This window comes from Streptomyces sp. SP17BM10, assembly GCF_036322405.1.
GTDB lineage: Bacteria > Actinomycetota > Actinomycetes > Streptomycetales > Streptomycetaceae > Kitasatospora.
In genome coordinates this window covers 392,785-448,693 of the sequence record NZ_JAQYXB010000623.1, presented here as the reverse complement: position 1 = coordinate 448,693, position 55,909 = coordinate 392,785, and the positions used below count along the sequence as shown (strand labels likewise).

Genomic DNA, 55,909 nt, shown 5'->3' with positions numbered 1-55,909 from the left:
CCGCTCGGTCGCGGTCAGGGCGGGCAGCACCCAGGCGACCGAGATCACCGGCAGCCGCGACCCTGCCTGCACCACGGCGGGCAAGCCGGGCATCCGCGACGGCGGTGACAAGTACGGCGAGCAGAAGGACGCGACGGCCGCCGTGGTCGCCGGCCGCGACCAGGCGCTGCTGGGCCCGTCCGACGTCGTCGACTACGCGGTCAGCACCTCCAACGGCCGGTTGGCGAAGGTCGGTTCCACCTACGAGCCGGTTCCCTACGGCATCGCCGTCGCCCGGGGGAGCGCCCTCACCCGGGCCGTCCGGGGAGCCGTGCAGGACTTGATCGACGACGGTAACTACGGCCGGATACTCACCAGTTGGGGCGTCCAGTCCGGGGCCGTGGCCCAGGTCACGGTCGACGGCGCCACCAGCTGAGCCGACGTCGGGCCGACCGGCCTCCTGGTGTGCGGGGTGCGGCTGCCGTACGGTCGGTCGCCGTGACCTTCGACCGGGACGGGCGGCGCGGCGCCCGCGAAATACGCAGCCGCGGCGTCGTGGAGGCGCTCCACGTGCTCTTCCCGAAGTCCTGGGCGGCGTGACGCCGCCGCCGCACCCGGAGTGAGCGGCGCGGATCAGCGGGCGCAGGCCGGGCACAGCCCCCGGTAGGTGACCTCGGCGCCCGACAGGGTGAAGCCGAAGCGCTGCTCGGACGGGAGGTCGGCGAGCGGGTCGCCGGCCGGGTGGACGTCGCGGATGGTGCCGCAGCCCGTGCAGACGAGGTGCTGGTGCGGGCGGTGGGCGTTGGGGTCGTAGCGCTTGGCGCGGCCGTCCGTCGCGACCTCGACCACCTCGCCGAGCGTGACGAGCTCGCCCAGGGTGTTGTAGACGGTGGCCCGGGAGATCTCGGGGAGCCGCTCCGCGGCGCGGGCGTGCACCTCGTCGGCGGTCAGGTGGACGTGGTCGCCGTCGAGGACCTCCGCCACGACGCGCCGCTGGGAGGTGAGGCGCCAGCCGCGCTCGCGCAGCCGCTCCAGGAGGTCGCTCATGTCGGTTCACCTATTCAGCTCAATGGGGAAACCCAGAGTTTATCAGCGGATATCAAGGTTATCTGGTATTGGACCCGATACTTCCCTGGTGTCCTTCTTGACTTGGATTGCGTCCATCGTAGGATCGGCTCCGGCATTAGCCTAGGCAGCGGCACACTAGGTAGCACAGGACTCCGTGATCCGCCTTGTCAGGGAAGGATTCCCATGTCTGAGATCCACGATGCAACCGGAGTTGGGGCACAGGCGGAGGGCACGGGCGGCTGCCCGGTCGTCCACGGGCGTGCGGCGCACCCCACCCAGGGCGGCGGCAACCGCCAGTGGTGGCCCGACCAGCTGAACCTCAAGATCCTCGCCAAGAACCCCGCGGTGGCGAACCCGTTCGGCGCGGAGTTCGACTACGCGGCGGCCTTCGAATCCCTCGACCTCCCGGCCGTCAAGCGCGACATCGCGACGGCCCTCACCACGTCGCACGACTGGTGGCCCGCCGACTACGGCAACTACGGCCCGTTCATCATCCGCATGGCCTGGCACAGCGCGGGCACGTACCGCATCCGCGACGGCCGCGGCGGCGCCGGCGGCGGCCAGCAGCGCTTCGCCCCGCTCAACAGCTGGCCGGACAACGCGAGCCTGGACAAGGCCCGTCGCCTGCTGTGGCCGGTCAAGAAGAAGTACGGCCGCAGCCTGTCCTGGGCCGACCTGATGGTCCTCGCCGGCAACGTCGCCCTGGAGACGATGGGCTTCGAGACCTTCGGCTTCGGCGGCGGCCGGGTCGACGAGTGGGAGCCGGACGAGGACGTCTACTGGGGCCCGGAGACCACCTGGCTCGGCGACGAGCGCTACACCGGCGACCGCGAGCTGGAGAACCCGCTCGCCGCGGTCCAGATGGGCCTGATCTACGTCAACCCCGAGGGCCCCAACGGCAACCCGGACCCGATCGCGGCCGCGCGCGACATCCGCGAGACCTTCTACCGGATGGCGATGAACGACGAGGAGACCGTCGCCCTCATCGCCGGCGGCCACACCTTCGGCAAGACCCACGGCGCCGGCCCGGCGGACCACGTCGGCCCCGACCCCGAGGCCGCGCCGATGGAGCAGCAGGGCCTCGGCTGGAAGAGCTCCTTCCGCACCGGCGTGGGCGGCGACGCGATCACCAGCGGCCTGGAGGGCGCCTGGACGCACACCCCCACCACCTGGGACAACTCCTTCTTCGAGACCCTCTTCGGCTACGAGTGGGAGCTCACCAAGAGCCCCGCCGGCGCCCACCAGTGGATCCCGAAGGACGGCGCCGGCGCCGACACCGTGCCGGACGCGCACGACCCGTCGAAGCGCCACGCCCCGGTCATGCTCACCACCGACCTGTCGTTGCGCCTGGACCCGGTCTACGGGCCGATCTCCCGGCGCTTCAAGGACAACCCGGCCGAGTTCGCCGACGCGTTCGCCCGCGCCTGGTTCAAGCTCACCCACCGCGACATGGGCCCGGTCGTCCGCTACCTCGGCCCCGAGGTCCCGACCGAGGAGCTGATCTGGCAGGACCCGCTGCCGGCCGCCACCGGCGAGCGGATCGACGCCGCGGACGAGGCCGCCCTCAAGGAGCGCGTCCTCGCCACCGGCCTGTCCGTCTCCCAGCTGGTCTCCGTCGCCTGGGCCGCCGCCTCCTCCTTCCGCGGCAGCGACAAGCGCGGCGGCGCCAACGGCGGCCGGATCCGCCTCCAGCCGCAGGCCGGCTGGGAGGTCAACGACCCGGACGAGCTCGCCATCGTGCTGCGCGCCCTCGAAGGCGTCCAGCGGGACTTCAACGCCCAGGCCGGCGCCAAGCACGTCTCGCTGGCCGACCTCGTCGTGCTGGCCGGCGGCGCGGCCGTCGAGAAGGCGGCGAAGGACGCGGGCGTCGCGATCGAGGTGCCGTTCGCGGCCGGGCGCGTGGACGCCTCGCAGGAGCAGACCGACGTCGAGTCGTTCGCGGCGCTGGAGCCCTCGGCCGACGGCTTCCGCAACTACGCCGGCAAGGGCCAGCGGCTCGCGGCCGAGTACCTGCTGCTCGACCGGGCCAACCTGCTGACGCTGAGCGCCCCCGAGCTGACCGTCCTCGTCGGTGGCCTGCGCGTGCTCGGTGCGAACCACGGCAAGTCCTCGCACGGCGTGTTCACCGACAGGCCCGGCGTGCTGACGAACGACTTCTTCGTCAACCTGCTCGACCTCGACACGACGTGGCGGGCCGCCTCCGAGGACGCGACCACGTTCGAGGGCCTCGACTCCTCCGGCGCCGTCAAGTGGACCGGCACCCGCGCCGACCTCGTGTTCGGCTCGAACTCCGAGCTGCGCGCCGTCGCCGAGGTCTACGCGAGCGACGACGCCAAGGAGAAGTTCGTCCGGGACTTCGTCGCGGCGTGGGTCAAGGTCATGAACCTGGACCGGTTCGACCTCGCCAGGGCGTGACCGCGACGGCCGGTGTCCACCGGCCGTGACGCGGGCCCGGCGGCCCGGGGCGCCACGTCCCCGGGCCGCCCGGCCTCAGGCCGGGCCCGGCCCCGAGCCGACGCTGACCAGCCCCGTCTCGTACGCGGCCACCACCACCTGGGCCCGGTCCCGCAGGCCCAGCTTGCCGAGGATCCGGGCCACGTGCGTCTTGACCGTCGCCTCGGACAGGCCGAACCGCGCGGCGAGTTCGGCGTTGCTGAGCCCCCGCGCGAGCAGCGTCATGACCTCCAGCTCGCGCGGCGTGAGCGCGGCCAGCTCGCGGTGCGGGGCGGTGGGGGCGTCCGGGCGGGCGAAGCGCTCCACGAGGCGCCGGGTGATCGCCGGGGCGAGGAGGGCGTCGCCGGAGCGCACCAGCCGGACGGCCGCGGTCAGGTGCTCGGGGGTGACGTCCTTGAGCAGGAAGCCGCTCGCGCCGGCGGCCATCGCGGCGTAGACGTACTGGTCGAGGTCGAAGGTGGTCAGCATGATCACCCGCGGCGGCTCCTGCGCCCGGTCGGCGACGATCCGCCGGGTGGCCTCCAGGCCGTCCAGGACGGGCATCCGGATGTCCATCAGGACGACGTCCGGTCTGGTCCGGCGCACCGCGGCCACCGCCTGGTCGCCGTCGTCGGCCTCGGCGACCACCTCGATCCCCTCGGACTCCAGGATCAGCCGGAAGCCGGTGCGCACCAGCGCCTGGTCGTCGGCGACCACCACGCGCAGCTGGTCGGTGCTCATGAACTCTCCAAGGGGATCAGGGCCTTGACGCGGTAGCCGCCGCGGGGCCGGGGGCCGGTGTGCAGGGTGCCGCCGTAGACGGCGAGGCGTTCGCGCAGGCCGATCAGGCCGCGGCCGTTGCCGGTGGCGGCGGTGCCGGTGGGGCGGCCGCCGGTGTCGGTGACCTCGACGGCCAGGTGGCCGGGGGCGTACTCGACGGTGACCTCGGCGGCGGCGCCGCCCGCGTGCTTGACGGTGTTGGTGAGCGCCTCCTGGACGACCCGGTAGGCGGCGAGCTCGACCCCGGGCGGCACGGCGCGGCGCCGGCCGGAGACGGTCAGCCCGACCGTCAGCCCGGCCTGCCGCACGCCCTCGACCAGCGCGTCCAGCCGGCCGAGGCCGGGCTGCGGGCTGAGGTCGGCGGTGGCAGCCGGGTCGTCGCCGGTGCCCGCGTCGATGGTCAGCAGGCCCATGACGTGCCGCAGTTCGGTCATCGCCGCGCGCCCGCCGGTCTCGACGGCGGCCATCGCCTCGCGGGCCTTGTCCGGCGCGGTGTCGAGGATCTTGCGTGCGGCCCCGGCCTGGATCGTCATCATGCTCACGTTGTGCGTCACGACGTCGTGCAACTCCCCGGCGATGCGGGCCCGTTCGTGCTCGACCGCGCGCTGGAGCGCGGCCAGCTGCCCGCGTTCGAGGGCGGACAGCCGCTCGTGCCCCTCGGCCGCCCGGCGGCGCCACATGCGCAGCTCGTAGGCGACCGCGAGGACGGGCACGAGGAGCAGCACGGCGACGACGCCGTTGGGGAAGTGCGGCAGCTTGGCGTCGGTGAAGAGCAGCACGAGCGCCGCGGTGGCCACCGGGAGGCTCGCCAGGACGGCGGCCGGCCGGCGCCCGTACGCGGCGACGCTGTACGCGGCGATGACGACGGCGACGCCCGCCGAGTAGGCGATGTCCTCGGACTGGTGACGGACGGGCAGCGCGAGGGCCAGGACCGCCCACAGCGCCGCCAGGGGGTACCTGCGGCGCAGGGTGAGCGGCAGCGGCACGACCGGCACCAGCAGGAGCAGGGCCGAGTGCGGCGGTTGGGCGATGCGGACGTAGTGGCCGCTCAGAGTGGCCAGGAACACGGCGAGTGCGATGTCGAACGCCCACCCGCGCCGGGTCGGCAGGGGCGGTGGCGGTCCGGTGCTCGGGCGGACGGCCGCGCGCAGCCGGTCCGGGGTCAGGGCTTCGATCACCGGCACATTGTGGCGGCCGCCCGCCCGGCTGGACACCCCTGCGTCCGGCGGACGGGGCGCACAGCAGCCGACTACATCGCAGGGATGACACCGCGCGCCGTACCTCCCGCGGGGCACTGCTCGACCTCGGTGGACAGCGGGGCCCGAAGGCGCAGTGAGCCGGATCAGTCCTCGTCGGGCCCCGCCGTGTCCTCCTCGGCCTTCCGCTCGGCCGCCTTGATCCGCTCCGCGAACTCGTGGGCGTCGATCCGTTCCACCGTGGCGCCGTGCCGGGCGGCCAGTTCGTCCGCCGGGCCCGGCGAGGCCTCGCGCGCCTCCACGACCAGCAGCGCGCCGCCGTCCGGCACCCGCGGCGACAGCACGATCAGTCCGGCGCCGCCCTCCGTCGCCCGGCTCTCCTCGGCCGCGTTGCCGATCGCCGCGCCCGCCGCGAAGCCCAGCAGCACCCCGACCGGCCCGCCCAGCAGGCCCACCAGCCCGCCCAGCACGCCGGAGCCGACGGTCGCCACGCCCGCGCCGCGCACGAAGGTGTCCCGCACCTCCAGCAGGCCGTCGGCGGTGCGCTCCAGCGCGGCGACCTGCCGCAGTCCGGGCAGGTGCTGGGCCTCGTCGTAGGCGGGCCGCCAGCCGGCGGCGTCCGGGAAGGTCAGCAGGACGACGTTGTGCTGCTCGCTCATCGTGCTCCGTTCGGGGCCGCTGCCGGTGGGGCACCGGTCGTGGTGTCGGCTCCATCGTGACCCTGGGTGCCCGGCCCTGCCACAGGAGCGACGGGCCGCCGGGCTCCCCAGGGGCGGCGCCCGCGAAACGTGGGGTCCGGTTTGTGCGGCCGCCATCGTCCCGGTTTTGGCCAGGTGTGGGGCGGCCGCCGGGCCGGGCGGGGGAGCGGCGGGCCCGGGGGCCGGGAAAGGGGCCTGTCATGGCCTGGGGGAACGGGTGCCGGGCACGGGTCCGGCCCTTATTTCGATGGTGGCCGGAATTGTGTCGGGTGGGGCACACGCCCCTGGTGTGACACGTGAGCCGCTGCCAGGATCCGGACCCGGCACGCCCGTGCCAGACCCCATCGCTTGGAGGAGGCAACATGCTGCCCACGGCTGAGCAGGTTCGCGCGCTCAAGGACGAGGACTTCCGGCTCACCCTCGGCCAGGGCCACCAGGTCCACCCGGCCGGCGAGCTCGCGGACGAGCTGTACGTGACCGCCGCGGTCCAGTCGGGCACCTGCGGCGGCTGGTCGAGCTGCGGCCGCGTCTGCAGTTTCTGATCCCTCCGGGGACCGCGCGGTCCCCGGAGCCGGCGCACCCGGATCCCGCGGCTCTCCGGAGCCCGTGGGCCGGGGCCGCGGCCGGCGCGGGGCCCGGCCGCACCGCCGGGGCCCGCGCCGCGTCCGCGTCGCCGTACGGCGGTTCGACCGTGGCCGGGCCACGGCACCGGGCACCCCACGGCCCCGGTGCCCCCGGCCCGCGAGGCGGACGGCCAGGCTGCACCGCGACTCAACACCCTTGAGTGTGCGTCGAGTTGCCCGAGCGGCGCAGCCCGTGACCGGTCCGCCGGGTGGCGCCCCGCCCCCACGCCGGGGCGCCACCCGCCTCGGGAAGCGACGAGGCAGTGAGAGACACAGCGAGAAGGGCGGCCCGACCCGTGGTTGACGCGACCGAACTCCTGCGGGCCGCCGCCCGCGCCGTCCCGCTCGACGCCCGCGGCCCGGTGCCCGGCACCGCACGGGCCGGGAACGACGGGACGGCGGAGCTCGCCGAGCGCACCGAACGCGCCGCGCGCAAGCTGGAGCGCTGGCGCGCCCAGGCGCCGTTCGACCGCGACGGCTGGTTCGAGCGCCGCCTCGCCGCCGACGGCCTCGACCCCGACGCCCTGCACGCCCTGCTCGCCGAGCACCCGGACGCCCTCGCCGACCGCCTCGGGCCCCTCCCGTGGGCCGAGCGCCTCGCCGCCGCCTTCACGACACCCGCCACCCTCGACGTCCCCGAGGACCACGCCTTCGCCCGGCTCGTCGCGCCCCTGCTGGCGGACGCCCGCGACCGCCTGCGCGCCGCCGTCGCCGATCTGGACGTCCCCGCCCTCGGCACCCCCGAGGAGTTGACCGCCCTCGTCCTGCCCGCGCTCACCGCCGCCGTCCACGGCATGGCCGTCCGCACGGTCATCACCGAGCTCCACGTCGCCCGCCTCAGCGGCGAGTTGACCGGCGACACCCCCGAGGAGCGCTACCGCGGCTTCCTCGACCGCCTCACCCGGCCCGACCGCGCGCTGCGGCTACTCGCCGAACACCCCGTCCTGGCGCACCGGTTGACGACGGCCGCCGAGCAGTGGACCGCCACCGGCCGCACCCTGTTCGGCCGCCTCGCCGCCGACCTGCCCGCGATCCGCGCCACCTTCGCCGACGGCCGCCCGCTCGGCCGCCTCACCGAACTCGTCACCGGCCTCGGCGATCCGCACCGCGGCGGCGCCACCGTCAGCTCCCTGCGCTTCGAGCACGGCACCCGGATCGTCTACAAGCCCCGCCCGCTCGGCGCCGAGACCCACTTCCAGCAGGTCCTGCGCTGGCTCAACCCCCGGCTCCGGCTGCCCCTGCACGACCTCGCCCACCTGGCCCGCGACGGCTACGGCTGGGTCGCCCACGTCACCGCCGAACCGGCCCGCGACGAAGCCGAGCTGAGCGCGTTCTACCACCGCGCCGGCACGCTCGCCGCCCTCATGTACGTCCTGGACGCCGTCGACTGCCACGCGCAGAACCTGCTCGCCGTCCGCGACCAGCCCGTGCTCATCGACCTGGAGGCCCTGCTCCACCCCGACCTGCACGAGCCCGCCAAGGACCTCTCCGAGTCCGAGCGCCTCGCCCGCCACCACGCCCGCCACTCGGTGCTGCGCTCCGGCCTGCTGCCCGAACGCATGTGGGACGAGGGCAACGGCGGCACCGACCTCTCCGCCCTCGGCTGGGACCCGTCCACCCTCCCGCCCCGCGCGGCGCCCGTCCTCGTCGGTGAGGGGACGGACGAACTGAAGCTCGAATACCGGCGGTTGGCGATCGAGGCCCCCGGCAGCCGACCCGTCCCGGCCGACCGGCCACTGCGACTCGCCGACCACCTCGGCGAGTTGGAGGCCGGGTTCACCGAGGCCTACCGGATCCTCTCCGCCGAGAAGGACCGACTCCGTTTCCTGATACAAGCGTTCGCAGGCGACGAGACCCGCCTGCTGCGCCGCGACACCTACGAGTACCGCAGCCTCCTCAACACCGCCTGCCACCCCGACCTCCTACGGGACGCCCTCGACCAGGACCGCCACCTCGACCGGCTCTGGGCCCTCGCCGCCTGGGAGGAGCACGCCCTCGCCTTCGTCGAGCACGAGCGCGCCGACCTGTGGCGCGGCGACGTACCGGTGTTCACCATCCGCCCCGACGGCGTCGACGCCCGCTCCTCGACCGGCGCGGTGCTCCCGGGCGTCGCGGACCGGCCCGCGCTCGACCTCGCCCTCGCGAAGGCGGACGGTCTCGGCGAGGAGGACCTCGAGCGCCAACTCCAGCTCCTGCGGCTGTCCGTGACGACGGCCGACGGCGCCCGCGAGCCGCGCCGGGCACCGGCGCCCGCACGGCCCGCCGCACCGGCCGGGGCGGCGGACGACCTCGCCGCCCGCGCCCTCGCCAAGGCCGTCGAGGCCGGCGAGCACCTGCTCCGCGAGGCCCACCGGGGCAGCGCCGACCTCGCCTGGGCCGGCCCCAACTGGACCCCGCCCGGCCGCTGGGCGCCCGCCGAGCTCGGCCCCGACCTCTACAGCGGCACGGCCGGCATCGCCCTCTTCCTCCACCAGCTCGCCACCGTCACCGGGGACCGCTCCCACCGCGAGGCGGCCCGGGCCGCCGAACGGACGCTGCGCCGCCAGGTCCGCCGCCGCGCCGACCGCCTCGGCGGCGGCCTCGCAGGCACCGGCGGCGTGCTGTACGCCCTCGCGCACCTCGCCGCCGACCACCCGGACGACGAACTGGACTCCCTGGCCCGGCAGATGACCGACCGCATCACCGCCACCGCCGCCGAGGACGTCCAGCACGACCTCCTGGCGGGCAACGCCGGCACCATCGGGGGCCTCCTGGCCTGGGACGCCGTCCGCCCCGGCCCGGCCGTGACCGCCGCCCTCGCCGCCTGTGCCGCCCGCCTCGCGGAGGCCGCGGCCGTCGATCCCGCGGGCGGCGTCGGCTGGCTCCCCGCCTCCCTCGCGGGCGTGGCCGCCCGCCCGCTCGCCGGGTTCGCCCACGGCGCGTCCGGCATCGCGTGGGCGCTGGCGAGGGCGGGGCGCCGCCTGGGCGACTCCCGCCTGTCCCGGCTGGCCCTCGCCGCACTGGACTACGAGCGCACCCTGTTCGACCCGGCCGCCGCCAACTGGCGCGACGTCCGCGAGGACGGCGGCCCCGACGTGCCCTCCTTCCCGGTCCTGTGGTGCCACGGCGCCTCCGGCATCGCCCTCGCCCGGATCGAGCTCGCCGAACTCGTGCCGGACGGAGCCGAGTTGCTCGCGAAGGAGCGCGACACGGCCCTGGACACCGTGCAACAGGAGGGCTTCGGCCTCAACGCGTCCCTCTGCCACGGCGACCTCGGCAACCTGGAGCCCCTCCACCTGGCGGGCCGCCCCTGGCACGGCGCGGCGCGCGCGGCCCTGGACGACCTCGACACCCGGGGCTGGACCTGCGGCCTCCCCCACGGCGTGCACAGCCCCTCCCTGATGGTGGGCCTGGCCGGCATCGGCCACGGCCTCCTGCGCCTGGCCGCGCCCGCCACGGTCCCGTCCCTCCTGGCCCTCCACCCACCGACGGCGCGCTGACCCACCGCTCAGGAGTCCGCGCCGGCGGGGCAGAACTCCGCCTCCAGTTCGTCGGTGAACACGCCGATCGGGGAGGCGCCGTTCTTCCAGGTCCCGTTGGCCCAGTCGCCGTTGACGTGGGTGGAGAGCAGGTGGCGGCCGTCCCGGCTGCCGTAGGTGTAGGTCCACGAGCCGTTGATGGCGCCGCCCATGCCCCACACCGTGGTGCAGGACAGGTCGATCGAGTTCACGCCCAGGCCGTACGCCGTGTCGGGGATCCACGCCTTCGGCGGCGTCGGGATCACCGTGAACATCTCCTTCTGCTGGGCCGGCGGCAGCAGGCGGCCGCCCAGCAGGGCGGTGAAGTACGTGTTCAGGTCGCCGACGGTGGAGATCATGTCGCCGGAGGCCCAGCCCCAGGTCGGGCTCAGCTCCGTCACGTCGTGGACGGGGGCGTCCGGATGGGGGTCGGCCAGGCGGGAGTACCCGTGTCCGGTCGCCGTGCGCGAGTTCGCCGAACGGATGGCCGAGCTGCTCGTGCACGTCGGCATGCCCCGGATGGTGGCCCGGGTGCTCACCTGCCTCTACGTGACCGACGACGGCAGCCTCACCGCGGGCGAGCTCGCCGACCGCCTGCGGGTCAGCCCGGCCTCCGTCTCCAAGGCGACGGCCTACCTGGAGGGCCAGGCGCTGGTCCGCCGCGAGCGCGACGAGCACCGGCGCCGGACGCGGTACGTCATCGACGGCGACGTCTGGTACCGCGCCCTGCTGGCCAGCGCCGAACGCAACGCGATGCTCGCCGGGGTCGCCCGCGAGGGCGCCGACCTGCTCGGCCCCGCCACCCCGGCCGGCGCCCGGATGGACGGCGCCGCCACGCTCCTCGACCGGATCGGCCGGGACATCGTCCGAGCCGTCCGGCAGTGGCGGGAGGCCCCGTGCCCCGGAGCGTCCGGGGCGGCCCGGTGCAGGGCCGACCGTCATGGTCCCTCGCCCGCCTCGCTCCTGACGCGTACGGCCCGATGGTGCCCGACGTATCGTCGGGAATAAGCAGGAGCTCATTGATCGCTCCTGCAAGTGATACGCAATAGTGTTGTCCCGGCACGATCGTCAACTCGTGAAAGAAGGACCCGTTGGGCACCTACTCGCTTCCCGACCTGCCGTACGACTACTCCGCGCTGGAGCGGGCGATGTCGGCCGAGATCCTGGAGCTGCACCACTCCAAGCACCACGCCGCGTACGTGAAGGGCGCGAACGACACCCTGGAGCAGCTGGCCGAGGCGCGCGACAAGGAGCAGTTCGCCGGCCTGGTCGGCCTGCAGAAGACGTTCGCCTTCCACCTGTCCGGCCACGTCCTGCACTCGCTGTTCTGGCAGAACCTCTCCCCGGAGGGCGGCGACCGCCCCGACGGCGAGCTGGCCGACGCGATCACCGAGCACTTCGGCAGCTTCGAGGCGTTCAAGAAGCAGCTGACGAACGCCACCACGGGCGTGCAGGGCTCGGGCTGGGGCATCCTCTCGTGGGAGCCGCTCGGCAAGCGCCTGATCGTCGAGCAGGTCTACGACCACCACGGCAACGTGGGCCAGGGCACCACGCCGCTGCTGGCCTTCGACGCCTGGGAGCACGCCTACTACCTGCAGTACCGCAACGTCCGCCCCGACTACGTGACCCGCCTGTGGGACGTCGTCAACTGGCAGGACGTCTCGGTCCGCTTCGCCGCCGCCACCTCCGCCTGACGCGGTGCCATCCGACGGCCCCGGAGCGCCCCGAGCCCGGGGCCGTCGCCCCGTCAGGTCCAGCAGGCGAGGAGCGCCGCCGCGCGGACGACGAGCGGGTGGTCCGCCTGGCCGCGCTCGTGGGCGGCGGCGAGCAGGGCGGTGAGGGTTTCGGCGTCCCGGGCCTGGACGGCGAGGACGAGCAGGGGGCCGAGGTGGGCGGGGTCGCCGTCGGCCGCCGTACGGGCCCACTGCCGGACGGCCTCGGGCGAGGCCGGTGGCAGCGGCGCGCACGGGGAGCGGGCGGAGAGCCGGGCGGGGCGGTGGACGGCTGCGGCCAGGGCCGCCGCGGTGGTGGTGTGGTAGCAGGTCCCGAACAGGTACGCTGCGCTCCGCTCCGCGTCACCCGCCAGCCGGGCGGCGGCGTCGGGGCGGTGCACCGGGCTCGGCAGGGCGCCGTCCGGCCGCTGGGCGCGGGCCAGCAGTTGCCAGCCCTGCCGGGCCGTGGGCGGGTGGGGCTCGTCCCCGCGGTTCAGCAGACCCGCGCAGAGCAGGAGTTCCGCCAGCAGGTCGAGGTTGCCGCGGGCGAGGTGGACGCCGGTCAGGACGAGGACGGCCTCCCGTAGCCGCTCCCACCCGGCCCGGTCCAGCGGCGGCGGCCTCCGGCCGAAGTCGGTGGCGTAGAAGAGGGCGTGGGTGAGGGCGTAGGTCTCGCTCTCGTCGAGCTGGAGCACGTCCGGGCCGTGGGCGGCGATGCTCTGGCCGAACAGGGCGTCGACGGTGGGCAGCCGGGCGGGCGGGGTGAGGCCGGCGCGGTCGACGAAGTGGCGCAGCTCGATCCGGCCGAGCACCGGCCGGTAGGGGCGGGCGTGTGCGCCGGCGTCGGCGGCCAGCAGGGCCCGGCAGGCGCGGCGCAGCCGGGGTTGCGGGCGGCCGAGCTGTTCGAGGAGGGCGACGAGGTCGAGGTGGTACGGGAAGTAGGCGTCCCCCCGGCGCAGCCGCCGGTCGAAGTCCGGTTCGCCCGCGACGTGTTCGGCGAGATCGAGGGCCTTGCGGGGGAGCGGTTCGTCCAGGCCGGTGATGCCCTCGCGGTGCAGGACCCGTAGCAGGCCGAGGAGTTCGAGCAGGGGGCCGGGCCGGAACGGGCGGGGTGGCAGGTGGCGTTCCCAGGCGTCGGGGGAGAACCAGGCGAGGTGGTCCTCGATCCAGCGCAGCGCACCGGCCAGGACCCGGCGGGCCGCGGTGTCGGGATCGGGCCCGGCGGCTGTGCTGCCGGGGCCGGTGGGCGTGGCGTGGCCGGGCAGCGGTGGCCAGTGGGCGGTGTGCGGCGCGGCGGTCACCGGCCGCTCCGCAGGCGCAGCGTGACGAGGGCCGCGGCCAGGAGCGCGCCGAGCGCGGCGAGGTCGGTCGACAGTGCGTGCAGTCCCGGGGCGCCGAGCAGGATCTGCCGGGTGGCGTCGACGGCGTAGGTCATGGGGTTGAGGTGCATGAGCCGGCCGAGCCAGCCGGGGGCGTCGGCGGCGCTGAAGACCGATCCGGAGAGGAACAGCATCGGGAACATGGCCAGCTGGACGCTGGCCTGGAGGGTCTGCACGCGGGTGATGACGGTGGCGAGGGTGAGGCCGAGGACGCTGAAGACGACGGCGGTCAGGGCGTAGCAGGCGAGCGCCCCGGCGAAGCGGGCGGCGGTCAGCGGGATGCCGGTGAGCGGGGCGAAGGCCAGCATCGCGGCGCTCTGGGCGGTGACCAGCCCGGCGCCCGCGACGACCTTGCCGAGGGGCAGGCAGACGCGCGGCACGGGGGCGACGAGGAGTTCGCGCAGGACGCCGTACTCGCGGTCCCACGCGTAGGTCTGGCCGGAGGCCATCCCGATGGAGACCACCTGGATCGCGATGATCCCGGGGAACACGTACGCGCTGAACGGCAGTCCGCCGGCGGAGGGGATCATGCTGTCGAAGCCGACGGCGTAGACCAGGACGAAGAAGAGGATCTGCACGGCCTGGCTGACCAGGATGCCGGGGCGGCGCAACTGGCGGAGCAGGTCGCGGTGGGCGATCACGCCGATGGCGCGCAGTGCGGTGCGGACGGCCTGCTGCGGCGGCGGGGCGTCGGCGGCGGGAAGGACGGCGGCGTCGGGGGCCGGAGCGGTGGGCGTGGCGTGGTCGGTGGTGGTGGTGGTCATGGCGTGGGCTGGTCCTCCCGGTGCCGGCCGGCGGCGGCCAGGTAGACGTCGTTCACGGAGGGCTGGCGGGTGGTCAGGGTCAGGCCGGGGACGTCCAGCGCGCGGGCGACGTCGGCGATGAGCGCGCCGGGGTCGGGGCAGTGGACGGCGAGGCCGTCCGGGCCGCTCAGCGGTTCGAAGCCGGCGGCGCGCAGCTGGGCGGCGGCGCTGTCCTGGTCGGCGCTGGCGACCACGATGCGGGCCGAGTCGAGTCCGGCCTTGAGCCGGGCGGCGCTGCCCTGGCGGGCGATGCGGCCGCGGCGGAGGATCACCAGTTCGTCGGCGTACTCGGCCTCGTCCATGTAGTGGGTGGCGAACAGGACGGTGACGCCGAGGTGGTCGCGCAGCCGGGCGAGGTCGGCCCAGACGCCGGCGCGGGCGGTGGGGTCGAGGCCGTTGGTGGGCTCGTCGAGGATGATCAGGCCGGGGCGGTGCAGCAGGGCGCGGGCGATCTCGACGCGCCGGGCGAGGCCGCCGGAGAGCTGTTCGACGGGCTGGCGGCGGCGGTCGGCGAGGTCGAGCAGGTCGAGGAGGAGCCGGATGCGGGCGCGGGCGTCGTCCCGGGTCATGCCGTAGAGGCGGGCGTGGAACCAGAGGTTGCGCTCGACGGAGAGCTCCTTGTCGAGGGTGCGTTCCTGGAAGACGACGCCGAGGCGGCGGCGGGCGGCGGCCGGGGCGCGGCTGACGTCGTGCCCGAAGACGCGGATCGTGCCCGAGGTGGGGCGGGCCGCGGTGGACAGGGCGGTGAGGAGGCTGGACTTGCCGGCGCCGTTGGGCCCGAGCAGGGCGGTGATGCGGCCGGGCGGGGAGGCGAGGGTGACGCCGTCGACGGCGGTGACGCCGCCGTGGCGGACGGTCAGGTCACCGATCTCGAAGGCGGGTTCGGCGCCGGTCATGCCAGCCCCAGCGTGCGGTCCCACGGGAGCGGGTCCTGCGTGCGGACCGGGAGCAGGCTCAGGGCGACCCCGGCGGCGCCTTCGAGCATCCCGGCGGTGTCGACGGCGCGGTGCGGCACGGGCGAGCGCAGTGCGGCGGGGAAGCGCATCAGGTGCCGGAACCCGAACGGAGCCCGGTCGTCGGCCAGTTCGAGGACCTTGGCGGTGAGCCGCGCGCAGCCGGCGAGCAGGTCGGGGTCGCCGTCGGCCGCGGCGAGCCGGGCGGTGATCCGCAGGAGGCCGGCGTAGCCGTGGCAGACGGTGGCGCCCTCGATGGCCCAGCGGCTCTCGTCGCGGCGCAGCGCTGCGCGCAGCGCGGTGATCGCGGTGCTGCGCCAGGCGGGTCGGTCGAGTTCCCGGCCGGCCTGGAAGAGCGCCGCGGCGACTCCGGGAGTGCCGTAACACCAGGCGGTGCGGGTGAACAGGGTTTCGGGGCGGCGGGGCGCGAGTTCGTCGTCCACGCCGACGCGGGCGGGCCAGTAGGGTCCGGCGTCGTCCTGGAGTTGCCAGCCGAGCAGCCAGTCGGCGATGCGGTGGATCGCCGTGCCGAGGGCGGGGTCGTCGTGGCCGGCGCGGTGGGCGGCGGTGAGGACGGCGAGGGGGCCGGCGATGCCGTGCGCGAGGCCGAGGTTGAGGTCGCCGCGCGGGTAGGTGCGGCGGTCGCGGTCGGTGGGCTGGAGTTCGGCGGGGACCCACCAGCCGGGGAGCTCCCGCCCGTCGACCCGGACGGGTTCGGTGAGGCGGGCGAGGTGGCGCAGGGAGGCGTCGAGGGCGTGGTCGACCTCGGGGGAGCGTTCGTCGGGGGAGGCGGCGCTGTCGAGGAGCAGCCGGGTCGTCCCGGCGATGCCGTTGACGAGGTCGTAGGAGGCCCAGTCGACGCCCCGGGCGCCGGTGGCGTGGCGGGCGTCGAAGGCTTCGAGCCGGCGGAGCTGGTCCTCGGCGAGCCAGGCGGCGAGGCGGCGGCGCAGGAGGGCGTAGTGGCCTTGCGGTCCGGCGCAGGTCTGGGCGGCGGCGAGGAGGGCGGCGGGCCCGGAGTAGAGGCCGTGGCCCGGCGCGTCGGGCATGGCCCGGGCGGCGGCGGTGAGGTGGCGGTGGGCGGTGGCGCGCGCGTCCTCGTCGGTGCGGGCGAGTTCGCCGTACAGGAGGGCGACGCCGGGCAGTCCGTTGGCGAGGGTGAGCGGGCCCCACATGACGTGGCCGTAGACGGGGTCGCGGTTGTCGTCCCGGGAGGCCACGGCGGCGGTGTGCGCCGGGTCGGCGAGCCGGGCGGCGACGAGGGCGACGGCCGCGGGGGCGTCGAGTGCTGCGGTGGTCACGGCTGGTGCCTCCGGCGGTTGAGGTTGTCCTGGACGGCGCCCCGGGCGAGGCCGAGGACGGCGAGCTCCCGGGCGCTCTCGCCGCCGAACAGCCGGTTGCAGACCATGTGGAGGAGGCTGCCGACGACGCGGCCCTGCGGAGTGGCGCCGTCGGCGGCGCGCACGTGGTCGGCGAGGCGGCGGACGGCGAGGTCGCGGGGTCGCAGGGCGGCGAGCAGCCGCTCCCCGGCGGGGTGGCGGGTGAGCGCGGGCCAGTCCCCGGCGGGGTCGACGAGGGCGCGCCAGTGGCCCGGCCGGGCCCGGTAGTCGGGGGGCAGGTCGCGGCGGCTGCCGGTCATGCCGAGCCAGGCCGCCGCGGCGTCGTCGTCCGGCCCGTCGGCGTGGGTGCCGAAGGCGTGGGCGAGGGCGGCGCAGGAGACGGCGGCGAGGGCGTCGAGGCCGAGGTCGGCGGCGGGGCCGCGGACGAGCCGGAGCAGTTCGACGGCGGCCTCGCTGTCGTGGCGGAAGACGTCCTCGACGAGTCGCCGGGCGGCGGGGCCGCCGTAGCGTTCGGTCTCCGGGTCGTACTCGGCGACGGTGTGTCCGCGCAGCAGGCCGCCCTGCTGCCAGGCGGTGAGGAGCCGTCCGACGGCGGGTGCGGCGGTGCCCCAGAGCCGTGCGGGGTCGGGGTGGTGCAGGCGCACGCGCAGGTGGCGGCCGGCCTCGTCGGTGTAGCGGATGAAGAACCAGCGGTCGGCGCCGTGCTGGCGGGCCAGGTCGACGAGGTCGGGGAGCCGGTCGCGGACCAGGTCGTCCTGGGTGCGCGCGGAGCCGTGCAGTTTGAGGTAGAGCCATTCGTCGCCCAGGCCGTGCACGGTGCGCCGCGGCTGGTGGTGCCCGGTGTAGCGGCGGGTGGCGGGGGCGGTTCGGCGGCGGACCAGGGGCACGACCAACTCGGTTGTGTGGCCGGCGAGTTCGCCATCGGTCCAGCCCTCGTCCGCGCCGGGGACCTCCTGGGCGATCAGGTCGGGGTGGCGCAGCACCTGGTCGAGCAGGAGCGCGCGGTGCCAGGGGTCGTCGAGGTCGAGCGGCAGTCGCTGGTCGGTGGTGACGGCCAGCACCTGGCGCGGTACGTCCCAGGCCGTCCGCCACTCGTGCACGGCCTCGTCCCAGCCGGCCGTCGGACGCCCCGCCCGCCGGCCGCGCTCGGCGTGGTCGCGCAGACCGTCGAGGCGCCAGACGGCGCAGGCGAGGACGAAGCGGCCGTACCGGATCCTCGGCACGAACGGCGCGTCGGCGAGCGGCCCCCAGTTCCACGGCTCCCAGAGGCGCTGGCCCTCGAGCCCGATCTCCCAGAGCAGCCGGACGGGGTTGGGGGCCTGGGCCGGGGCGCTGACCATGTTGCCGAGGACGGGCACGAGTTCGCGCCCGGTCGGCAGGTGGACGGCGGTGAGGCGCTCCAGGGTGGCGCCGACGGCGATGTCGGCGATCCGCAGCTCCTCGACCTCGCCGGCCGGCAGGTCGGGCAGGCCGACGGCGATGCGGCGGCCGGTGGCGGGCCGGGTGTGGGCGAGGTTCGCGGCGCGGCCGGAGCGGGTGCGGAAGGCCAGGTCGACGGGGACGGCGCCCTCGACGTGGACGGGGCCGTCCCGGTGCAGGGCGGCGAACGGCGCGGCCCAGTCCGGGTCGAGGTCCGCGAAGCGGGCGAAGGTGGCGCCGGCCCGGTGGGAGCCGGGCGAGGGGGAGAGGTGGACCAGGTACTCCCCGCGGTCCAGGGCGGCGGTGCCCGGGGCGGTCACCTGGACGGTGATCTCGCAGGAGTTGGGCAGTTCGGCCTCGTCGGCCGGGCCGTGGCGCAGCTCGGCGAGGTCGTCGTCGGTGAGCACCACCTCGCGGACGCGCTCGCGCTGGGCGGCGGCGGCCAGCCGGGCCATGGCCCGGTCGCGGCGCGGGGTGCGGAAGTCGGCGGGCGGGACGGGCGGCGTCTCGCTGTTGGGCCAGCCGTAGCCGCCGGGCGCGCCGAGGCCGGTGGCGGCGTCGAGCAGGTCCAGGACCGGGACCAGCCGGTCCGTGCCGTAGACGTCCAGGAACCGGCGGTGGTAGTCGCGCAGGGCGAAGAGGCCGAGCTTCGGGCGGGAGAGGCTCCACATCACGTCGGCGGCGCGCTCCACCGTGGCGCGGACGTCGGCCGGCAGCCGGAGTTCGGCGTCGAGGCGGGTGTCGATGTGCAGCGGGGTGTCGTCGGGTTCGGTCCTGCGGGCGGCGGCGAGGAGGGCGGTCAGCTGCGCACGGCCCTCGCCGGGCGGGACGGCGTCGTAGTCGCGGCGGGCGCGGTCGAGCTCGCGCAGTTGCTCCAGGATGCCGACGGTCTCCTCGCCGGCGCCGGAGACGAGGGCGAGCCGGTCGAGGACGTGGTGCAGCGGGTCACCGCCGTCGAGCGGCGGGCGCAGCCCGGTGATGAGGATCTCCTGGGCGACCAGGTCGGCGAGCAGCCGGCGGACGCGCTCCCCGGGGGCTCCGGGGAAGGCCGCGGCGATCCGCTCGGCCAGCTCCGCGCAGGGCAGCGGTTCCCGGGCCTGTTCGACGCAGAACTCGACGACGGCGCTGCGGCGGACCGAGACCGTGGCGCGGGCCTCGCCGTCGTCGCCCGGCCGCAGCCCCCTGGTGGAGGAGGCGGCCAGCAGGAACCGGTCGCCGCGGGCGGTCAGTGCCTGGTGGGCCTGGACGGTGAGGGAGGCGAGGACGGCCGGGTCGGCCTCCAGCCGGTGGCCGATCCGGGTGAGCCACTGGAGGTCGGCGTGGGTGCGGGTGCGGTGCGCGGCGCCGCGCTGGTACTTCGCGGCGACGTCGAAGCGGCCGAGCGCCACGCCGGCGAAGAGGCCGAACGGCGTGGGTCGGGTGCGCATCCGCAGGTCGTAGCGCAGGACGGCGAGCGCTGCGCGGCGCAGCTGGCCGGTGCGGACGCCGTCGGGCCCGGACTCGGCGACGCGCCGCAGGAGCGCGCCCAGGCTGGGTGAGGCGAGGGTGATGGCCTCGTCGAGGAGCGGGTCGGCGGCCGCGGCGGCGAGGAGCCGCGCGCAGGCGTGCGGGTCGCCGGGGCCGTCGGCGGGGAGGGGCAGCGCGCTCGGGCCGGTGGCCAGCGGTGCGCGGAGCAGGAAGACGTCCTCGGCTGCGAACAGGGTGGGGCGGGGCTGCTCCGCCACGGGTGCTCCCTCCGTCGGGTGGTCGGGTCGGGCGGTGCGGGGTGGCCCCGGAGGCCGGGTGTCCGGCCTCCGGGGCGGTGCGGTGTCAGCAGCAGTGGCTGCAGCCGGAGCCGCCGCCCTCGCTGGTGCAGCCCGGGGTGCACCACGACACGCTGGTGATGGCCGGGCCGGCGACGGACTTCTCGACGCCGATCTCGAGGTCCAGGTCGAACAGGTCGGTGTCCTGCTGCGACACGGTGCCGTTGATGCCCATGGCGCCTCCTTCGTGGATTCGAAATGGATTCGAACGGGAGTTCCCAGATCGCGATCTGACCATCACGCAATCATGGTGGTTCGAGAACAATCAACGGATCCCGGCCGGGTTGGCAGTCCTGGCAGTCCCGTGTCAGCCGCGGCGCCCGCGGCGCCCGCGGCCCCGCCGACCGGCGGGTCGGCACCCGCTGACCGGCGTGTTCACCCCCGCCGATCGGCCGGGCCAGGCCGAAAACGCGCGCCGGGCGACACCTCGTGTGAACCGTCCGCCGACTTCGGGATACGTACATGGTGTGTGTTCGGACGAAGCGCTGATCGCCGCCGTGGCCCGCGGCGACCAAACCGCCCTGAGAGCCCTCTACGAGAGGCATTCCGCCGCCGTGCTCCGCCTCCTCCACAGACTCACCTCCGACCGGGGAACGGCCGAGGAGATCCTGCAGGAGACCTGGCTCGCGGTGTGGCGGTCGGCCGGGGGCTTCCGCGGCGACTCCTCGGTGCGCGGCTGGCTGATGGGCGTGGCGCGGCGCCAGGCCCACAACCAGCTGCGCAGGTCGCGCCCGCAGACCGTCGAGCTCACCGAGGCGCACGACCGCGCCGACCCCGGCGGCGGCGTCGAGGACCGGGTCCTGCGCGACGCGGACCACACCGAACTGCGCACCGCCGTCGACACCCTGCCCGGGCACCTGCGCGAGGTGCTCGACCTGGTCCTGGTCGACGAACTGCCCTACCCCGAAGTGGCCGCCGTGCTCGACATCCCGGTCGGTACCGTCAAGAGCCGGATGTCCCACGCCCGCAGGCGGCTGGGCGCGATCCTCGCCGCCACGCGGCTGGAAGGAACAACGGGACGACGATGACTCACCACCTCACCGACGACGTTCTGTCGGTCATGCCCGTCGACGGGCCCGCGGACGACCGCGACCGCCGGCACCTGGCGGCCTGCCAGGACTGCCGCTCCCGCCAGGCCCTCTGGCACCGGGTCGGCACCGTGCTGCGCGCCGGGGCCGCCGAGCACGACATCGCCCCGCCGTCCTTCGACGCCCTCCTCGGGCCGCTCCTCGGCGCCGCCGCGCCCGAGCGCGGGCCCCGCACCCACCCGACCGAATCGGCCAATCCCGCGCGCCGCCCGCCCCTCGCCCGCCCCTGGCGCACCGCCTGGCAGCTCGTCGTCCGCCAGGCCGTCCTGATGCCCCGGCTCTGGGCCCCGGCCAGCGCCGTCGCCCTGGTGGCCGCCGCGGCCGCCGCCGCCGTCCAGCCCGGAGGCGGTCCCGGCACCCGCCTCTACACCGCGGTGGTCGTCCTCCTCGTCCTGGCCGGCGCGCTCGCCGCCGGTTCGCCCCGCCGCGACCCCAGACACGAGCTCCTGCACACCACCCCGGTCTCGCCCACCAGCGTCCTCCTGGCCCGGCTCACCGCCGTCCTGGGCATCGACCTCGCCCTCGCCGCCTCCTCCTCACTGCTCGTCAGCGGATCCGGCTGGTGGACGGTCGTCACCGGCTGGCTCGGCCAGTCCCTCCTGGCGGGCTCCCTCGCGCTCGCGCTCTCCGTCCGCAGCGGTCCCGTGGCCGGCGCCGTGGCCGGCGGCGGGTTCTGGCTGCTCGGCGTCCTCACCGGGCCCGAGGGCCTGATCACCAGCCCGATCACCCGGGTCCTCGCCCCGCTGCTGTCCACCACCGTCTGGGCCCTGCTCGCCGCCGCCGCCCTGCTCGCCTGGGGCGTCACCGCGATGCGCCGCCACACCGACCCGCCGCCCGCCACCTGACCGTGCGGGCACCCCACCTCCCGCGGCACGCACCGGTTCCGGAGCCACGACCGGCGCACGTGAACCGGCACCGCCCGCGCCGCAACGTACATGACGTGCCGCCGCCGCGACGCCACCCCCGTCGCCGCGGCGGCGGCACGTCCGCCCCATCACCGGCGGCGGCCACCCGGACCCTGGAGGAGACCACCACCGTGACCGCGACCCCGTGGCTCATACACGAAGCGCGCCGCTGCGGCCTCCCCGCCCTCGCCCTGCCCCTGCTCGCCGCACTCGCCGCCGCCGGCGCCGCCGCGGCCGGGACCGGCACGGCCGGCGGGACGCTCGCCGCCCGCACCCTGATCACCGGCACCCTCCCGGTCGCCACCGCCCTCGCCTGCGCCTCCGTCCTCGCCCGCGAACACCTCCTCGAACTCCACCTCACCCTCCCCACCCCCTACCCGCGCACCGTCGCCCGCCGCCTCGCCTGGCTCGGCACGACCGCGCTCCTGGGTACCACCGTCCTCACCGCCGTCGCCGCGACGACCGCCCAGGACCCCGTGCGCACCGCGCTCGAACTCCTGGGCACGACACTCCTGTTGAGCGGCTGCGCGCTGCGGCTCACCGCCCGCACCGGCACCGCCGCCCCGGCCGCCGGCCTCGTCGTCGCGCTCGCCCTCGGCAAACTCCTGCTCGTCGACCACGCCGTCCCCGACGGGCCCGCCCGGGCGGTGCCCGCGGCCGTCCTCGGCGCGCTGCTCATCACCACCTCCCTGCGCGGCCTCGCCCGCCACCCGAGCCCCCTCATCCGACCCGGCCGCACCACCGGCCCCGACGACCGGCGGACCCCATGACCGCGATGCTCTGGTCCCTGCGCTACGAGGCCCTGATGGCGGCCCGCCGCCGCGCGGTGCAAGGCACCCTCCTCCCCCTCCTGCTGCTCACCCTCCTGCTCACCGCCACCTCACCCATCGTCACCGGCCAGAGCGACCCCGCCGCCGAGGTCGGGGCCGCGGCCGTCCTCGTCAACACCCTCTGCGCCCTCGGCACCGGCCTCGCCCTCACCGACCGGCTGCGCCGCGCCCACGACGTCCGCGACACCACCGAACTGCTCGCCGCCACCCCCGCGCCGGCCGCCGCCCGCAGCGCCGGGCAGTTCCTCGGGCCGCTGCTCACCGCGCTCGGCCCGGTCGTCCTGCTCTTCCTGCTCGGGGCCGCCGTACTCGCGGCCGCCACCGCCTCCGGCACCGTCCTGCTCGCCGCCACGGCCGCCCTCGTCACCGCGATCGTCCCCGCCGCCCTCCTCGCCGCGGCACTCGGCGGCCTGCTCGGCGCCCTCCTGCCGCCCGCCGCCGCCCGCGTCGCCCTCACCCTGGTCTGGATCTGGGCCTGCCAGTTCCCCCCGGCGTTCTCCCCGGTGCCCACCCCCACCGGCACCCTCCTCTCCCCGATCGGCGGCCACGCCCTCGTCGCCTGGGCCCACGCGCCCCGGATCTGGGCCACCCGCGACGGCACCGGCGCACTGCGCCCCGACGCCACCGACGCCACCGCCCTGCTCAACCTCGTCCTCGTCCTCGCGACCGCCGCCCTCTGCTACGCACTCGGCCACCTCGTCGCCCGCACCCGACGCCACGGAGCATCATGAACATCACCACCGAGAGACTCACCAAGGTCCACCCCGGCGGGCGGCGCGCCCTCGTCGACGTCGACCTGCACATCGAGCGGGGCACCGTCGGCCTGCTCGGCGCCAACGGCGCCGGCAAGACCACCCTCCTGCGCATCCTCACCGGCGTCCTCGCCCCGACCTCCGGACGCGTCACCGTCGGCGGCCACGACCTCGCCACCACCGCCGGACTCACCGCCGTCAAGGCCGCCCTCGGCTACCTCCCGCAGGAGCTCGCCCTCTACCCCGACCTGACGGCCCGCGAGTTCCTCGACTACATCGGCGTCCTGAAGGGCCTGCACGACAAGCGCGACCGCCGCCGTCAGGTCGACGAACGGCTCGCCGAGGTCGGCCTGGACGACCGCGCCCGGGAGCGCCTCGCCGGCTTCTCGGGCGGCATGAAGCGCCGCGTCGGCATCGCGCAGGCCCTGCTCGGCGACCCGTCGCTGCTCGTCGTCGACGAGCCGACCACCGGACTCGACCCGCACGAGCGCATGCGCTTCCGCACCCTGCTCGCCGGGCTCGGCCGCGGGCGCACCGTGCTGCTGTCCACCCACATCCTCGACGACGTCGCCCAGACCTGCCCGGACGTGGCCGTCCTGGCCGCCGGCCGGCTCGTCTTCCACGACACCGCCGCCGCCCTCGCCCGTCAGGCCGCCGGCTGCACCTACCTCTGGCGGCCCGCCGCCGACCGGCCGGCGCCACCCGCCGGCGCCGAGGTCGTCAGCGCCGTCACCACCGCCGAGGGCACCGAGTACCGGCTCGTCACCACGACGCCCCCGGACGGGGCCCGGCCGGTCGAGGCGTCCCTGGAGGACGGCTACGCGGCGCTCGTCGCGGCCCCCGGTACGGCCCCCGGCTCCGCGCGGCCCGACCACCCCCACGACCAGACCATCACGAGGTGAACCCAGCCATGACCTCCCGTGCCACGTCCGGACACCGCCGTCCGGCCGCCCTCGCGGCGGCGGCCCTCGCCGCCCTGCTCCTGCCGCTCACCGCCTGCGGCGTCGACCGCCCCAAGCCCGCGACCACCTCCCCGACCCCGCTGCCCAGCCCCAGCGCCAGCGTCCAGCCCGTCGCGGAGAACAACTTCGGCTACACCTGGCCGCTCACGGTCGACCACGGCACGCTCGAGTGCCGCACCGGGAACCGCGCGGTCTTCACCGCCCCCGACAGCACCGCCTACGCCCTCAACGACGAGGCGTCCCAGTCCGGCCTCCCGTCGGTCGAACCCGTGCGCCTCACCGGCTCCGACGGCCACAAGGTCAGCCTCGGGCCCCTGCTCAGCCGGGCCCTCAAGCTCTGCCGCTTCGCCGGCTGACCACCACCCGGGGGCCCGCCGGACCGGGCCCCCGGGACTCTGCCGCTTCGCTGACCGACCGCCACAGGGCGTACCGGCCCCTCCCGGTACGCCCCGGTCCCACCCACCAGCGGACGAAACAACGGGGGCTTCATCGTCATGCACGACAGCCAGGAACGCCGTACGACCGCACACCACGAGAGCCGCAGCACCGAACGACCCGCTCTGCACGTCCTCGCCCACACCGGGCTGCGCCCGTACTTCGACACCCCGGACAACCCGCTCGGCAGCATCTGGCTGCCCGGCGACCGGATCGGCTTCGTCGACGAGGCCGACCTCACCGAACCCGGCCGCGTCCTGCACCTGCCGATCTTCCTGCCGATCACCAGCGAGTTCCAGGCCGACGCCCTGCGCGACGTGCGGCTGCACCACCCGATGTCGCTGCTGGTCGCCGTCACGACCGACGTCACCGGCTACCGCACCTACTACGCCATCCGCTCGGGCGCCGACTTCGTCGTCAACCTCGCCATCGGCTTCGAACAGGCCGACGCGCTCACCGCCCAGCTACAGGCCCAGCAGGCCTACGCACCGGGCTCGGGCGCGGTCCCCGCGACGGCCCAGGCCGTACCGGGCCGGCTGCGGCTCGCCGACCACCGCGTCCCGGCGTCCGCGCGGCCGTCCGAACGGTGGTCCGGACCGGGGTCCGAAGCGTGGTCCGAAGCGTGGTCCGAACCGCCGGGCGTGGCGGGGCCCGGCGGACGCGGCCCGGCGGACCGGCTCCTGCCGCACCCGGCACCGCCGCACCCGGCGCCCCGGCCGGCCTCCCTCGCGGACAGCGAGCGGACCCTCGTCCGGCTGCTCTGCACCTCCATGACGGTCTCCGAGATCGCCCGCCACCACTACTGCTCCGAGCGGTCCATGTACCGGCGCATCCGCCGCCTCTACGACCACCTCGACGTCGGCAACCGGACCGAACTCGTCACGCTGGCCGCCGCGTTGGGCCTGAACCGGCCGACGGCGGCCCGCGGCGCCTCCTGAACCGGCCGACGGCGGCCCGGCGGCCCAGGGCGAGTTGTCCCCGGGGCCGCCGGCCGGCACGGCTGTCGTCGCCGTCGGCACCGCCGCCCCGGCCGCCGTGCCCGCTCGTCGCCCGCTCATCGCCGCTCAGCGCCGCTCAGCGCACGCCCGAGTCGGCGCGCTCCAGCAGCCGGAAGAACCCCTCCTCCACGCTGCCCTCCACCGCCAGTCCGTCCAGCGTCCCCTCGTACCGGGTCCGGCCCGCGGCCAGCACCTGCACCCGGTCGCAGACCTGCGCGACCTCGGCCAGCTGGTGGCTGGCGATCAGCACCGCGACCCCCTGGTCGGCCAGCGACCGGATGATCCCGCGCATCTCCCGGATGCCCACCGGGTCCAGCCCGTTGGTCGGCTCGTCCAGCACCATCAGCCGGGGCCGGGCCAGCAGTGCCACCGCGATCCCCAGGCGCCAGCGCATGCCCAGCGAGTACGCGCTCACCCGGCGCCCCCGGACGTCGGCCATCCCCACCAGTCGCAGCGCCGGTCCGATCCAGTCGCGGGGCACGCAGCGCAGCCGGGCGTGCACCTCCATCGTCTCCTCGGCGGTCAGGGTCGGCCAGAGCCCGGGCACCTCGATCAACGCGCCGACCCCGGCGAGCGCCTCGCGCCCCACCGGCCGGCCGAGGACCTCGATCGTCCCGGCGGACGGCCGCTGGAGGCCGAGCAGCGCCTTCATCAGTGTCGTCTTGCCGGCGCCGTTGGGCCCCAGCAGCCCGTAGACCTCACCCGGCCAGACCGTCAGGTCGACCCCGTCCAGGGCGCGGTGCGAGCGGTAGTGCTTGTGCAGCCCGCGGATCATCAGCGCCGGGGCCGGCTGCGGGGCGGCGGCGTGCTGGCGGTACGTCGGTTCCACGGCTCAGATCTCCTTGCGGCGCATGTGCAGGCTGCCGACCAGCAGCAGGACGGCGGTCAGGACGCCGCCGAGGACGACGGCGAGCGGGATCGCCGACATCGACGTCACCGGGCTGCCCTTGGGCAGCGGCACGCCGTTCGGCCCGATCCCCGCCAGGGGCAGGACCACCCGCATCGGCCAGGCGAACGGGACGGCGTACCAGAAGACCTTGTCCGAGACGAGCGCCCCGCACAGCAGCCCGGCCACCCCGACCCCGATGCTCGGGCCCATCCCCCAGACGACCGCGACCAGCACCGCGAGCGCCGTCATCGACAGGCCCACCAGCCACGGCAGGTAGACCGCGGCGGCCACCGTGCCCATCGCGCCGGGGAACTTCCCGCTGAGCACCGCCCCGATCGAGAGCATCACCAGCAGGACGGTCGAGGAGACGAAGCCCAGCACCCCCAGCGCGGCGACCTTCCCGACGAAGTACCGTCCGCGCGGCACCCCGTAGGAGAGCAGCAGCCGCCAGGCGTCCTGGTCGGCCCGGACCGACAGCGCCGCCGCGAGTCCCGCGGTCATCGGCACCAGGACGCCCCAGAACTCCAGCGTCACGTTGCGGAACACCTCGAAGGTCTGGCCCGCCTTCGCCTCCGACGAGCCGAGTGCGCCGAGGAACAGCGGGACGGTGATCAGCACCGGGGCCAGCACGTGGTACCAGGGGACGAACCCCCGCTTGTGCCTGGCCAGTTCGGTGCCCACCACCGCCGCCAGGGACGGATCGTCGCGCCTGCCCTCGAGCCGGGGGATCGCGGTGTCGTACGCCATGGGGACTCTCCTACGCGGGCGTTGCCGTTGACGCCGGGTACGTAGCCGCCGCCGAGCGGGACGGTTCACACCGGAGCACGGGGGATGGCAGTGCTGGCAGTCGGCGGACAACTGCCAGGGGACTGCCGGGCCTCCCGGCGAAATCGCTCCGCGGGCGAACGGGATGCGAGGGTCGAAGCACCGCAGGGCCCCGGGCCCGCGGGTGAACTGACCGTCGAAGGAACGAGAGGACCCTCATGAAGCACCTGCACCGCGCGCTCGCCGTCGGCACCGCCCTGCTGGCCTTCGGCGCCTTCGCCGCCCCGGCCGCCTCCGCGGCCCCGTCCACCACCTCCACGCAGGCGGCCGAGCTCGGCATCCTGCGGGTCTGGCACGCGACCGTCCAGTGCCAGATCGTCCGGATCAGCGACAACAACGTGGTCGGCTACGAGCGCGCCGACGGCACCGGCAACACCGTGCAGGACGCCGTCAACGACGCCGCGCGCAACGTGAACGTCCCGCAGGGCCACTACAAGCGCCACTGCGACACCAAGCGCACCTGGTAACACCCGGCCGGGGGGCGGGTCCACGGACCCGCCCCCGTCGGCCCGCCCCCGAGGAGCCCGCACCATGCCGGACGAACCCCAGCTCTGGGAACTCAGGCTCGCCCTGCTCGCCACCCCCGAGCAGGCCGAGCGGATCAAGGCCCAGGTCACCCACCTGCTCTGCCCCGACCCCGACCACGCCCCACCCTGCCCCGTCCCCTGGTCGGCCGCCCTGTACCCCGCCCCCGACGACGAATCCCACCCCGACCTCCGCACCCAAGCGGCCCACGAACGCCGGCCCCGCTGACCCCACCCGCACGGCCCCGGTCAGTCCGCCGCCAGGCGACGTCCGATAAGGTCACGCGCGGCGAGCGCCCGTGGGTCGTCATAGCCGGACAGCAGGGCCAGTGCCTCCTGCCAGTGCCGTTGCGCCGCCTGGGAGTCCTCGGTGGCCAGTGTCGTGCCCAGGGCGTCCAGGGCCCGTGCCTCGTTCCAGGCGTCGCCGAGTTCACGGTGGGTGGCAGCGGCCCGACGGAGGAAGGCGGCTGCTTCCGCGTGCCGCTCGAGACGGCGGTAGGTCTCGCCCGCGCCGTGCCAGGCGAGCGCCTCCCGGCTGCGGTCGCCGAGACGGCGCTGCAGCACCGCCGCCCGCTGGTAGGACTCCAGGGCGTCGGCGAGCTTCTCGCCGGCCCGTTGGGCGTCGCCGAGGGTGATGAGCCAGAAGCCTTCGAGTCGGTGGTCGCGCAGGTGCAAGGCGATGTCCAGTGTTGCTTGGGCGGAGGTCAGTGCGCCGGCGGGGGCGCCCGCCGCACGCTGGATGTCGCTCAGCAGGCGTAGCGCGTTTCCCTCGCCCCGTGGATTGTTCAGCGCGCGGTGGGCCGCGAGCGCCCGGTCGACGGTGGACGCGGCCTCGGGCAGCCGGCCGGCGCGGTAGTGGGCGCCGGCGAGGTTGGCGAGGGTGGTGGCTTCCCAGTGCGCCTCGTCCTGTGCGCCGAATGCGGCGATCGCCTCTTCGAAGTGTCCGGCGGCCTGTGCCAGTTGGCGCCGGTGCAGGTGGTCCTCGCGGGCGAGGAGGGCGTTCAGTTCGCCGAGTTCCCGGACCCGGTTGACGAAGCCGCGGACGTCGGCGGGAAGTTGGCGGGGCGTGGGGGTGGTGTTGTCCTGGCCGGGGGCGCGGTGGAAGTGGATGCCTCCGTTGACGTCCCTGGCCTGGACGACGTCGTGGGCCGACGACCCCGCCACCGTGGATCGCGTGCCGCCGGGGGCGGGTGTGGTGTCGTCGGGCTCCTCTGTCACTTCGCTCCACTTCCGTGTGGGTGGGGGAGACGGGCCACTTCGTTGGCGAAGTACGTTCGCACGTCCTCTCCCGTCCGATAGAGATCCCTGATGTAGTCCTCCCATCGGAGAATGAGATCCGGATCGGTGAATCGGATCGCGCCGACCGGAGTTCCCGTTTCCGAATACAGGACCCGGTAGAGTGTGCTGCCGCCGAGAATGACCACCTCGGGCAGTGGGCCGGACCGCTCGGATCCGGCCAGTGCCCCGGCGTCGACGATGCGGATCCGTTCGCCGCATTCGGCCCGGATCCGCAGCGAGTGCAGCTCCCAGTGCAGATAGGTCGTCAGTGGCTTCTCGACCACCCGTACGCGATGGAAGAACGACTGCCGCTCCTCGTCCTCGCGGCCGAGTTCGAGCAGCGCCTCGCGCCGGGCCTCCAGGAGCCGCAGCGCCTCGTCCCAGTCGCCCCGCAGGAGCGCGTCCCAGCTGGGGCTGCCCTGTTCCTCGAAGTGCTGGCGCCGTTCGAGCTTCCAGGTGTCCCTGCCGCGGACCTGGGCGTCCCGCTCGCGGAAGTCGCGCTTGTAGTCCTGCCGGGCGAGGGTCTCGCCCCACTCGGGCCGGAGCCCGGGGGCGGGCCGGTCAGGCATCCGTGATGTCCGCCTTCGCCGTGCGGAGCATGAGGCCGGGGATGACGACGAGCCGCTCGTCCGGGCCGACGGAGACGTCCTCGGGGAGCCTGCCGCGGTAGTCGTCCGTGAGGTCCCGGCCGATCACGGCGATGTCGCCGTTCGAGAGCCGCCAGATGTCGGGGCATTCGTCCCGGCCCTCGGACGAGCCGAGCTCTTTCGCGGACTTTCCCAGGCGCTTCTCGAACAAAGCGGAAGGATCGGCTTCCCATGCACGAGCCATGCCTGCCCCCAGTGTTTGCTGTCGGCGCGGAGCCGCGGGCTCAGCATTCTACACCTGGCGAGTGGTCAGGGGAATGTTCGGAATATTCGCTATGTACTCCTAAATGATCACATTCGCGGCGCAATTGGCCAGAATTCCGGCGGCACCTGCTCGAGGGTCAGGCCGGGCCGAAGAAGGCGTCCAGGATCCGCTGTGCCGCCAGGCCCGCCGGCAGGGAGCCGGCGCGGACCTGGGACTCCAGGTCGGGTGCGACGTGGCGCACGGCCGGGTGTTCGTGCAGGCGGGCGTGGAGCTGGTCGTGGACCATCGTCCACGTCCACTCCACCTGCTGGTCGCGGCGCTTCGCGGCCAGGGCGCCCGTCGCGTCCAGGACCTTGCGGTGCTGCTGCAGGCGCTCCCACAGCACGTCGAGGCCCAGGCCCTCGCGGCCGCTGCAGGTCAGGACGGGGGGTGTCCAGGCCGCGTCGGGGGCTTGCAACAGGCGCAGGGCGCCCGCGAGTTCGCGGGCCGCGCCCTTGGCGTCCGTTTCGTGGGGGCCGTCCGCCTTGTTGACGGCGATGACGTCCGCCAGTTCCAGGACGCCCTTCTTGATGCCCTGGAGCTGGTCGCCGGTCCGGGCCAGGCTGAGCAGCAGGAAGGTGTCGACCATCCCGGCCACCGCCGTCTCGGACTGGCCGACGCCCACCGTCTCCACCAGCACGACGTCGTACCCGGCCGCCTCCATGACCACCATCGACTCGCGGGTGGCCTTGGCGACGCCGCCGAGGGTCCCCGAGGTGGGGGAGGGGCGGACGAAGGCGGCGGGATCGACCGCCAGGCGCTCCATCCGGGTCTTGTCGCCCAGGATGGAGCCGCCCGTCCGGCTGGACGTCGGGTCGACGGCGAGCACCGCGACCCGGTGGCCCGCCGCCGTCAGCATCGTGCCGAAGGAGTCGATGAAGGTCGACTTGCCGACACCGGGCACACCGGTGATGCCGACCCGGACCGCGCCGCCCGCGTGCGGGAGCAGCCGCTGGAGCAGCTGCTGGGCGAGCGCGCGGTGGTCGGGCCGGGTGGATTCGACGAGCGTGACGGCCCGCGCGATCCACGCGCGCGAGCCGTCGAGGACGCCCGTGACGTAGCTGTCGAGGTCGATCGTCCGCGGAGGCATGGGGCTCAGCGGCTCACAGCTCGTGGCCGAGGTCGGCCGCCAGGGACTTCAGCAGGTCGTACGCCGCGTCCGGGATGACGGTGCCGGGCGGGAAGACCGCCGCCGCGCCGGCCTCGTACAGGGCGTCGAAGTCCTGCGGCGGGATGACGCCGCCGACGACGATGGTGATGTCGTCGCGGCCCGCCTCGGCGAGCGCGGCGCGCAGCGCGGGCACCAGGGTGAGGTGTCCGGCGGCGAGCGAGGAGACGCCGACGATGTGGACGTCGGCCTCGACGGCCTGGCGGGCGACCTCGTCCGGGGTCTGGAACAGCGGGCCGACGTCGACGGTGAAGCCGAGGTCGGCGAAGGCGGTGGCGATGACCTTCTGGCCGCGGTCGTGGCCGTCCTGGCCCATCTTGGCGACGAGGATGCGCGGGCGCCGGCCCTCGGCCTCCTCGAACCGCTCGACGAGGTCCCGGGTGCGCTGGAGGGTGGCCGACGGGCCCGCTTCGTCTCGGTACACACCGGAGATGGTACGGATCTGGCCGGAGTGGCGGCCGTACACCTTCTCCAGGGCGTCGGAGATCTCGCCGACGGTGGCCTTGGCGCGGGCCGCGTTGACGGCGAGGTGCAGCAGGTTGCCGTCGAGGGAGCCGCCGCGCTGCGGGCCGGCCTCGGCGGCGCGGGTGAGCGCGTGCAGCGCGTCGCGGCAGGCGGTCTCGTCGCGCTCCTCGCGCAGCCGGCGCAGCTTCTCGATCTGGCGGGCGCGGACCGAGGAGTTGTCGACCTTGAGCACCTCGATCTGCTCGTCGCTCTCCACCCGGTACTTGTTGACGCCGATGACCGGCTGGCGGCCGGAGTCGATGCGCGCCTGGGTGCGGGCGGCGGCCTCCTCGACGCGCAGCTTGGGGATGCCGGCGTCGATGGCCTTGGCCATGCCGCCGGCGGCCTCGACCTCCTGGATGTGCTGCCACGCGCGGGTGGCGAGGTCGTGGGTGAGCTTCTCGACGTAGGCGGAGCCGCCCCACGGGTCGATGACGCGGCAGGTGCCGGACTCCTGCTGGAGCAGCAGCTGGGTGTTGCGGGCGATGCGGGCCGAGAAGTCGGTGGGCAGCGCGAGCGCCTCGTCGAGGGCGTTGGTGTGCAGCGACTGGGTGTGGCCCTGGGTGGCGGCCATCGCCTCGACGCACGTGCGGGTGACGTTGTTGAACACGTCCTGCGCGGTGAGGGACCAGCCGGAGGTCTGCGAATGGGTGCGCAGCGACAGCGACTTGGGGTTCTTCGGGTCGAACTGCTTGACCAGCTTGGCCCACAGGAGGCGGGCCGCGCGCAGCTTGGCGACCTCCATGAAGAAGTTCATGCCGATCGCCCAGAAGAAGGACAGCCGCGGCGCGAAGGCGTCGACGTCCAGGCCCACGTCGAGGCCGGCGCGCAGGTACTCGACGCCGTCGGCGAGGGTGTAGGCGAGCTCCAGGTCGGCGGTGGCCCCGGCCTCCTGGATGTGGTAGCCGGAGATGGAGATCGAGTTGTACCGGGGCATCTTCTGCGAGGTGTACGCGAAGATGTCCGAGATGATCCGCATCGACGGCTGCGGCGGGTAGATGTAGGTGTTGCGGACCATGAACTCCTTGAGGATGTCGTTCTGGATGGTCCCCGCCAGCTTCTCGGGCGGTACTCCCTGCTCCTCGGCGGCCACGATGTAGAGCGCGAGCACGGGCAGCACGGCGCCGTTCATGGTCATCGACACGGACATCCGGTCCAGCGGGATGCCGTCGAACAGCTGGCGCATGTCGTAGATGGAGTCGATGGCGACGCCCGCCATGCCGACGTCGCCGGTGACGCGCGGGTGGTCGCTGTCGTAGCCGCGGTGGGTCGGCAGGTCGAAGGCGACCGAGAGGCCCTTCTGCCCGGCCGCGAGGTTGCGGCGGTAGAAGGCGTTGGACTCCTCGGCGGTGGAGAAGCCCGCGTACTGGCGGACGGTCCACGGCTGGTTGACGTACATGGTCGGGTAGGGCCCGCGCAGGTACGGGGCGATGCCCGGGTAGGTGTCGAGGAAGTCCAGCCCGGCGAGGTCGTCGGCGGTGTACAGCGGCTTGACGCCGATGCCCTCGGGGGTGTCCCAGACGAGCTCGTCGACGTCCTTGCCGGTGGAGCGCCGCCAGGCGGAGCGCCACTGCTCGGGGGTGACGTCGCGGGCGGCGTCGCCGTCCAGCCCGATTCCGGTGAAGTCGGGGATCATCACGCCACCTTGTCCTCGTCGGTGCTGCCCGCACCGGTGATCTGGTCCAGCAGGGAGGTGAGGACGGCGACCGCGTCCCCGCCCGCGTGGATGAACGCGTCCACCCCGGCGGGCGCCTCGGCGAGCCGGCCGGCGAGCAGCACGCGCTGGGCGCCGGCCTCCTTGAGGGCACCGGCGACGGCCCCGGCGTGCTCGCCGTACAGGGCGTCGCTGGAGCAGAGGCAGGCGACGGTGGCGCCGGAGGCCCGGAAGGCCTCGGTGAACGCCGCCGGGTCGGCGGACTCCACGGAGACGGTCGCGATCCCGCCCGCCTGGAACAGGTTGGCGGCGAACGTCGTGCGCGCGGTGTGCGCGGCGGCGGTGCCGATCGACGCCAGGAACAGTCGCGGACGGGAGCCGGTGGCCGCGAGGAAGGCGTCCGAGCGGTCCCGCAGGGCCTCGTACGCCTCGGCGCGACGCACCTGCGGCAGCCCGCCGGTGGGCGCGGCCGGGGCCGGCTCGCGCACCAGCGGCTGCTCGTCCAGGTGCGGGAACTCGCTGACGCCGGTGACGGGTTCGCGCCGCTTGGCGAGCCTCGCGGAGCGCTCGGCCCAGGTCGCGGCGAGCCGCTCGCCGACCAGCCCGTCCGACAGCGCGGCGCGCTGGCCGCCGGCGCGCTCGATCTCCTGGAACCAGGCCCAGGCGGCGTGCGCGAGCTCCTCGCTCAGCTGCTCGACGTACCAGGAGCCGCCGGCCGGGTCGATCACCCGGGCCAGGTGGGACTCCTCCAGCAGGATCGACTGGGTGTTGCGGGCGATCCGGCGGGCGAACGCGTCGGGCAGGCCGAGCGCGGTGTCGAAGGGCAGCACGGTGACGGCGTCGGCGCCGCCGACGCCGGCCGCGAGGCAGGCGACGGTGGTGCGCAGCATGTTCACCCACGGGTCGCGCGCGGTCATCATCACGCGGGACGTGACGGCGTGCTGGCGCTGCGCGCAGGACTCGGCGGACGCGCCGGACACCTCGGCGACGCGGGCCCACAGGCGGCGCGCGGCACGGAACTTGGCGATGGTCAGGAACTGGTCGCCGTCGGCCGCGTAGCGGAACTCCAGCTGGCCGAGCGCCGCGTCCACCGGGAGCCCGGCGGCGGTGAGGGCGCGCAGGTAGGCGACACCGGTGGCGAGCGAGCAGCCCAGCTCCTGGGCGGGCGAGGCGCCGGCCTCGTGGTACGGCAGGGCGTCGACGGTGAGGGCCCGGACGCCGGGGTAGTCGGCGGCGCAGCGGGCGGCGAGCGCGGCCGCCTGCGCGAGCAGGGCGTCCGTGCGGTCGGCGGCGCCGGTTCTGGCCTGGAGGCCGATCGGGTCGGCGCCGAGGTTGCCGGCGGCGGCGCCGGGGGAGACCTCGCGCTCCTCGTACAGCTTGAACAACTGCTCGGCGGCGTCGGTGAATTCGGCCCCGGCGTCGAGGGCGACGGCGGCGAGGTCGAGGTAGACGCCGGTCAGCGCCTCGGGCAGCGCGGCGATCGGCAGGCCGTCCCCGCCGAGCTCCAGCCAGAGCGAGCCGACGCCGTTCTCCAGGTCCGCGAGGACCGCCTCGTTGGTCCGCCGCCGGTCCGGGTCGGCGTGCCGCTGGCGGACGTCCCACCCGGCGACGGCCGAACCCTGCGGGCGGCCGCCGCGCACGAACGGCGCGAAGCCCGGGTAGCCGGCTTCGGCGCCGGTGTCGTCGGCGGTGTACAGGGGGCGGGCGCTCAGGCCGTCCTGCAGCGTGGTGGCGAGCGCCTGTTCGGCGGCGGGGCCGTCCTCGGGCTGCGCGCCGGACTTGCGCAGCACGCCCTCGACGAGCCGCTGCCACTGCTCACGGTGCGCTGCCGGGAACTCGGCGGCGAGGGGGAGCCCTTCGGGCGGGACCTTCATGACCGCAGGTTAGCGCCCGTTCGCGCGGGCGCAGGAGGGCCGGTCGATGTGACCTTTCCCTCGATTTAGCGACACTTCAGCACTATGGGTGGCACCGAGTGCCACCTGCGGCGCCGGGCCGGCCCGATCCGTCGCCCGGACCGCTGAACGCAGCCGGAGGCCGTCGACGTTCAAGGAAGTGAAGAGGCAACGGGATTGTGGAACCCGCCCCCCTGTCTATTAAGTTACTTAGAAGAAGGCGGGTGAGGCTGACATCCCCCGTGCGACCTCACCCGCCTTCGCTCCGCCGTGCCCGGATCCGCCGTGCCCGGATCCGCCTCGCTCCGCCCTGTCTCCGTCCCCCGAAGGAGCCCCTGCCCATGGGAAAGCGCCGCAAGCCCAGCCCTCCTAGCCGGGCCCGTCTCGCCGTCCTCACCACGGCCGTGGCCGGCGGCGCGGTGTTCGCCGCCGGGAGCGCCCACGCCGAGCCGACGCCCACCCTCGCCTCCGTCAAGGAACAGGTGGACAAGCTCAACGAGGAGGCCGAGCAGTCCGTCGAGCGCTACAACGGCTTCCAGGCCAAGCAGCAGACGCTCCAGGCGGACGCGAACCGGATCCAGGACAAGGTCGCCCGCGGCCAGGAGGCGATGAACGAGCTGCGCACCCGGCTCGGCGCGGTGGCGGGGGAGCAGTACCGCACGAACGGCATCGACCCGGGCGTCCAGCTGATGCTCGACTCCGACCCGGCCGCCTACCTGGAGCGCGCCGCCGCGCAGAACCAGGTGGTCGAGGGCCAGACCGCGCTGCTCAAGCAGGCCCGCGACGAGCAGCGCCGGCTCGACCAGGACCGCGCCGAGGCCGCCGCCACGCTCGCCCAGCTCGACAGCGTGGGCGCGGCGCTGGGCGAGGAGAAGAAGCAGGTCCAGAGCCGGCTCGCCCAGGCGCAGGCCCTGCTCAACAAGCTGAGCGCCGCCGACCGGGCCAGGATCAACGCCCAGGAGTCCGCCGAGAAGGCGAAGGCCGCCGCGCAGCAGGCCGCCGCGGCCGACCGCGCCTCCCGTTCGGCCGACCGCCCCGCCGCGGACGGCCCGGCGGCCCCCACGAGCGGTCGCGCCGCCGACATCGTCAAGTTCGCCTACGCCCAGCTCGGCAAGCCGTACGGCTGGAGCAGGACCGGCCCGGACAGCTTCGACTGCTCCGGCCTGACCGGCGCCGCCTACCGGGCGGCCGGCGTCAAGATCTCCCGGATCTCCCAGGACCAGTGGAACGACGGCCCGCGCATCGCCCGGGGCGACCTCCAGCCCGGCGACCTGGTGTTCTTCTACGACGACATCCACCACGTCGGGATCTACATCGGCGACGGCAAGATGATCCACGCCCCGCGCACCGGCAAGAACATCGAGGTCCTCCCGATCGCCGCGATGCCGTACATGGGCGCCGTCCGCCCCGCCTGACCGGCGCGGCCCGGGGCGCTCCGCAGCGGGATCGGACCGCGACGATGCGCGGCCGCGCATCGCGCGTCAGCCCGTGGCCGTTCGGCGGGTGCGAGGTTGCCCCGAGGTGCAGGATCCGGCCGTATGCCCGCCGGTCGACGTGAAGTGACGGGGTGTCAATACGTGCCACGGGTCCGGCCGTTCCGCACGGAGCGACCGGACCCGTGGCCCGTCAGGGTCAGTTGGCGATGATCTGGAGCGTCCCGTTGCTGCCGATGCTGCCGGTCACGTAGAGCGTGTGGCCGTCGGGGCCGACGGCGAGACCGTCGAGCTGGTCCTCGTCGGGGGAGACGGTCTCGGCCGCCACCGCGCTGCCGGAGGCGGTGTCGACGGAGAGCACCGACGGGCCGGCGGTGTAGTCGTTCTTCGCGACGTAGAGCCGGGTGCCGTCCGGGCTGACCTGCGGGGCGCGCAGGTCGGCGAAGCCGCCGACCAGGGTGAGGTGCCGGGTGACGGTGTCGCCGGCCGGGTCGATCACGTCGGCCTGGCCGCCCTTGGAACCGGAGGCCAGCGCGAACAGGCGGGTGCCGTCCGGGGTGAAGACCGGGTAGTAGTCGAGCGCCCCGGCGGTGCCGCCGACGGTCCCGACCAGGGTGGGCGTGGCGCCGGCCGTGCCGACGTGGAAGACGCCGGCGTCGCCGCCGACGTACAGGTCGTGCCCGCCCGGCCGGAACGCGGCGGTGCCGGTGAAGCTGGTGGGCACCTGGACGGAGCCGGTGAAGGCCTTCTGCGCGGTGGAGAACGCGATCACCCGGCCCTGACCGTACTGGCGGTAGGTGACCGGCCCGTTCTGGACGACGTAGGCGGTGGAGCCGTCGGGGCTCACGGTGAGGCCGGTGAGCGCGCCGGGGGTCCAGCCGGCCGGGCGCGGCTGGTCGGGCAGGGCGGTGGTGGCGACGACGGCCAGCGCGGCGGTGTCGAGCACCGTCAGCTGCTGCCCGTTGGCGACGTACAGGCGGGTGCCGTCCGGGGAGAGCCCGGCGACCTGCCCGAGCTGGGCGGTGGCGAGGGTGGCCTGCCGGGTGACGGCGTCGCTCCGGGTGTCGACGGCCTTGACCTGGACGGCGTTGCCCGGGCCGGTCACCACGACGTACGCCGTGGTGCCGTCGGGGCTGACGAGCGGCTGGGCCTGGTTGTGGCCGACGGTGACGATGCCCTCGGTGCCGGAGACCGGGGCGGCGGCCGACAGGGCGGCGGCCTGGGCCGTGGTGCCGGTGAGCGCCAGGACGGCGGCGGCAGCGGCGGCCACGGCGGTGGCGCGGGTGTACGTGCTCGGCGAAGTCTTCGCAGTCATCGCGGTAGTCGATCCCCCTCTTGGTGCACCGCACGGTGCGGTGCGGGGGCAGGCTAACCGATCTCCCTGAGAGCCTGATGGACGGTCAGTGGACGGAGCGCGGCGGGCCGGGCTCACGGATGCGGCGCGCAGGCCAACAGGTAGGGGAGCAGGGGGATCGCCACCACCCCGGCCCACCAGGCCGCTCGGCGCCGGCGGAGGCCGCCCCCGGGGCGCGCCAGCCGCCGCACCCGGGTGAGCACCCCGGTGGCCGCGACCCCGAGGGAGCCGCCCGGGGGCGCCGGCGAGGTGGCCAGGGCGCAGAGCGCGGAGGCGAGTTCGCTGCGCGAGACCCGGGCGAGCGCCGCGTCGTCGGCCGCCATCTCCAGCAGCAGCGCCACCTCGGCCCGGCCCAGGCGGGCCAGCGGCAGGCGGCCGAGGAGGAGCGCGAAGGCGTCGGCCGGGAGTCGGAGCAGATGGTGGCGCCCGCGGATGTGCTCGCGCTCGTGCGCGACGGCGGCGGCGAGCTGGCGCTCGTCGAGGAGTTCCAGGGCGCCGCGCGAGACCACGACCCGGCTGCGGCGTCCGGGCAGGCAGTAGACGGTCGGGTGGGCGTGCTCCAGCACCAGCGCGTTCCAGCGCCGGTCGCGCACCGCGACGACGTCCAGCACCGCCCGGTGCCGGCGTCGTGCCCGGCCGGCTCGCGCCCCGACGGCGGCCACCACCGCGGCGAGCCCCGCGGCCCCGGCGGTGAGGAGCCACCCGTCGTGGGTGTGCGGGGCCAGCGGCCGGGCCGGTTCGGCGTGCGGGACGAGCCCGAGCAGCCCCGCGGGCTCGTGGGCGAACGGCTCGACGGCGTGGTGGGCGGCGAGCAGCAGCGCGACGAGGAAGGAGGCCATCAGCGCCAGCCACAGGGCGGTGCCCGCCACCGGGTGCGCCTGGAGCCGGGCGGAGCCGGCCAGCCGGCGGGGCAGCGCGAGACCGGCCGCGACCAGGTAGAGGCCGAGCAGTGCGAGGGTCACCGCTCGTCGTCCCGGGCCTTCACCTGTTCCAGGGCGGCCAGCAGCGCGCCGGCCTCGTCGCCGCTCATGGCGTCGACGAAGTGCAGGAGCGCGCCGGTGCGGTCCGCGGTGGTCTCCAGCGCCTGGTGCATGAGCCGGGCGGTGTACGCCTCGCGCGTGCAGGTCGGCTCGTACACCCAGGCGCGGCCGACCTTGTCCCGGCGCAGCCAGCCCTTGGTGTGGAGGATGTCGGCCACCGTCGTCACGGTGGTGTAGGCGACCGGCCGCTTCTGCCGGAGGTCGTCGACCACCTCGCGCACCGTGGCCGGCCGGCCCCAGGACCAGAGACGGTCCATGATCTCGGCCTCAAGATCGCCGAACCCGCGCAGCACCGCCCGTTTCCCTTCCTCGCCGTCCCCGTCCGGAACGGCGCCCATGGTACGGCCCCGGTCGGCGGTCGGTGGTTCGGACGGATGTCCGGTCACGGTTCTACAAAGGTGTCGAAGATCGTAGGAAAAGCATCCTGCGGTGCTCGGGGAGGGGCTATGCTTCTGGAGGTTTGAAGAGGCACCTCGTTCGGTGAGGCGTCTTCACGGACACAGGCCACTGACCCGACGACGTCGAGAGACGCCCAGGTTCAGGACAGATCTTCCCGAGTTAAGGGTTGATCCCAAGTGGCTTCCCCCGGGCGGGGATTACGCCGTGGAGTGCCAAAGCTCTGACGAGTTGGGGTGTACCGGTTCCGTCAGGGGGTCGGTCCGCTCCTTGCCGTGTCGCGACGCGGCGCACAGTCGGTGCGCCCCCGGCCGGGAGGAGGCGAGAAACATGGACTGCAGTAGTCCGGGCCACAGTTGCCCCTATCCCCGCATGCTCTCGTACACCTCCGGCACGCGGTAACAACCTTTCCTGCGAACGCTCACCACGCGCTGCTCCCTGCATCCGAGGCCGCTCGACCATGCCCTGGTGCAACCGTCCCATGAAGCAAGGGAACTGACGCGCCGTCGTGAAGTGACGCACCGTCATGTCCACACGATGACCGAGCCCGGCCCCGCGCCGGCTCGCGCCGCCGTGCGGCCCGGCGCCGTGCCCGTCCGCAGGGAGGATTACTGCTGCGTGCCCCCTGAAGGCCCCCTCAAGGCAGGGGGCGGGGAGGATCCACCATGGCGAACGTCATGCTCGACCCGAAGGTCCCGGCCGCCCGCGGCGCGGTGCTGGACGACGCGCACGTCGGTGACATCAAGGGTGCCCTCGGCACCATCAGGCTGGACGACGACGCGCCCCGCCGGGGCCTGTCGGTGCGCCTGAAGACACTGCTGGCGATCATCGGCCCCGGCCTGATCGTCATGGTCGGCGACAACGACGCCGGCGCCTTCTCCACCTACGGGCAGGCCGGCCAGAACTACGGCACCCAGCTGCTGTGGACCCTGCTGATGCTGATCCCCGTGCTGTACGTGAACCAGGAGATGGTGCTGCGCCTGGGCGCCGTCACCGGCGTCGGCCACGCGCGGCTGATCCTGGAGCGCTTCGGCAGGTTCTGGGGCGCGTTCAGCGTCGTCGACCTGTTCCTGCTCAACGCCCTCACCCTGGTGACCGAGTTCATCGGCGTCACCCTCGCGGCCGGCTACCTCGGCCTGCCGAAGGCCGCCTCGGTGGTCCTGGCCGCCGCGATCATCATCGCCTCGGCGTTCACCGGCTCCTTCCAGCGCTTCGAGCGGGTGGCCGTCACGCTGTGCGTCGGCTCGCTGCTGCTGGTGCCGATCTACTTCCTGGTCCACCCGAAGACCTCGCGGATGGCCCACGACTTCGTGGTGCCGAGCATGCCGGGCGGCTCGGGCCAGCTCGCGGCCGTCATGCTGGTGATCATCTCCATCGTCGGCACCACCGTCGCCCCCTGGCAGCTGTTCTTCCAGCAGTCGTACGTCATCGACAAGCGCATCACCCCGCGTTTCATGAGGTACGAGAAGATCGACCTGTGGATCGGCATCGCGGTGGTCATCGTCGGCGCCGCCGCGATGATGGGCTTCACCGCCGCCGCGTTCGCGGGCACCGACGGCTTCGGCCAGTTCACCAGCGCGGCCGACGTGGCCAAGGGCATCGAGGACAAGGCCGGCCACCTGGCGGGCGTGCTGTTCGCCATCGCCCTGCTGGACGCCTCGATCATCGGGGCCTTCGCGGTCTCGCTCTCCACCGCCTACGCCGTCGGCGACGTCTTCGGCATCAAGCACTCGCTGCACCGCGGCGTGAAGGGCGCGAAGGGCTTCTACGGGATCTACGCGGGCCTGGTGGTCACCGCCGCGGGTATCACCCTGCTGTCCACCGAGTACACCCAGGGCCTGATGACGCAGTTCGTCCAGGTGCTCGCCGGCGTGCTGCTGCCCTCCGCGACGGTCTTCCTGCTGCTGCTCTGCAACGACAAGGCCGTCCTCGGCCCGTGGGTCAACGGCCCGAAGACGAACGCCTTCACCGCGGCCGTGGTCGGCGTGCTGGTCATGCTGTCGCTCATCCTGACCGCCGCCGTGGTCTGGCCGGACATCAGCTCGGAGGCGATCCTCTGGATCATGGCCGGCTGCGGCGTGGCGGGCGTGCTGGTCGCCGGGTACTCCTTCACCTCCGGCCGCACGGCCACCAAGGAGGACCCGATCGACCGCACCGGCCGGGAGAACTGGCGGATGCCCCCGCTCGAGACCCTGGAGAAGCCGGTCGTGTCCACCGCCCGCAAGGTCGGCATGGGCGCCCTGCGCGCCTACCTCCTGATTGCGATGATCATGGTCATCATCAAGGTCGTCCAGACCGCCCTGGGGCACTGAGCCACCGGACACCCGCCGAACGGACGGGCGGCGGGCTGAGGACCCGCCACCCGTCCGCTCCGCTTCCGCTCCGCCGTCTCCCCGCCGTCTCCCTGAAGGAGGTGCCGCCGTGCACACCCTGACCACCGTCGAGTTCCTGGTCCGGCTGGCCACCGGCGTCGCCTGCGGCGCCCTGATCGGCGTCGAACGCCAGTGGCGCGCCCGGATGGCCGGCCTGCGCACCAACGCCCTGGTCGCCGCCGGCGCCACCCTGTTCGTCCTCTACAGCGAGGCCGTCGGCGACACCGGCAGCCCCACCCGGGTCGCCTCGTACGTCGTCTCCGGCATCGGCTTCCTCGGCGGTGGCGTCATCCTGCGCGACGGCGCAGGCGTCCGCGGCCTCAACACCGCCGCCACCCTGTGGTGTTCGGCCGCCGTCGGGGTGCTGGCCGCCTCCGGCAAGCTCGAACTCGCCGTCCTCGGCACCCTCGCCGTGCTCGCCGTCCACCTCGTGCTGCGCCCGGCCGGGCGGCTCCTCGACCGCGCCCCGCAGTCCGGCAGCGACCCGGACTCCACCAGCCGCGCGACCGTCCACCTGGAGTGCGACCGCAAGTCCGAGACGCACATCCGCGCCCTGCTGCTCCAGTCCCTCGCCGCCTCCGGGCTCACCCCCACCGGCCTGCGCGCCCGCCGCGCCGACGACGGCGAGGTCACCAGCCTGCGCGCGACCGTCGCCATCACCGGCCAGGTCGCGCCCGCGCTGGAGCAGGTCGTCACCCGGCTCTCCCTCGAACCGGGCGTGCGGGACCTCCACTGGCACGTCGAGGACGAGTCGGACGAATCCGGCGCCCCGGCGCTCGCGTGAGGGAGCGGACGGAGTAGAACGGAAGGACCGTCACACGAACGACCACGGCAGGAACCACCGGGAGGCCCGATGCTCGCACCCGACCCCAAGCACGGGCCGCTCGTGCCGCTGCTGCTGGTGCTCACCGTCGTCACCGGCGTGGTCGACGCGGTCAGTTACCTCGCGCTCGGGCACGTCTTCGTCGCCAACATGACCGGCAACGTGGTGTTCCTCGGCTTCGCCCTGGCCGGCGCCCCCAACCTCTCCGCGACCGCCTCGCTCGCCGCCCTCGCCGCCTTCCTCGTCGGCGCCCTGGCCGGCGGCCGCCTCGCCGACCGCCTGCCCGAGCACCGGGGGCGGCTGCTGCGGGCCGCGGTCGTGGCCCAGACGGCGCTCGTCGTCGTGGGCACCGTCCTGGCGGCCGTGGTCGGGCACACCGCAGACCCGGTCCGCTACACGCTGATCGGGCTGCTCGCCCTGGCGATGGGCGGCCAGAACGCGGTGGTGCGCTCGCTGAAGGTGCCCGACCTGACGACGACGGTGCTGACCATGACGATCACCGCCCTCGCCGCCGACCGCTCCGGCCCCCGGCGGCTGGCCTCGGCGGTCTGGATGCTCGCAGGGGCCCTGGTGGGCGCCGTCCTCGTCCTGCACGCGAACGTCCCGACGGCGCTGGCCCTGGCCTCGGCCCTGCTGCTCGCCGTCGCGGCCGTCCTCCACCGCCCCTCTCGCACCACCCCGCCCTGGGCCGCCCGGCCCTGAGGGGTGCTCGGCCGGAGGGCGCTACGGGTGGTAGATCTCCTTCATCGCCGTGATCTTGCCCTGCTCGTTGCGGTGGACCGTGAAGTACGGCGTGCTGGCCAGCTTGTACGTGGCCAGCTCGGCCGGCGTGATCGTGCGCTCCTTCGTGCCCTTGCCGCCGAACTCGACCACCTGCACCACCGCGTTCTTCGCCAGCGGGTAACTCGTGGCGTCGCCGGTCGGCGTGTACTCGACGAGCTCCTCGTTCTCCGCCTTGTAGCCGCAGCTCACCGGCGTCAGGTTCACCTTCGTCACCCCGCCCGCGGTGGTCGCGGAGTCGAACTTCACGAACTCCGGCCGGGCCGGGTCCGGATGGCAGGGCTTGAGCGCGGCCGAGGCGGTCGGCGCGGGGGTGGTCGGTGTGGCGCTCGCCGTCGGGGCGGGCGCGGCGGAGGCGGCCGTGGTGGGCGCCGGCGAGGCGGCCGCGGGGGCGGGGTCCGGGTCGTCCGGCCCGCAGCCGGTGACGAGCGCGGTCAGGCCGAACGCGAGCGCGGCGGCCAGGGCGGTGCGGCGGTTGTTCATGTGTGGGTCCCCCGGGTGCGGTTGGCTGACGGGGGAGACGCGGATGGGCGCCGGTCGGTTTCAGGGAGAGCCGGCGAGGAGCCCCGCGCGTTCACGCCCGAAGGCGCCCCTCGACGAGAACCCGAACGGGTTCATCGGCGTGGACCTGGGCATCGCGACCTGGGCGTCGCCGACCTCGCCACCACCTCGACCGGTTGCCGTGCCGCCGCGCGCGGCCTGAACCGGCACCGCGAGCGGCAGCCACCCCCTGGGCGGCTCGGACCCTTCGGGGCCGGGTCACGTCGCCTCGTCCTGCCGGTGGCCCGCGCGGCCGCTCCAGAGGGGTTCGAGCCGGGCCCAGGAGCGCGTCCAGGAGTCGTCGGACCGCCGTTCGAGCGCCCGTAGCCGCAGCCGGAGCGCGACGACGACGAGCGCCACGAGGGCCAGCAGCGTGCCGGTGCCGATGCAGGCGGCGGAGATGACCGCGGCGGCCCGGTCGAGCGGGGGAGCGGTGACGTCGCCGTCGGGGTCGACCCAGATCCGGACGGTGCTGCCGACGGCGGCCGTCCGGGGCGCCTGGACGGTGCCGGTGTGCGGCTGCCCCTCGGGGTACGTCCAGCTCGCCGCGGCCTCGACGCGGCCCTCGTACCCGCCGCCCAACGGGCCTCCGGCGGCGCCGTGGTGGGGCAACTCGAGGACGACGGCGTCGACCTGGTGGAGCCGCCCGTGGTCGGCGGCGGCCTGGGACGCGGCGGAGCGGTAGCTGACGAGCGCGCCGACGGTGGCGGTGGCGAGGGCGAGCAGCAGCCCCAGGGCGGCGAGGGCCCAGGCGCGGGCGCGGGAGCGGTCCACGGACCGGGCGAGAGGTTCCCGCCGGCTGCCGAGGGCCCGTCGCAGCTGGCGGCCGATCCGCCGCGGGAGCGACGCGGGCCGGGCCTGGCCGGGGCTGCTGGACACGATGATCGCTCCTCGGATGCGTTGGAGTCGTGCGGTGGTGAGCGTCGTTCCGTTACCCAATTTCCACCCCGCGCATGCCCGCGCACAAGAGCCGTGCGGGTTCGCACGATCGCGGCGCGTGACGACGGGGCGGCGTTGGCGTTGCCGTGACGGCTGGTACGGGGGCGACCGCGACGGGGCGAGCGGAACGGGGCGACCGGAACGGGACGTTCGGCCCTCGGCAGGCCGGTGCGGGCACGGCAGGCTTGGTTGCGGCCGCGCCTCCCGTGCCTGGGCGCGGCCGGCCCGGTTCGCCGTGGGGGGCGTCGGGTCGCGGTGTGCGGCAGGAGGCGGGTGTGGGGCTCGCCTCCTGCCCGCCGTGCGCGGGGTTCTGATGTCGCGCCAGGTCACGGGCTTGTTCTCGCCATATATACACTCGGAGTATACCTGTGGGGTATGGTCCTCCCCATGAGTGTTCCCTTGACCCTGCTCGGGCTCCTGGAGCGCGAGTCCAGCCACGGCTACGACCTCAAGCGCGACTACGACGCCCTCTTCGGCCGCGGCAAGCCCCTCCCGTACGGCCAGGTCTACGCGACGCTCGGCCGCCTCGCCCGCGACGGCAAGGTGGTCGCCGGCGAGGCGGAGCCCGGCGACGGCCCCGAGCGCAAGCGCTACGTGATCACCGAGGCCGGGGCGACCGAGTTCGAGACCTGGCTCACCGAGCCCGTCGCGCCCGAACCCAACCTGCAGAGCACGCTGTTCACCAAGGTCGTGCTCGCCCTGATGCTCGGCCGCGACGCCCACGACTACCTGGACACCCAGCGCGCCGCCCACCTGCGCCGGATGCGCGAGCTCACCGACCTGCGCCGCACCGGACCCCTGGTCGACGCCCTGCTCGCCGACCACGGCCTGTTCCACCTGGAGGCGGACCTGCGCTGGATCGACCTCACCGCCGCCCGCCTGGACGCCCTCGCCGCGGAGGTGTGCCGGTGACCGCCGTGATCGAGGCCCGGGACATAGCCCTGTCCTTCGGCGAGACGCCCGCGCTGCGCGGGGCCAGCCTGTCGGTCGCGGCCGGCGAGGTGCTGGCCGTCATGGGCCCGAGCGGCTCGGGCAAGTCGACGTTATTGCACTGCCTGGCCGGCATCCTGGTGCCCGACACCGGCGAAGTGCTCTTCGACGGACGGCGGATCGACACCATGGCCGAGGCGCAGCGCAGCGCCCTGCGCCGGGACCGCTTCGGCTTCGTGTTCCAGTTCGGCCAGCTGGTGCCGGAGTTGACGGCCGAGGAGAACGTCGCCCTGCCCCTGCTGCTGAACGGCGTGCGCCGCGCCGCCGCGCTGGCCGACGCCCGGCCGTGGTTCGCCCGGCTCGGCCTGGACGGCCTGGAGAAGCGCCGCTCCGGCGAGCTGTCGGGCGGTCAGGCGCAGCGCGTCGCCCTGGCCCGCGGCCTGGTGGCCCGTCCGCAGGTGCTGTTCGCCGACGAGCCGACCGGCGCCCTGGATTCGCTGACCGGCGAGCAGGTGATGGACCTGATGGTCGCCTCGGCCCGGGAACAGGGCACGACCGTCGTCCTGGTCACCCACGAGCCGCGCGTCGCCGCCTACGCCGACCGGGAGGCGATCGTGCGCGACGGGCGGGCCCGGGTCCTCTCCGCGGGTCCGGCGGCCGGGCAGGCGGCCGGCCCGGTGGCGGGACCGGTGGCGCCGTGATCGGCTTCTCGCTCCGCCTCGCCGTCAGCGGCGGCCGGGAGGCGCTGGCCCGGCTGGCGATGATCGCGGCAGCCGTCGCGATCGGCGTCGGCCTGCTGCTCTCCACGTTCGCGAGCGTGAACGCGATCGGCCGGGCCAACGAGCGCCAGCTGTGGATGAATTCGGGCACCAAGAGCCGCACCGAGGCACCGGCCGCCGTCGACCCGCTCTGGTGGTACGCGCACGGCGACTTCTACGACGGCAAGGAGGTCTTCGAGGTCGAGGTCGCCCCGACCGGGCCCACCTCGCCCGTCCCGCCGGGGCTGACCGTGCTCCCGGCCCCGGGCGAGTACTACGCCTCGCCCGCGCTGGCGAAGCTGCTGCGTGACGTCCCGGCCGTCCAACTGGGCGACCGCTTCCCCGGCCGGCTCGCCGGCACCCTGGGCGACGCCGCGTTGCCCTCCCCGGACAGCCTGTCGGTCGTCATCGGCCGCACGCCGGACGAGGTCAGGGCGGGGCCGCGCGCCCGGCAGATCACGACGATGGCCACCGCCCTGCCCGCCGACTGCGACAGCGACTGCTTCGGTCACGGCGTGCGCGGCGACGCGATGACGCTCATCCTCACCGTGGTGGCCGGCGCGCTGATCTTCCCGGTGCTGATCTTCATCGGCACCGCGACCCGGCTCTCCGCCGCCACCCGCGAACAGCGGTTCGCCGCGATGCGGCTGGTGGGCGCGACGCCCCGGCAGGTCGCGGTGGTCTCGGCGGTGGAGTCCACGGTGGCGTCGGTGGCCGGGACGGCGCTCGGCTTCGCGCTCTACGCGGCGCTGCGCCCGCTGGTGGCCGACGTCCCGTTCACCGGCAGCCGGTTCTTCACCTCCGACCTGAGCCTGACCGTCCCGCAGGTGCTCGGCGCCGTGGTGGGCGTGCCGGTGGCGGCGGCGCTCGCCGCGCGGTTCGCGCTGCGACGGGTCACGATCTCGCCGCTGGGCGTCTCCCGCCGCGTGACGCCGAGGCCGCCGCGCGCCTGGCGGGTGCTCCCGCTGCTGGCGGGGCTCGGCGAGCTCGGCTACTTCGTCGACCGGCGCCCGGTGACCACCAACGGCCAGTCGGCGGCCTATCTGACCGGCTTCCTGCTGGTGATGCTCGGCCTCGTGATCGCCGGTCCGTGGCTGACGATGGTCTGCGCGCGGGCGGTGGCCGGGCGGACCGGCAGGCCGGCCTCGCTCATCGCGGTGCGCCGCCTCGCGGACGACCCCAAGGCGGGGTTCCGCTCGGTGGCCGGGCTGGTGCTGGCGCTGTTCGTAGTCACCTCGACGGTGAGCATCATCGGCACGATCAACGCCAACCGCGGTGCGCTGAGCGGCGATCCGGAGGTGCGCAAGGCCGTCGTCCACGCCCCGTCGTTCGACCTGTTCCGCTCGGACACGATGGGGACCGTGCCGGACTCCGTGCTCGCCTCGGCCCGCGCGGTGCCCGGCTTCCGCGGCCTGGCGCTGGCCCACGACAACCCGACCGGGATCGGCCGGGAGCACCACGGGCCCGGCCCCGTGCCCGCGCCCGCGCTGGTGCTCTGCTCGGAGCTGGCGCAGGTCCCGGTGATCGGTCACTGCGCGCCCGGCGCGGCCGTCGCCCTCGTCCCGCTCTGGCAGTTCGTCGACCTCCGGGAGGCGAGCGCGCAGGAGTGGCCCGCCGCACCGGTCCCCGCACAGGACGTCGCGGCGTTGCCGGTGCGCCTGGTCTACACGACCACCGACGGCTCGTCGGCCTCCATGGAGCAGTTGCGGACCCTCTTCACGAGGGCCTACCCGACGTACGAGGCGCGGATGGCCGGCGACTGGGGCACCGTGTCGCAGAAGCAGCTCCAGGGCTGGCGCCGGCTCGCGAACGTCGTCCTGCTGACCACCCTGCCGATCGCCGGGTGCAGCCTCGCGGTGAGCGTGGTCGCCGGACTCTCCGACCGCAGACGGCCGTTCGCGATCCTGCGGCTGACCGGGGCGCCGCTGCGGCTGCTGCAGCGGGTGATCGGGCTGGAGAGCGCGCTGCCGCTGCTGGTGGTCGCCGCGATCTCGATCGGGACGGGCTTCGCGGCGGCGGCGATGTTCCTCGAGTCGCAGATGGAGTACGACCTGGTGTCGCCGGGCGCGCTCTACTACGGGCTGACGGGCTTCGGCCTGCTCGCCTCGCTCGGCATCATCGCCTCGACGCTGCCGCTGCTCCGGCGGATCACCGGGCCGGAGGCGGCGCGCAACGGCTGACGGGCGGTCGGTCGGTGTGCCGGCCGGCCGGCGTCCCGGACGCACGGGTGTCCCGGGGGAGCAGGGGAGCCCCGGGACACCCGTGCGTCCGGCTTCAGCCGGTGCGCACGGGCTCAGCCGGTGCGGTCGACGCGGTAGCCGTGCGTGCCGGGCCGGCGCACGTCGTCCAGGCCCGGTAGCCACGTGCCGAGCACGAGCGCGGACGGGTAGAACATCGGCTCCGGCAGGGCGTCCACCGGGAAGCGCTCCCAGCCCGCGCACGCGTGCGGCTCGGTGACCAGCGCTTCGGCGAGGCTCGGCGGCGCGAGCACGGCGGCGGTCAGCCGGGGTCGGCCGAGCTCGTGGTCGAGCAGCACGGCCAGCACCCGCATCGCGTCGGCCGGCAGCACGATGCCGGTCTCCTCGGCGAGTTCGCGCGCCGCCGCCTGCTCGAAGGACTCGCCGGACTCCTCCACCTTCCCGCCCGGCAGGCTCCAGGTGGGCGGCTCGCCGGCGGTCGTGCGCCGGCCGATCAGCACCCGGCCGTCACCGGTGGGCACGATGACGCCGGCGCCGAGCATCGGCGCGACGGTCGGGGCGGGTGCTGCCGGTGCGGGTGAAGCGGAGGTCAACTCGCGTTCTCCTTCGGGTGGTTACCAGTTGCCGCGCTCGTAGTCCTTGAGGAAGCAGCCGTACAGGTCCTCGCCCTGCTCACCGCGCACGATCGGGTCGTAGACCCGGGCCGCGCCGTCGACCAGGTCGAGCGGGGCGTGGAAGCCCTCGTCCGCCAGGCGCATCTTGTCCGGGTGCGGGCGCTCGTCGGTGATCCAGCCGGTGTCGACGGCGGTCATCAGGATGCCGTCGCTCTCGAACATCTCCTGCGCGCTCGTGCGCGTCAGCATGTTGAGCGCGGCCTTCGCCATGTTGGTGTGCGGGTGGCCGGCACCCTTGTAGCCGCGGGAGAAGACGCCCTCCATCGCGGACACGTTCACCACGTACTTGCGGCGCGACGCGGACGCGGCCATCGCCGGGCGCAGGCGGCTGATCAGGATGAACGGCGCGGTGGAGTTGCAGAGCTGCACCTCCAGCAGCTCCATCGGGCCGACCTCCGAGACGGTCTGCACCCAGCTGTTGGTGTCCGCGAGGTCGGGCACCAGGCCGCCGGCGTCGATCGCGGTGCCGGCCTCGATCCGGGCGGGCGTCGCGGAGCCGGTGACGAGCGCGAGCGAGGTGACGTCCTCGGCGGCCATCCGCCGGTCGGCCTCGCCCGCCTGGTGGGGGAGGGCGGGCAGGTCGATGCGGCCGCTGCCGAAGCGGCCGATCGTGGTCGCCTGCGGGAGCTCGCCGGCCGGCAGCGGCGCGGTCTCGGCGGCGACCAGCTCGCGGTAGGACTCCGGCGGGCGGCGGACGGTCTGCGCGGCGTTGTTGATCAGGATGTCCAGCGGGCCGTCCGCGGCGACCTCGTCCGCGAGCGCCATGACCTGGGCCGGGTCGCGCAGGTCGATCCCGACGATCTTGAGGCGGTGGATCCACTGGTCGCTGTCCGGCATCGCCTTGAAGCGGCGGATCGCGTCGTTGGGGAAACGGGTGGTGATCGTGGTGTGGGCGCCGTCGCGCAGCAGCATCAGCGCGATGTACATGCCGATCTTGGCCCGGCCGCCGGTGAGCAGCGCGCGCTTGCCGGTGAGGTCGGCGCGGGCGTCCCGGCGGGCCCGGTTGAGCGCCGCGCAGGGCTGGCACAGGTTGTGGTAGAAGGCGTCGACCTCGACGTAGCGCTTCTTGCACGTGTAGCAGGAGCGGGGCCGCTCCAGGATGCCCGCGATCTCGGTCGTGGTGACGGTGGTCAGGCCGAACGCGCCGGCCGTCTCGTCGTCGATCCGGCTGGGTGCGCCGGTGGCGGTGCGGGCGGTGACCGCGCGGTCGTTGGCGGTCTTGCGGGCCCGGGTCTCCTGGCGGCGGCGCTGCTTGAGCGTGCGGAATATGCCGCCGACGGCCTGGCGGACGGTGATCGCGTCCGGGTGGTCGACGTGCAGTTCGTCGAGCTCGGCGATCACCTCCAGGCAGAGCCGCAGGCGCTCGGGGTCGAGACCCGGACCGTAGTCGATCTCCTCCTCCGCGCCCTCCGTCAGGCCCTCTTCGAGGTGCTGTGCCGCTTCCCGCTGATCGATGCCCACGCCCGCTGCCGTTCCCGTTTCGCCTCGCCGTTACCGCGTGAATGCTACGGGAGTCGCCCCGGCCGGGGCGAAAAGTCGATCGCTTGGACGATCATCCAAGTCTACGCGCGGAGCTTTGATCTTGGTTTGTGCACAGCGCCAGCAATCGTCCCCGAACTGGCTTTTGTCCCGGCCCTCCCGGAGAATCGAATGTTGGGTGCCGGGCGCCCGAGTGCGCCCCGGCGGCATCGCCGCAACCGCACCCGAGGTGTACCTTCTCCCAGCCAGAGAGCCCCATTCATGCGCTTCCTGAACGACCTCAAGCCCTCGTACGACCTGACGTACGACGACGTCTTCATGGTCCCCAGCCGTTCCGCCGTGGGCTCCCGGCAGGCGGTCGACCTCTCGTCCAACGACGGCACCGGCACCACCATCCCCCTGGTGGTCGCCAACATGACCGCCATCGCGGGCCGCCGGATGGCCGAGACCGTCGCCCGCCGCGGCGGCCTGGTCGCCATCCCCCAGGACATCCCCACCGAGGTCATCGCCGAGGTCATCTCCTGGGTCAAGCACCGCCACCTGGTGTTCGACACCCCGATCACCCTCGCCCCCGGCGCCACCGTCGCCGAGGCCCTGTCGCTGCTGCCCAAGCGCGCGCACGGCGCCCTCGTCGTGGTCGAGGACGGCAAGCCCGTCGGCGTCGTCACCGACTCCGACTGCCAGGGCGTCGACCGCTTCACCAGCCTCGCCGACATCATGTCCCGCGACCTGCTGCTCCTCGACGAGGACGTCGACCCGCGCGCCGCCTTCGACAAGCTCTCCGAGGCCCACCGCAAGCTCGCCCCGGTCGTCGACGCCGAGGGCCGCCTGGTCGGCATCCTCACCCGCAAGGGCGCCCTGCGCGCCACCCTGTACACCCCCGCCGTCGACGACGCCGGCAAGCTGCGGATCGCCGCCACCGTCGGCATCAACGGCGACGTGGCCGGCAAGGCCAAGGCCCTCATCGAGGCCGGCGCCGACGTGCTGGTCGTCGACACCGCCCACGGCCACCAGGAGAGCATGATCAGCGCGCTGCGCGCCGTGCGCGGCCTGGACCCGCAGATCCCGATCGTGGCCGGCAACGTCGTCTCCGCGGCGGGCGTGCGCGACCTCGTCGAGGCGGGCGCCGACATCCTCAAGGTCGGTGTCGGCCCGGGCGCCATGTGCACCACCCGCATGATGACCGGCGTCGGCCGCCCGCAGTTCTCCGCCGTCCTGGAGTGCGCCGCCGAGGCGCGCCGGCTCGGCAAGCACGTGTGGGCCGACGGAGGTGTCCGCCACCCGCGCGACGTCGCCATGGCGCTGGCCGCCGGCGCCTCCAACGTCATGATCGGCTCCTGGTTCGCCGGCACCTACGAGTCCCCGGGCGACCTCCAGACCGCGGCCGACGGCCGCCAGTACAAGGAGAGCTTCGGCATGGCCTCGGCCCGCGCCGTGAGCAACCGCACCGCCCAGGACTCCACCTACGACCGCGCCCGCAAGGCGCTGTTCGAGGAGGGCATCTCGCACTCCCGGATGTTCATCGACCCGACCCGCCCGGGCGTCGAGGACCTGATCGACTCGATCGTGGCCGGCGTGCGCAGCTCCTGCACCTACGCGGGCGCCAACACGCTGGAGGAGTTCCAGGAGAAGGCGATCGTGGGCGTCCAGAGCGCGGCCGGCTACGCCGAGGGCAAGCCGCTGCACTCCAGCTGGGCCTGATCCGGACGGGCGGCGCGTCCGCCCGCACCGCCCCCGTCGGAGGTTTCGTCCGCCGGCCGGTTCCTCGCTTCGGGGAGCCGGCCGGCGGCCGTTCGCGCCGCCACATCCGCATCCGTGTCCGTGTCCGGGGCCTGCGCCTCGTGATGGAAGCCGAGCGGCAGCAGGAGCGCGCGGCCGAGCAGCCCCACCGAGCCGTCCAGTGCGGCGGCGAAGGCGTGCGCGGCGCACGGCACCCGGCGCAGTTCCCACAGTGCCCGCACCGCCGACCAGGCCGCCTCGCGGGCGGCGTCCACCGACCAGGCGCCCAGCAGGTGCGCGAGGGGCGCGGCCGGCTCCGGCAGCCCGTGCGCGCCCAGCAACTGCTCCCGGACGGCGGCCTCCACCTCGGCCAGCACTCCGTTGACCCGGTGGTAGTCGTCCTCGACGTCCTCCGGTTCGCAGCCGAGCCGCCCGCACGCGTCCAGGACGGCCAGCGGGAGGTCGTGCTGGATGTGCGCGTTCATCCCGGCCAGCGCGAACTGCAGCGGGTGCACCCCGGAGTGGGCGCGCAGCTCGAACAGCGGCCGCCAGCAGGCGGGCGGCTCCCGCCCGGCGGCGTCGGCCGCCACCGCGAGCAGGTACCGCCGCGCGAACACCACGTCCAGCACGGCCACCGCGGCCGGATCGGCGAAGTACGGGCCGCCGAGCCGCTCCCGGACGGCCTCCGTGACGGTGAGATAGGCCCGGTTGAACACCGCCACCCCGTCCGCCGGCACCAGCTCCGCCCCGAGCGCCCGCAGCCGGGCCACCACCCCGTCGACGGTGTCGTCCGCCGTCGTGTCCTGCACCGCCGTGCTCTCCACCGCACCGGGCATGCGCCACCCTCCGATGTCGATCGTGCACTGATCGCATCATCGTGGCAGTGTGCCCGGCCGCCCGGAGCGCGCGGCACGCAGCCGACCGGGGGACGGCCGACCGGGCGGCGGTCGGCGGAGGGCGGCGGCGTCAGCCCAGGTCGTACTCCAGGACGTAGGTGTGCGCGCCGTCCTCGCCGACGGTCAGGTGGAACTCCCCGGTGAGCCCGGCCAGCTCGCCCGAGCCGGTGCCCGGGACGACGCGTATCGTCACGCCGGTGGTGTCCCAGGCGGCGTGCTGGAGCACGAACGAGCCCTTCCGCCCGTCCAGTTCACCCGTCACGTGCTCCACCGCGACGTACGAGGCCGGAGCGCCCGCCGCGTCCCCCACGGACGTCATCCGCACCTCGCTCGTGCCGGTGATCCCGCCCGTGAACGTCTTGGCGACCCGGATCCGGCCGAACGCCGCACCCGCCCGCTCCTCCGTCTCCACCGGTTCGAAGGCGTTCAGCTCGAACGCCCCGCTCGCCCTGTGCCCCATGGCCCTCTCCCCTCGACGAACGTCCGCGACCGACACCCCGTCGACCGCGATCAGAGCCTTGCACACGGCGCTGACAATCGCGCCCCGCGCGGTGAAAGCCCTGGTCATCGCTCCGCGCGCTGCTCCCAGCGGATCGCGAGCAGCGCCGCGTCGTCCGCGAGCCCGATCGGCCCCACCCAGTCGTCGACGTCCGCCAGCACGCCGTCCAGCAGGTCCGCAGGCTGCCCCGCGTGCACACCGGGGAGCCGGTCCGCGAGCGGGTAGAACACCCCGTCGGCGTTCCGGGCCTCCGAGACGCCGTCGGTGTACAGGAGCAGCAGATCGCCCGGCCGAGGCTCGAAGCGCCCCACCGGGTACCCGCCGCCGGTCAGCCCGAGAAGTCCCAGCGGCGGTGCCGACGCCTCGGGCTCCAGCTCGCCCACCCGGCCCGCGCGGCGCACCAGCGGGTGCGGATGGCCGCAGTTCACGACCGCCACCGGCTCCCGGCCCGGCGGCACGCTCAGCAGCAGCGCGGTCGCGAACCGCCCGTCGTCCGGCCGTGCGGCGAGCGCCGCGTCGAGGCGCTCCGCGAGCCGCCCGAGGTCGGGCTCGGTGCGCGCGCCCTCCCGGAACACCCCCAGCACGTCCGCCGCCGTCTCCACCGACGGCAGCCCGTGCCCCTGGACGTCCCCGAGCAGGATCCGCACCCCGAACCGGGTGTCGAGGACGGCGTACAGGTCCCCGCCGATCCGCGCCTCGGCGGCCGCCGCCACGTACCGAACGGCCAGCCGCAGCCGGCCGATCCGCTCCGGGGGCGGCCGCAACAGCGCTCGCTGCGCGGCCTCGGCCACCGTGCGGACCTGGAACAGTTCCCGTTCGCGGGCCGCCACCAGCAGCACGTTGGCGGCGCTGGCCAGCGTCGCGGCGAGGACGGTCACCAGCACGCTGACCCGGACGGCGGCCGGCAGGTGCTCGTTGGCGGTCTCCAGCGCGCCCACCGCGAGCAGCGCGGCCGCACCGACCAGGAGCGGTACCCGCGCCTTCCTGGTGGTGGCCCCGGCCAGCACCGGTGCGACCGCCAGCAGCGGGGAGAGCGTCGTGCCGGGCCCGCTCACCAGGTCGGCCACGACGGTGCCGGCGAGCAGCAGGAACGCGCCGTACAACAACCCCCGTGTCCGCCGCGGCAAGTGCAACGGCGGCAAGTCCCCCGGCCCGTCCTCCTCCTCGATCACCCCTCCACTTTCCCCGCGCCCCCGGCGCCCGGCACGTCGACCCGCCGGAGGCCACCCGCGGCCCGGCGGGCTCCCGCCGTGCCCCCGTCGGCCGGGCCGCCACCCCGCCCGACTAGGCTGGGGGACCGAGATGAGACGCAAGAGCCGCCGCCCGGCCTCCCCCCTTCCGCAGCGCAACGGCGTGGACCCCGTGCACCTGAGGCTGCCGCTCGAGGGGCCCTGGGAGACCGTCCGGGCGTACCTCGTCGAGCGGCTGGCCGCCGTCGGCGCGCAGCGCGTCGACACCGCGCTGCGCGGGCGGGAGATCGTGGGCGAGGACGGGCCGGTCGCGCCGGACGAGCCGTTCCGGCCCGGCGGGCACCTGTGGTTCTACCGGGACCTCCCCGACGAGGTCCCGGTGCCGTTCGAGCTCGCCGTCGTGCACCGCGACGAGCACCTGGTCGTCGTCGACAAGCCGCACTTCCTGGCCACCACCCCGCGCGGCAAGCACGTCGTCGAGACGGCGCTGTCGCGGTTGCGGCACGGACTCGACCTGCCCGCGCTCAGCCCCGCGCACCGGCTCGACCGGCTCACCGCGGGGCTCGCGCTGTTCGTCGTGCGGCCCGAGGAGCGCGGCGCCTACCAGACGCTCTT

General features: G+C 74.7%; 53 protein-coding genes and 1 riboswitch (2 of these 54 running past the window's edge). Of the genes, 24 read left to right on the top strand and 29 right to left on the bottom strand.

What is annotated here, in order from left to right:
- On the top strand, positions 1-415 hold the final stretch of the coding sequence (locus PUR71_RS26510) for a caspase, EACC1-associated type (RefSeq protein WP_329929628.1). The gene continues 2,291 nt to the left of window position 1, outside the view; only the last 415 of its 2,706 coding nucleotides appear in the window; the start codon falls outside the window, past its left edge; it ends in the stop codon at positions 413-415.
- Positions 416-612: 197 nt separating this feature from the next.
- On the opposite strand, the gene PUR71_RS26505 is transcribed toward PUR71_RS26510, so the two are convergent.
- Positions 613-1,026: a Fur family transcriptional regulator gene (locus tag PUR71_RS26505; protein WP_329929627.1), complete on the bottom strand. Its 414-nt coding sequence runs from the start codon at positions 1,024-1,026 to the stop codon at positions 613-615.
- A gap of 204 nt (positions 1,027-1,230) precedes the next feature.
- Here PUR71_RS26505 and katG point away from each other — a divergent pair, with 204 nt between their 5' ends.
- Positions 1,231-3,462, top strand: a complete 2,232-nt coding sequence (gene katG, locus PUR71_RS26500; RefSeq protein ID WP_329929626.1) for a catalase/peroxidase HPI — start codon at positions 1,231-1,233, stop codon at positions 3,460-3,462.
- Between the two features lie 75 nt (positions 3,463-3,537).
- Here the strand turns inward: katG and PUR71_RS26495 are convergent, their stop codons facing one another.
- The 3 genes from PUR71_RS26495 to PUR71_RS26485 form a co-directional block, all read right to left on the bottom strand.
- A complete protein-coding gene (locus tag PUR71_RS26495; protein ID WP_329929625.1) occupies positions 3,538-4,221 on the bottom strand; it encodes a response regulator transcription factor in 684 nt (227 codons plus the stop codon).
- Entirely contained in the window at positions 4,218-5,438 is a 1,221-nt protein-coding gene (locus tag PUR71_RS26490) for a sensor histidine kinase (protein ID WP_329929624.1), read from the bottom strand. Before PUR71_RS26490 ends, PUR71_RS26495 begins: the two co-directional genes overlap by 4 nt.
- A 164-nt stretch (positions 5,439-5,602) precedes the next feature.
- A complete protein-coding gene (locus tag PUR71_RS26485; protein ID WP_329929623.1) occupies positions 5,603-6,115 on the bottom strand; it encodes a histidine kinase in 513 nt (170 codons plus the stop codon).
- A gap of 401 nt (positions 6,116-6,516) precedes the next feature.
- On the opposite strand from PUR71_RS26485, the gene PUR71_RS26480 reads away from it, so the two are divergent.
- Together PUR71_RS26480 and PUR71_RS26475 are read left to right on the top strand one after the other, a co-directional pair.
- Complete coding sequence (locus PUR71_RS26480; protein ID WP_329929622.1) at positions 6,517-6,696, top strand: hypothetical protein; 180 nt, start codon at positions 6,517-6,519, stop codon at positions 6,694-6,696.
- Positions 6,697-7,073: 377 nt separating this feature from the next.
- Positions 7,074-10,256, top strand: coding sequence for a type 2 lanthipeptide synthetase LanM family protein (locus PUR71_RS26475; protein WP_329929621.1), 3,183 nt, complete (start codon positions 7,074-7,076; stop codon positions 10,254-10,256).
- A gap of 8 nt (positions 10,257-10,264) precedes the next feature.
- On the opposite strand, the gene PUR71_RS26470 is transcribed toward PUR71_RS26475, so the two are convergent.
- Positions 10,265-10,786: a hypothetical protein gene (locus tag PUR71_RS26470; protein WP_329929620.1), complete on the bottom strand. Its 522-nt coding sequence runs from the start codon at positions 10,784-10,786 to the stop codon at positions 10,265-10,267.
- On the opposite strand from PUR71_RS26470, the gene PUR71_RS26465 reads away from it, so the two are divergent.
- Together PUR71_RS26465 and PUR71_RS26460 are read left to right on the top strand one after the other, a co-directional pair.
- Entirely contained in the window at positions 10,758-11,282 is a 525-nt protein-coding gene (locus tag PUR71_RS26465; protein ID WP_329929619.1) for a GbsR/MarR family transcriptional regulator, read from the top strand. The genes PUR71_RS26470 and PUR71_RS26465 overlap by 29 nt on opposite strands.
- Before the next feature lie 83 nt (positions 11,283-11,365).
- Positions 11,366-11,968, top strand: a complete 603-nt coding sequence (locus PUR71_RS26460) for a superoxide dismutase (RefSeq protein WP_329929618.1) — start codon at positions 11,366-11,368, stop codon at positions 11,966-11,968.
- A gap of 53 nt (positions 11,969-12,021) precedes the next feature.
- On the opposite strand, the gene PUR71_RS26455 is transcribed toward PUR71_RS26460, so the two are convergent.
- The 6 genes from PUR71_RS26455 to PUR71_RS26430 form a co-directional block, all read right to left on the bottom strand.
- The gene (locus PUR71_RS26455) at positions 12,022-13,287 is read right to left on the bottom strand and encodes a DUF6895 family protein (protein ID WP_329929617.1); all 1,266 of its coding nucleotides are present in this window, start codon (positions 13,285-13,287) and stop codon (positions 12,022-12,024) included.
- Entirely contained in the window at positions 13,284-14,129 is an 846-nt protein-coding gene (locus PUR71_RS26450; RefSeq protein ID WP_329929616.1) for an ABC transporter permease, read from the bottom strand. The genes PUR71_RS26455 and PUR71_RS26450 overlap by 4 nt, the downstream gene beginning before the upstream one ends.
- Positions 14,126-15,064 (bottom strand): ABC transporter ATP-binding protein, encoded by a 939-nt coding sequence (locus tag PUR71_RS26445; protein WP_329929615.1) that lies wholly within the window; start codon positions 15,062-15,064, stop codon positions 14,126-14,128. The genes PUR71_RS26450 and PUR71_RS26445 overlap by 4 nt, the downstream gene beginning before the upstream one ends.
- Positions 15,061-16,419, bottom strand: a complete 1,359-nt coding sequence (locus tag PUR71_RS26440) for a lanthionine synthetase C family protein (RefSeq protein ID WP_329929614.1) — start codon at positions 16,417-16,419, stop codon at positions 15,061-15,063. The genes PUR71_RS26445 and PUR71_RS26440 overlap by 4 nt, the downstream gene beginning before the upstream one ends.
- Complete coding sequence (locus tag PUR71_RS26435) at positions 16,416-19,601, bottom strand: lantibiotic dehydratase (RefSeq protein ID WP_329929613.1); 3,186 nt, start codon at positions 19,599-19,601, stop codon at positions 16,416-16,418. Before PUR71_RS26435 ends, PUR71_RS26440 begins: the two co-directional genes overlap by 4 nt.
- A gap of 85 nt (positions 19,602-19,686) precedes the next feature.
- A complete protein-coding gene (locus PUR71_RS26430) occupies positions 19,687-19,854 on the bottom strand; it encodes a gallidermin/nisin family lantibiotic (protein WP_329929612.1) in 168 nt (55 codons plus the stop codon).
- Positions 19,855-20,146: 292 nt separating this feature from the next.
- On the opposite strand from PUR71_RS26430, the gene PUR71_RS26425 reads away from it, so the two are divergent.
- The 7 genes from PUR71_RS26425 (at position 20,147) to PUR71_RS26395 (ending at position 25,589) form a co-directional block, all read left to right on the top strand.
- A complete protein-coding gene (locus PUR71_RS26425; RefSeq protein WP_329929611.1) occupies positions 20,147-20,707 on the top strand; it encodes an RNA polymerase sigma factor in 561 nt (186 codons plus the stop codon).
- The gene (locus tag PUR71_RS26420) at positions 20,704-21,612 is read left to right on the top strand and encodes a hypothetical protein (protein ID WP_329929610.1); all 909 of its coding nucleotides are present in this window, start codon (positions 20,704-20,706) and stop codon (positions 21,610-21,612) included. The genes PUR71_RS26425 and PUR71_RS26420 overlap by 4 nt, the downstream gene beginning before the upstream one ends.
- 191 nt (positions 21,613-21,803) lie before the next feature.
- A complete protein-coding gene (locus tag PUR71_RS26415; protein WP_329929609.1) occupies positions 21,804-22,442 on the top strand; it encodes a hypothetical protein in 639 nt (212 codons plus the stop codon).
- The gene (locus PUR71_RS26410; protein WP_329929608.1) at positions 22,439-23,233 is read left to right on the top strand and encodes a hypothetical protein; all 795 of its coding nucleotides are present in this window, start codon (positions 22,439-22,441) and stop codon (positions 23,231-23,233) included. The genes PUR71_RS26415 and PUR71_RS26410 overlap by 4 nt, the downstream gene beginning before the upstream one ends.
- Positions 23,230-24,156 carry an ABC transporter ATP-binding protein gene (locus PUR71_RS26405; RefSeq protein WP_329929607.1) on the top strand — a complete coding sequence of 309 codons (927 nt, stop codon included), beginning with the start codon at positions 23,230-23,232 and terminating at the stop codon, positions 24,154-24,156. The genes PUR71_RS26410 and PUR71_RS26405 overlap by 4 nt, the downstream gene beginning before the upstream one ends.
- Positions 24,157-24,164: 8 nt before the next feature.
- Positions 24,165-24,572: a DUF2511 domain-containing protein gene (locus tag PUR71_RS26400; protein ID WP_329929606.1), complete on the top strand. Its 408-nt coding sequence runs from the start codon at positions 24,165-24,167 to the stop codon at positions 24,570-24,572.
- Positions 24,573-24,710: 138 nt separating this feature from the next.
- Complete coding sequence (locus PUR71_RS26395) at positions 24,711-25,589, top strand: helix-turn-helix transcriptional regulator (RefSeq protein WP_329929605.1); 879 nt, start codon at positions 24,711-24,713, stop codon at positions 25,587-25,589.
- Between the two features lie 136 nt (positions 25,590-25,725).
- On the opposite strand, the gene PUR71_RS26390 is transcribed toward PUR71_RS26395, so the two are convergent.
- Positions 25,726-26,478, bottom strand: a complete 753-nt coding sequence (locus PUR71_RS26390; RefSeq protein ID WP_329929604.1) for an ABC transporter ATP-binding protein — start codon at positions 26,476-26,478, stop codon at positions 25,726-25,728.
- A gap of 3 nt (positions 26,479-26,481) precedes the next feature.
- Positions 26,482-27,285 carry an ABC transporter permease gene (locus PUR71_RS26385; protein ID WP_329929603.1) on the bottom strand — a complete coding sequence of 268 codons (804 nt, stop codon included), beginning with the start codon at positions 27,283-27,285 and terminating at the stop codon, positions 26,482-26,484.
- Between the two features lie 236 nt (positions 27,286-27,521).
- Between PUR71_RS26385 and PUR71_RS26380 the strand changes: the two genes are divergently transcribed.
- Both PUR71_RS26380 and PUR71_RS26375 read left to right on the top strand, forming a co-directional pair.
- Positions 27,522-27,830, top strand: a complete 309-nt coding sequence (locus PUR71_RS26380) for a hypothetical protein (RefSeq protein WP_329929602.1) — start codon at positions 27,522-27,524, stop codon at positions 27,828-27,830.
- Between the two features lie 64 nt (positions 27,831-27,894).
- Positions 27,895-28,116 (top strand): hypothetical protein, encoded by a 222-nt coding sequence (locus PUR71_RS26375; protein WP_329929601.1) that lies wholly within the window; start codon positions 27,895-27,897, stop codon positions 28,114-28,116.
- A 20-nt stretch (positions 28,117-28,136) separates the two neighbouring features.
- Here the strand turns inward: PUR71_RS26375 and PUR71_RS26370 are convergent, their stop codons facing one another.
- The 6 genes from PUR71_RS26370 to PUR71_RS26345 form a co-directional block, all read right to left on the bottom strand.
- On the bottom strand, positions 28,137-29,105 hold the full coding sequence (locus PUR71_RS26370; RefSeq protein WP_329929600.1) for a tetratricopeptide repeat protein: 969 nt from the start codon (positions 29,103-29,105) through the stop codon (positions 28,137-28,139).
- On the bottom strand, positions 29,102-29,734 hold the full coding sequence (locus PUR71_RS26365; protein WP_329929599.1) for a DUF6879 family protein: 633 nt from the start codon (positions 29,732-29,734) through the stop codon (positions 29,102-29,104). Before PUR71_RS26365 ends, PUR71_RS26370 begins: the two co-directional genes overlap by 4 nt.
- Positions 29,727-29,996 (bottom strand): hypothetical protein, encoded by a 270-nt coding sequence (locus PUR71_RS26360; protein WP_329929598.1) that lies wholly within the window; start codon positions 29,994-29,996, stop codon positions 29,727-29,729. Before PUR71_RS26360 ends, PUR71_RS26365 begins: the two co-directional genes overlap by 8 nt.
- A 157-nt stretch (positions 29,997-30,153) precedes the next feature.
- Entirely contained in the window at positions 30,154-31,146 is a 993-nt protein-coding gene (gene meaB / locus PUR71_RS26355; RefSeq protein ID WP_329929597.1) for a methylmalonyl Co-A mutase-associated GTPase MeaB, read from the bottom strand.
- A gap of 13 nt (positions 31,147-31,159) precedes the next feature.
- A complete protein-coding gene (gene scpA / locus PUR71_RS26350) occupies positions 31,160-33,364 on the bottom strand; it encodes a methylmalonyl-CoA mutase (RefSeq protein ID WP_329929596.1) in 2,205 nt (734 codons plus the stop codon).
- Positions 33,364-35,256: a methylmalonyl-CoA mutase subunit beta gene (locus PUR71_RS26345; protein ID WP_329929595.1), complete on the bottom strand. Its 1,893-nt coding sequence runs from the start codon at positions 35,254-35,256 to the stop codon at positions 33,364-33,366. Before PUR71_RS26345 ends, scpA begins: the two co-directional genes overlap by 1 nt.
- Positions 35,257-35,615: 359 nt before the next feature.
- On the opposite strand from PUR71_RS26345, the gene PUR71_RS26340 reads away from it, so the two are divergent.
- Positions 35,616-36,689: a C40 family peptidase gene (locus PUR71_RS26340; RefSeq protein ID WP_329929594.1), complete on the top strand. Its 1,074-nt coding sequence runs from the start codon at positions 35,616-35,618 to the stop codon at positions 36,687-36,689.
- Positions 36,690-36,906: 217 nt separating this feature from the next.
- On the opposite strand, the gene PUR71_RS26335 is transcribed toward PUR71_RS26340, so the two are convergent.
- The 3 genes from PUR71_RS26335 to PUR71_RS26325 all read right to left on the bottom strand — a co-directional run bounded on the left by PUR71_RS26335 (position 36,907) and on the right by PUR71_RS26325 (position 39,391).
- Positions 36,907-38,022 carry a hypothetical protein gene (locus tag PUR71_RS26335; protein ID WP_329929593.1) on the bottom strand — a complete coding sequence of 372 codons (1,116 nt, stop codon included), beginning with the start codon at positions 38,020-38,022 and terminating at the stop codon, positions 36,907-36,909.
- A gap of 113 nt (positions 38,023-38,135) precedes the next feature.
- Positions 38,136-39,023, bottom strand: coding sequence for a M56 family metallopeptidase (locus PUR71_RS26330; RefSeq protein ID WP_329929592.1), 888 nt, complete (start codon positions 39,021-39,023; stop codon positions 38,136-38,138).
- Positions 39,020-39,391 (bottom strand): BlaI/MecI/CopY family transcriptional regulator, encoded by a 372-nt coding sequence (locus tag PUR71_RS26325; RefSeq protein WP_329929672.1) that lies wholly within the window; start codon positions 39,389-39,391, stop codon positions 39,020-39,022. The genes PUR71_RS26330 and PUR71_RS26325 overlap by 4 nt, the downstream gene beginning before the upstream one ends.
- Positions 39,392-39,566: 175 nt before the next feature.
- Positions 39,567-39,740: riboswitch (M-box (ykoK) riboswitch) on the top strand.
- Between the two features lie 422 nt (positions 39,741-40,162).
- On the opposite strand from PUR71_RS26325, the gene PUR71_RS26320 reads away from it, so the two are divergent.
- From PUR71_RS26320 to PUR71_RS26310, 3 genes are all read left to right on the top strand, one after another.
- Complete coding sequence (locus tag PUR71_RS26320) at positions 40,163-41,809, top strand: NRAMP family divalent metal transporter (protein WP_329929591.1); 1,647 nt, start codon at positions 40,163-40,165, stop codon at positions 41,807-41,809.
- Between the two features lie 109 nt (positions 41,810-41,918).
- Positions 41,919-42,653, top strand: coding sequence for an MgtC/SapB family protein (locus tag PUR71_RS26315; RefSeq protein ID WP_329929590.1), 735 nt, complete (start codon positions 41,919-41,921; stop codon positions 42,651-42,653).
- A 69-nt stretch (positions 42,654-42,722) separates the two neighbouring features.
- A complete protein-coding gene (locus PUR71_RS26310; RefSeq protein ID WP_329929589.1) occupies positions 42,723-43,394 on the top strand; it encodes a YoaK family protein in 672 nt (223 codons plus the stop codon).
- 21 nt (positions 43,395-43,415) lie between these two features.
- Here the strand turns inward: PUR71_RS26310 and PUR71_RS26305 are convergent, their stop codons facing one another.
- Both PUR71_RS26305 and PUR71_RS26300 read right to left on the bottom strand, forming a co-directional pair.
- Entirely contained in the window at positions 43,416-43,955 is a 540-nt protein-coding gene (locus tag PUR71_RS26305; protein ID WP_329929588.1) for a hypothetical protein, read from the bottom strand.
- A gap of 276 nt (positions 43,956-44,231) precedes the next feature.
- The gene (locus PUR71_RS26300) at positions 44,232-44,891 is read right to left on the bottom strand and encodes an Rv1733c family protein (RefSeq protein WP_329929587.1); all 660 of its coding nucleotides are present in this window, start codon (positions 44,889-44,891) and stop codon (positions 44,232-44,234) included.
- Positions 44,892-45,338: 447 nt separating this feature from the next.
- Between PUR71_RS26300 and PUR71_RS26295 the strand changes: the two genes are divergently transcribed.
- The 3 genes from PUR71_RS26295 to PUR71_RS26285 are packed head-to-tail and all read left to right on the top strand — an operon-like array spanning position 45,339 to position 48,819.
- Complete coding sequence (locus tag PUR71_RS26295) at positions 45,339-45,863, top strand: PadR family transcriptional regulator (protein ID WP_329929586.1); 525 nt, start codon at positions 45,339-45,341, stop codon at positions 45,861-45,863.
- A complete protein-coding gene (locus PUR71_RS26290; RefSeq protein ID WP_329929585.1) occupies positions 45,860-46,582 on the top strand; it encodes an ABC transporter ATP-binding protein in 723 nt (240 codons plus the stop codon). The genes PUR71_RS26295 and PUR71_RS26290 overlap by 4 nt, the downstream gene beginning before the upstream one ends.
- Positions 46,579-48,819, top strand: coding sequence for an FtsX-like permease family protein (locus PUR71_RS26285; RefSeq protein WP_329929584.1), 2,241 nt, complete (start codon positions 46,579-46,581; stop codon positions 48,817-48,819). The genes PUR71_RS26290 and PUR71_RS26285 overlap by 4 nt, the downstream gene beginning before the upstream one ends.
- Before the next feature lie 113 nt (positions 48,820-48,932).
- On the opposite strand, the gene PUR71_RS26280 is transcribed toward PUR71_RS26285, so the two are convergent.
- Entirely contained in the window at positions 48,933-49,430 is a 498-nt protein-coding gene (locus PUR71_RS26280) for a nucleotide triphosphate diphosphatase NUDT15 (RefSeq protein ID WP_329929583.1), read from the bottom strand.
- Positions 49,431-49,451: 21 nt separating this feature from the next.
- Positions 49,452-50,927 carry an SDR family NAD(P)-dependent oxidoreductase gene (locus tag PUR71_RS26275; RefSeq protein ID WP_329929671.1) on the bottom strand — a complete coding sequence of 492 codons (1,476 nt, stop codon included), beginning with the start codon at positions 50,925-50,927 and terminating at the stop codon, positions 49,452-49,454.
- Between the two features lie 324 nt (positions 50,928-51,251).
- On the opposite strand from PUR71_RS26275, the gene PUR71_RS26270 reads away from it, so the two are divergent.
- Positions 51,252-52,691 carry a GuaB1 family IMP dehydrogenase-related protein gene (locus PUR71_RS26270; RefSeq protein ID WP_329929582.1) on the top strand — a complete coding sequence of 480 codons (1,440 nt, stop codon included), beginning with the start codon at positions 51,252-51,254 and terminating at the stop codon, positions 52,689-52,691.
- Here the strand turns inward: PUR71_RS26270 and PUR71_RS26265 are convergent.
- The 3 genes from PUR71_RS26265 to PUR71_RS26255 form a co-directional block, all read right to left on the bottom strand.
- Positions 52,652-53,545 (bottom strand): DUF5995 family protein, encoded by an 894-nt coding sequence (locus PUR71_RS26265; protein ID WP_329929581.1) that lies wholly within the window; start codon positions 53,543-53,545, stop codon positions 52,652-52,654. The genes PUR71_RS26270 and PUR71_RS26265 overlap by 40 nt on opposite strands.
- Before the next feature lie 130 nt (positions 53,546-53,675).
- A complete protein-coding gene (locus PUR71_RS26260) occupies positions 53,676-54,065 on the bottom strand; it encodes a DUF3224 domain-containing protein (RefSeq protein ID WP_329929580.1) in 390 nt (129 codons plus the stop codon).
- Between the two features lie 104 nt (positions 54,066-54,169).
- Positions 54,170-55,207: a PP2C family protein-serine/threonine phosphatase gene (locus PUR71_RS26255; protein ID WP_329929579.1), complete on the bottom strand. Its 1,038-nt coding sequence runs from the start codon at positions 55,205-55,207 to the stop codon at positions 54,170-54,172.
- A 199-nt stretch (positions 55,208-55,406) separates the two neighbouring features.
- On the opposite strand from PUR71_RS26255, the gene PUR71_RS26250 reads away from it, so the two are divergent.
- Positions 55,407-55,909, top strand: the 5' portion of a protein-coding gene (locus tag PUR71_RS26250) for an RluA family pseudouridine synthase (RefSeq protein WP_329929578.1). It continues 454 nt past the right edge of the window; the window shows 503 of its 957 coding nt (coding positions 1-503); the start codon lies at positions 55,407-55,409; its stop codon lies beyond the right edge, outside the window.

Excerpts from the sequence above, each read along its gene's own strand:
- PUR71_RS26430 (WP_329929612.1), bottom strand. The coding sequence starts at position 19,854 with ATGGGCATCAACGGCACCGTGTCGCAGCAGGACACCGACCTGTTCGAC.
- PUR71_RS26270 (WP_329929582.1), top strand. The coding sequence starts at position 51,252 with ATGCGCTTCCTGAACGACCTCAAGCCCTCGTACGACCTGACGTACGAC.
- PUR71_RS26385 (WP_329929603.1), bottom strand. The coding sequence starts at position 27,285 with ATGGCGTACGACACCGCGATCCCCCGGCTCGAGGGCAGGCGCGACGAT.
- PUR71_RS26445 (WP_329929615.1), bottom strand. The coding sequence starts at position 15,064 with ATGACCGGCGCCGAACCCGCCTTCGAGATCGGTGACCTGACCGTCCGC.
- PUR71_RS26410 (WP_329929608.1), top strand. The coding sequence starts at position 22,439 with ATGACCGCGATGCTCTGGTCCCTGCGCTACGAGGCCCTGATGGCGGCC.
- PUR71_RS26335 (WP_329929593.1), bottom strand. The coding sequence starts at position 38,022 with ATGACTGCGAAGACTTCGCCGAGCACGTACACCCGCGCCACCGCCGTG.
- PUR71_RS26310 (WP_329929589.1), top strand. The coding sequence starts at position 42,723 with ATGCTCGCACCCGACCCCAAGCACGGGCCGCTCGTGCCGCTGCTGCTG.
- PUR71_RS26395 (WP_329929605.1), top strand. The coding sequence starts at position 24,711 with ATGCACGACAGCCAGGAACGCCGTACGACCGCACACCACGAGAGCCGC.
- PUR71_RS26495 (WP_329929625.1), bottom strand. The coding sequence starts at position 4,221 with ATGAGCACCGACCAGCTGCGCGTGGTGGTCGCCGACGACCAGGCGCTG.
- katG (WP_329929626.1), top strand. The coding sequence starts at position 1,231 with ATGTCTGAGATCCACGATGCAACCGGAGTTGGGGCACAGGCGGAGGGC.
- PUR71_RS26260 (WP_329929580.1), bottom strand. The coding sequence starts at position 54,065 with ATGGGGCACAGGGCGAGCGGGGCGTTCGAGCTGAACGCCTTCGAACCG.
- PUR71_RS26295 (WP_329929586.1), top strand. The coding sequence starts at position 45,339 with ATGAGTGTTCCCTTGACCCTGCTCGGGCTCCTGGAGCGCGAGTCCAGC.
- PUR71_RS26400 (WP_329929606.1), top strand. The coding sequence starts at position 24,165 with ATGACCTCCCGTGCCACGTCCGGACACCGCCGTCCGGCCGCCCTCGCG.
- PUR71_RS26480 (WP_329929622.1), top strand. The coding sequence starts at position 6,517 with ATGCTGCCCACGGCTGAGCAGGTTCGCGCGCTCAAGGACGAGGACTTC.
- PUR71_RS26380 (WP_329929602.1), top strand. The coding sequence starts at position 27,522 with ATGAAGCACCTGCACCGCGCGCTCGCCGTCGGCACCGCCCTGCTGGCC.
- PUR71_RS26450 (WP_329929616.1), bottom strand. The coding sequence starts at position 14,129 with ATGACCACCACCACCACCGACCACGCCACGCCCACCGCTCCGGCCCCC.
- meaB (WP_329929597.1), bottom strand. The coding sequence starts at position 31,146 with ATGCCTCCGCGGACGATCGACCTCGACAGCTACGTCACGGGCGTCCTC.
- PUR71_RS26405 (WP_329929607.1), top strand. The coding sequence starts at position 23,230 with ATGAACATCACCACCGAGAGACTCACCAAGGTCCACCCCGGCGGGCGG.
- PUR71_RS26360 (WP_329929598.1), bottom strand. The coding sequence starts at position 29,996 with ATGGCTCGTGCATGGGAAGCCGATCCTTCCGCTTTGTTCGAGAAGCGC.
- scpA (WP_329929596.1), bottom strand. The coding sequence starts at position 33,364 with ATGATCCCCGACTTCACCGGAATCGGGCTGGACGGCGACGCCGCCCGC.
- PUR71_RS26375 (WP_329929601.1), top strand. The coding sequence starts at position 27,895 with ATGCCGGACGAACCCCAGCTCTGGGAACTCAGGCTCGCCCTGCTCGCC.
- PUR71_RS26485 (WP_329929623.1), bottom strand. The coding sequence starts at position 6,115 with ATGAGCGAGCAGCACAACGTCGTCCTGCTGACCTTCCCGGACGCCGCC.
- PUR71_RS26265 (WP_329929581.1), bottom strand. The coding sequence starts at position 53,545 with ATGCCCGGTGCGGTGGAGAGCACGGCGGTGCAGGACACGACGGCGGAC.
- PUR71_RS26340 (WP_329929594.1), top strand. The coding sequence starts at position 35,616 with ATGGGAAAGCGCCGCAAGCCCAGCCCTCCTAGCCGGGCCCGTCTCGCC.
- PUR71_RS26420 (WP_329929610.1), top strand. The coding sequence starts at position 20,704 with ATGACTCACCACCTCACCGACGACGTTCTGTCGGTCATGCCCGTCGAC.
- PUR71_RS26465 (WP_329929619.1), top strand. The coding sequence starts at position 10,758 with ATGGCCGAGCTGCTCGTGCACGTCGGCATGCCCCGGATGGTGGCCCGG.
- PUR71_RS26345 (WP_329929595.1), bottom strand. The coding sequence starts at position 35,256 with ATGAAGGTCCCGCCCGAAGGGCTCCCCCTCGCCGCCGAGTTCCCGGCA.
- PUR71_RS26320 (WP_329929591.1), top strand. The coding sequence starts at position 40,163 with ATGGCGAACGTCATGCTCGACCCGAAGGTCCCGGCCGCCCGCGGCGCG.
- PUR71_RS26470 (WP_329929620.1), bottom strand. The coding sequence starts at position 10,786 with ATGCCGACGTGCACGAGCAGCTCGGCCATCCGTTCGGCGAACTCGCGC.
- PUR71_RS26305 (WP_329929588.1), bottom strand. The coding sequence starts at position 43,955 with ATGAACAACCGCCGCACCGCCCTGGCCGCCGCGCTCGCGTTCGGCCTG.
- PUR71_RS26365 (WP_329929599.1), bottom strand. The coding sequence starts at position 29,734 with ATGCCTGACCGGCCCGCCCCCGGGCTCCGGCCCGAGTGGGGCGAGACC.
- PUR71_RS26505 (WP_329929627.1), bottom strand. The coding sequence starts at position 1,026 with ATGAGCGACCTCCTGGAGCGGCTGCGCGAGCGCGGCTGGCGCCTCACC.